A 57,671-nucleotide genomic window follows, 5' to 3' on the forward strand; every position below is an offset into this window, starting at 1 on the left:
GGCGGTCATGGCGCCGCCGGGTGTGGCGTGTTGCATGAGGCGGCCGCGGGCGGCGACGAGGTGGGCGGCGTCTTCGAGGGAGAGCACGCCGGAGACGTGCGCGGCGGCCAGTTCACCGACCGAGTGACCGGCAAGCCACTCCGGTTCCAGCCCCCGGCTCCGCACGAGCCGGAAGAGGGCGGTTTCGAGGGCGAAGAGGGCGGGCTGGGTGTAGGCGGTCCGGTGGATGAGGGTGTCGTCACCGGAGAGGACCACCTCGCGCAGCGGCACCTCAAGGTGCGGGTCCAGGGCGGCGCAGGCCGCGTCGAAGGCGGCGGCGAACTCGGGCTCCGCCGCGTACAGTTCACGGCCCATCCCGGCCCGCTGACTGCCCTGCCCGGTGAACACGAACGCGGTGCGGGCCGCGTCGACGGCCCGCCCGCGCACCAGCCCGGACCGGTCCGTGCCCGCGGCCAGCGCGGCCAGGGCACCGACGGCGTCGTCCCGGTCGTCGGCCACGACGACGGCACGGTGCTCCAGACGGGCCCGGCTCGCACTCAACCGCACCGCCACGGCGCCCAGATCGGCGTCCGGCCGGGCCTCGAGGTACGCCTTGAGCCGCGCGGCCTGGGCGCTCAGCGCCTCCGGGGTGTGCGCCGACAGCGGGAGCAGCACGGCCGAACCGCCCGGTACCGCCCGCTCGCCGCCGGCGGTGTCCGGCACGGTGCCGGAGTCCGTACCGGTGCCGGTGTCCGCCGGGCGTGGCGCGTCCGGCGCCTGTTCGAGGATCACATGGGCGTTGGTGCCGCTGATGCCGAAGGAGGAGACGGCCGCCCGGCGCGGACGGCCGCGGTCCGGCCAGTCCGTGGACCGGGTGACCAGCTCGACGGTCCGGGCCGACCAGTCCACCTGCGGGGAGGGCGCGTCCACGTGCAGCGTCCCGGGCACCGTCCCGTGCCGCATCGCCTGCACCATCTTGATGACCCCGCCGACCCCGGCCGCGGCCTGGGCATGGCCGATGTTCGACTTCAACGAGCCCAGCAGAAGCGGCTGCCGCGCGGGCCGGTCCTGGCCGTAGACGGCGATCAGCGCCTCCGCCTCGATGGGGTCGCCCAGCCGGGTGCCGGTGCCGTGCGCCTCCATCACGTCCACCTCGGCGGGCCCGCACCCGGCGGCCGCCAGGGCCTGGCGGATGACACGCTCCTGAGCGGGGCCGCTCGGCGCGGTCAGGCCGTTGCTGGCGCCGTCCTGGCCCACGGCCGAGCCCCGTACGACGGCGAGGACCCGGTGCCCGTTGCGGCGGGCGTCCCCGAGGCGTTCGACGAGCAGCAGGCCCACGCCCTCCGCCCAGGCGGTGCCGTCCGCCGCCGCGGCGAACGGCTTGCAGCGGCCGTCCGGCGCCAGCCCGCGCTGCCGACTGAACTCCAGGAACATGCCCGGCGTCGGCATCACCGTGACACCGCCGGCCAGCGCCAGCTCGCACTCGCCCTGGCGCAGCGCCTGGACCGCGAGGTGCAGCGCGACCAGCGAGGAGGAGCAGGCGGTGTCCACGGTGACCGCCGGACCCTGAAGGCCGAAGGTGTACGCCAGCCGGCCCGAGGCCACGCTCGTGGTGCCGCCCGTGAGCAGATGGCCGTCGTGGCCGTCGGCGGCCTCGTGCAGGCGCGGCCCGTAGTCCTGGTTCGTGGCGCCGACGAACACGCCGGTGCCGCCGCCGCGCAGCCGCTCGGGGGCGATACCGGCGCGCTCGAAGGTCTCCCAGGCGGTCTCCAGCAACAGCCGCTGCTGGGGGTCCATCGCCTCGGCCTCGCGCGGACTGATCCCGAACAGCGCGGGGTCGAAGTCGCCCGCCCCTTCCAGGAACCCGCCCTCGCGCACGTACGTGGTGCCGGGGGTGGCGGGATCGGGGTCGTACAGGGCGGTCAGGTCCCAGCCGCGGTCGGCGGGGAACGGCCCGATGGCGTCGGTGCCCGAGGCGACCACGTGCCACAGGTCCTCGGGTGAGGCGATGCCGCCTGGGTAGCGGCAGGCCATGCCGATGATCGCGACGGGCTCGTCCACGGCCACGGCCGCGCGGACCCGGCGCGCCGCCGCCCCGCCCGGCCGCCGGCCGATCCGGTCGTGCAGCAGTTCCGCCACGGCGTCCGGCGTCGGATGGTTGTAGACCAGCCCCGCCGGCAACTCCAGCCCGGTCGCCGCCCGCAGGCGGTCGCGCAGCTCCACACCGGCCAGCGAGTCGAAGCCCAGCTCCTTGAAGCTGCGTCCGGCGTCCACGGCGCCGGCGGTGACATGGCCCAGCACGATCGACGCCTGGGTGCGGACGAGGTCCAGCAGGGCGGGACGGGACAGGACGGGCGGCTCGGGCGCCGGGTCCTCCCCGGTGTTCCGCTCCTCCCCGGTGATCGGCTCCGCGGAGACGCCGCCCGGGCCGTCGGCCTCTCCGGTCGGTGCCCCGGTGTCCGGCACCGGGACGTCGATCCAGTGGCGTTCCCGCTGGAAGGCGTACGTCGGCAGGGGCACGGCCCGGCCGCCCAGCGCGGCGAGCGGTTCCGCCCAGCCGATCCGGGCCCCGTGCACGTGCGCGCCGGCCAGCGCGGTCAGCAGGGCCGGCCGCTCGGGCCTGCCCCGGCGCAGTCCGGCCAGCAAGACGTGCCCGCCGCCGTCCAGGGAATCGCGGCCCATGCCGGTGAGGACCGCGTCCGGCCCGAGTTCGAGGAACACGGCGGGGCCGCCGCGCCCGATCGCGCGGATCCCGTCGTGGAACCGCACCGCCGCGCGGATGTGCCGCGTCCAGTAGTCGGGGGAGGCCAGCTCCTGGGCGGTGGCGAAGTCGCCGGTGACGTTGGAGACGACCGGCACGGACGCCGGGCGGAACTCCACCCCGGCGGCCACCTCGCGGAACTCCGCCAGGACCGGGTCCATGTGCGGGGAGTGGAAGGCGTGGCTGACGGTGAGCCGCCGCGTGCGTCGCCCCTGCGCGGCGAAGTGCCCCGCGACCCGCTCGACCTCGGACGCGTCGCCGGAGACGACCACGGCGCGCGGCCCGTTGACGGCGGCGAGGGCGACGGCGGGCGTGAGCAGCGGCAGCACCTCCTCCTCGGTGGCCTCCACGGCGGTCATGGCGCCGCCGGCCGGGGCGCGCTGCATCAGCCGTCCGCGCGCGGTGACCAGCAGCGCGGCGTCCTCCAGGGACAGCACGCCCGCGGTGTGCGCCGCCGTCAGCTCGCCGACCGAGTGACCGGCCAGGCAGTCCGGGGCCAGCCCCCAGTGCGTCGCCAGCCGGTACAGCGCGGTCTCCAGCGCGAACAGGGCGGGCTGCGTCCACCGGGTCTCGTGCAGCGCCGGGTCGTCGCCGAACACGACCTCGCGCAGGGGCCGTTCGAGGTGGGCGTCGAGCGCGGCGCACACGGTGTCGAAGGCGTCCGCGAACACCGGTTCGGCGGCGTGCAGCTCGCGGCCCATGCCGGCGTACTGGCTGCCCTGCCCGGTGAACAGCACGGCCGTACGCAGTGCGGCGTCGGCGGTTCCGCGCACCACCGAGGGGTGCCCCTGGCCCGCCGCCAACGCCTCGACACCGCGGAGCAGTCCGGCTTGGCCGTCGCCCACGATCACGGCCCGTTCGGCGAAGTGCGTCCGGGTCGCGGCGAGCGCGAAGGCCGTGTCCACGGGATGCGCCGCCGCGCCGGACCCGACGGCGTGCCGGGCCAGCCGGGCCGCCTGCGCGCGCAGCGCCGCCGCGTCCCGCCCGGAGAGGAGCCAGGGCAGGGGCCCGGCGGCGTCCGCCACCGTCGCGGTCGGGTCCGGCAGGGGACCGGGAGCGTCCGCCACCGGCGCCGTGGTGTCCGCCAGGGGACCGGCCGTGCCGGGCTCGGCATCCGGCCCGGCGGGCGGGGCGTCACCGGTGGCCCGTACGGTGGGCCGGTCGCGGGACGGGCCCGCCGCGGAACCCTCGGCCGCGCCCGTGGCGTCCGCGTCCGCGACCGCGGCCAGATCGCCCACCACCACATGGCAGTTGGTGCCGCCCATGCCGAACGAGCTGACGCCGGCGATGAGGGGCCGCTCGTCGTGCGGCCAGGCGGTGTCCTCGGTCTGCACGGCGAGGCCCAGCTCGGCCAGCGGGATGTCCGGGTGGGGGCTGCGGAAGTTGAGGCTCGCGGGCAGCCGGCGCCGGGAGACGGCCAGGGCCGTCTTGAGCAGGCCCACCAGACCGGCGGCACCCTCCAGATGCCCCACGTTGGTCTTCGCCGAGCCCACCAGGAGCGGCGCTCCGGCGGGCCGTCCGGCGCCGAGCGCGGCCCCCAGGGCGGCCGCCTCCACCGGGTCGCCCACCGGCGTGCCCGTGCCGTGCAGTTCGACGTACTGGACCGACTCCGCGGTCGTGCCCGCCCGCGCGTGCGCCTCGCGGATCACGGCCTCCTGGGCGCCCCGGTCGGGCACCGTGAGCCCGCGTGAGGCGCCGTCGTTGTTGACCGCGCTGCCCAGGATCACGCAGTGCACGCGGTCGCCGTCGGCCCGCGCCCGGTCCAGGGTCTTGAGGACGACGGTGACCCCGCCCTCGCCGCGCACGTATCCGTTGGCCCGCGCGTCGAAGGTGAAGCACCGGCCGTCGGGCGACAGCGCCCCGAAGCGTGCGCTGTCCGCGCTGCTGTGCGGGGACAGCACGAGGTTGGCGGCGCCGACGATCGCCAGGTCGGACTCGCCCGAGCGCAGGCTTTCACCGGCCAGGTGCACGGCGACCAGGGACGACGACTGGGCCGTGTCCACGGTGAGGCTCGGGCCGGTCACCCCGAGCACGTACGACAGCCGGTTGGCCAGGATGCCCCGGTGCAGGCCGGTGACCGCGTGCCGGTCCGCCGCCGCCTCGCCCCGCCGGTGGTGGAGGGCGGCGTAGTCGTCCCAGATGGCGCTGGCGAACACGGCCGTACGGCTGCCGGCCAGGGCGCCGGGCACGAGGCCGGCCTCTTCGAGGGCCTCCCAGCCCAGCTCCAGCAGCAGGCGCTGCTGCGGGTCCATCGCCGCCGCCTCGCGCGGGGAGATCCCGAAGAAGGCGGCGTCGAAGCGGTCCACCTCGTCCAGGAACGCGCCGCGCGCCGGAGCCGTCGCGGACCAGCGGCCGGCCGGGGCTTCCCCGACGGCGTCCTCGCCCCGGCTGAGCAGGTCCCAGAAGGAGCCGGGGTCGGGGGCCTCGGGGAGCCGGCAGGCGAGTCCGACGACGGCGATCGGCACGAAGCGGTCGTTGCGCATGGTGTGTCACGTACTCCCTCAGTGCGGACTACCTGGCTCCACCAGCCTCGCGATCACCTCTAACGGCGTCCTTTGGCAGCTCTAAACCGCAGCCCGCCCGCCGACGGCGGCACGACCGGGGAACGGGCCGTGGCGCGGCCCGTTCCCTCTCGTGCGGGGCCGAGTGCCGGACGGCACAGGGCCGTTGCGCGGTGACCGGTCTCCGCACAACGGCCCTGCGTGGCTCAGCGGCTCCGCCGCCCCCGCGACGCGCTACGGATGCAGCCCGCGGCGCAGCGCGTCCAGGTGTTCCAGGGCGATGCGCCGTTGCTGATCGGGCGTCGCAGGGCCGCCGAAGGCGTGGTAGGCGTCGGGGAAGTTGTGCACCTCCACGGGGACGCCGGCCCGCGCCAGGCGGAGACCGTACTCCAGGCCCTCGTCGCGCAGCGGGTCGAGGCCGGCCGTCGAGAGGTATGCCGGCGGCAGACCGGACAGGTCCGCCGCGCGGGCCGGTGCCGCGTACTCGGGCACCGGACCGCTCCAGGGCCCCAGATACAGCCGCCAGCTCTCCTCGGCGAGCGGGCGGTTCCAGATCGGCGTGTCGTCGAACGCGGCCATCGAGCCGGTCGCCAGCCGGTCGTCCAGGACCGGTGTGCTCAGGTGCTGGAAGCACAGGCGCGGCCCGCCCCGGTCCCGGGCGAGCAGGGTGAGCCCCGCGGCCAGGCAGCCGCCGGAACTCGCCCCGGCCACGGCGAGCCGCGCCGGATCCGCGCCCAGCTCGGCCGGATGCCCGGCGACCCACTCCAGGGCGGCCCAGCAGTCGTCGAGCCCCGCCGGGAAGGGGTGCTCCGGGGCGAGCCGGTAGGAGACGGCGACCACCACGGCCCGCGCCGCGAGCGCCGCCTGCGCCGCCCCGCCGTGCACGGAGTCCACGTTGCCGAGGCAGAAGCCGCCGCCGTGGATCCACAGCACGGCCGGCAGCGCGGTGCCGGCCGTGGCGGGCCGGTAGACCCGCAGCAGCACGTCCGGGGCTCCGGCCGGCCCCGGCACGGTCACCTCGCGGACCGACACACCGGGCACCGGGGGCAGTTCACCGACCGGCAGCAGCGCACCGCGGTGCTCCGCCACGGCGTCGGCCAGGCTTCCCGTCACGGGCATCGTCAGTCCTCCAGTGCGATCGCCTGCGACGGGCACAGCGCCACGACATCGCGCAGCCGCCGTTCCTGGGCCTCGTCCGCCACCCGGGCGTCGAGCACGAGCACCGTGCCCTCCTCCGACTGGTCGAAGCGGTCGGGGGCGGACAGCACACACTGCCCGGCGCCCAGACACCGGTGGGTGTCGGCCGTGATGCGCATCGTTGTCAGGTCCTCTCAGCAGTTCTCACCATGTGACGGGCAGTTCCCAGACGCCCTGGACACCACCCGGTTCCTTGACCTTCAGCCGGCCGGCCGGGACCGCGAGGCGCAGTCCGGGCAGCCGGCGGAAGAGAGTGGACAGGGCGATCTCCATCTCCGCACGGGCCAGGTTCTGGCCGATGCACTGATGCACCCCGTGACCGAACGACACGTGGTGCCGGGCCCCGCGCGTCACGTCGAACGTCCCCGCGCCGGGGAAGGCCGCGTCGTCCCGGTTGGCGGTGGAGATCACCACGACCACCCCGTCCCCGGCCCGCACCCGGTGCCCGCCCAGCTCGGTGTCGGTGGTGGCGAACCGGGCCACGCCGTCCGCGATCGCCATGTACCGCAGCAGCTCCTCCACGGCCGACGGCAGCACCGTCGCGTCCGAGCGCAGCGCGGCCAGTTGGTCCGGGTGCTCCAGCAGGGTCAGCACCCCGAGCGCGATCGCGCTGGCCGTGGTCTCGTGCCCGGCCACGAGCAGCAGCAGCGCGATGTCGACCAGGTCGCGTCGGGTCAGCGCCCCCGTGGACAGCTGCTCGGCGACGAGGGTGTCGAGCAGTCCGTCGCCCGGCTCCCGTTCCTTGCGCCCGATCAGACCGTCGAGGTAGCCGCTGAGCTGCGCGAACGCGTCCGCGCTGTCCTCCAGGCTGGTGGTGCCGGTCACCACGCGCCGCGACTGCTGCTCGAAGAAGGCGTGGTCGGTGTACGGCACGCCGAGCAACTCGCAGATGACGATGGACGGCACCGGCAGCGCGAAGTCCGGCACCAGGTCGGCGACCGGGCCCTTGGCCTCGATGGTGTCGATGAGGTCGTCGACGAGACGCTGGATGCGCGGGCGCAGCGCCTGCACCTTCTTCACGGTGAAGTGGGACAGCAGCATGCGCCGCTGCACGGTGTGCTCCGGCGGGTCCATGCCGATGAAGTTGCGCACCTTGCGCGCCGATTCGAAGCGCGGCGCGGTCGCCGGGTAGTGCGGGTGCATCCGGTCGGAGGAGAAGGTCGCCGCGTCCAGCAGCACCTGCCGGGCCTCGGCGTGGCCGCTGACGGCCCACACCCGGCGTCCGTCGTACAGCTCGACCAGGGAGACGGGCCCGGCCGCGGTGTACCGCTCGTACCCGGTGGGCGGCTGGAAGGGGCAGCCCCGCGCCTGCGGATAGGCGGGGACGTCCCGGGCGTCGGCCTGCAAAGAGGTGAGGTCGGTCATTCGTGGGCCTCCAGGGCGGTGGGGCGGGCGGCCGGAGACACCGGCGGGCGCCGCCGGCGCGGCCTGCCGAACCGGGCCATGAGCGGCGCCTCCACCCACGTGAACAGGGCGTGGGCCAGTGCCAGGGCGAGCAGCAGTGCGCCGAGCAGCGTGGCGGCACCGACCGCGGGCGCCAGGTGGGTGTCCGCGACGAGCCACCGGAAGGTGTAGGTCACGACGAGTCCGTGCACCATGTAGAAGGCGAAGGACAGTTCACCGAGGCGGACCAGCGCCCTGCCCCGGAAGGGGGAGCGGGTGCCGTGCTCGTCGGCCGTGGCGGCCGCCGCGACCAGCGGGGTCAGCCACAGGGCGGCCGTGCCGGCGACGCCGTACAGGTACGGCACCGTGGAGTTGACGGCGTAGCCCCCGACGGCGATGAGACCGGCGGGCAGCAGCCCGAGGCGCGGCCAGGCACCGGCCAGGACCAGGCGGGCGGCGACCATGCCGAGGACGAACTCCAGCGCCCGCACCGGCGGGAAGAAGTACACGAACCAGATCTGCTCGAAGGACAGGCTGCCGTCGGCGATGAACGGCAGGGGGGTGCCGCCGATGCCGTACCGCGCGACGACCGGGGCGAGCACGGTCAAGGCGGCGAGCACGCCGGCGAGCGCCCACAGCCGGCGCACCGGCAGCCGGTTCAGCAGCCGCAGCAGCAGCGGGAAGCTCAGGTAGAAGAACAGTTCGCAGGAGAGCGACCAGCTGACCGCGTTCATGGTGTTCGGCACCTGGATCCGCGGTATCCAGGCCTGCACGAGGAACAGGTTGGCCAGCGTGCCCTGCGTGGTGAACACCTCGCCGGCGATCAGCATGAGCACGGCCGCCGCCGCGAAGGTCACCAGGTGGTTGGGGTAGATCTTCACCATCCTGCGCCGCCAGAAGCCGGGCGCGGTGTCCTGCGGGCGGGCCGACCAGGTCAGGACGAACCCGCTGAGGACGAAGAAGAAGCTCACACCGTAGAAGCCGGCGTTGGCGAAGACGTCACCGAGGAAACGGCCGCCACCGCCGGCGACGAAGCTGGTCTGCCAGGTCGTGTGGAAGGCGAAGACGAGCAGGGCGGCGATGAACCGCATCCCGGTGAGCGACGGCAGTCTCGACACCGTGGGGTGTCCTGGGGCGCCTGGCATGAGTGGTGACCTCCGGCTTGTCCGAAAACTGGCCCGTCGAGGCTCGCAGTCGTCCATTGGCCGGATCTAAAGCCGCTCTTGAGCGGCGCGCGCCCGCCGTGGCACCGCCTCAAGCAGCGCCCGGGTGTACGGGTGCCGTGGTGCCGAGAACACCTCCTCCACCGGCCCGGACTCCACCACCTGTCCGTCCTTCATCACCAGCACCCGGGAACAGATCTCCCGGACCACCGCCAGATCGTGCGAGATGAACAACATCGCCAGTCCCAGCGAGGCCTGCAGGTCCCGCAGCAGATCGAGGACCTGGGCCTGCACGGACACGTCGAGCGCGGACACCGGCTCGTCGCAGACCAGCAGCCGGGGCCGGGGCGCGAGCGCCCGGGCCAGGGCGACGCGCTGCCGCTGGCCGCCGGAGAGCGCGAGCGGCCGGCGGTCCAGGTGCCGCTCGGTCAGACCGACCTGTTCCAGCAGCCGTACGGCGTGTGCGCGCCGCTCCTGCCGCGGCACCCCGGCCGTGGCCAGCGCCTCCCCGACGATCCGGGTCACGCTCCAGCGCGGGTCGAACGCGCTCAGCGGATCCTGCGGTACGAGCTGCAGCGCCCGGCGCCGTTCCCGTCGCCGGCGTTCGGGCACCCCGCTCCACGCCGCGCCCTCCAGCCGTACCGCCCCGCCGTCGGGGGCGGTCAGGCCGAGCACCATCCGGGCCAGGGTCGACTTGCCCGACCCGGACTCGCCGACCAGACCGAGGGACTCACCCGGGTGCAGGGCGAAGGAGACCCCGCCGACCGCGGTGCGCCGGGTACCGCGCGGCCCCTTGAACTCCTTGACCAGACCGGTGACTTCGAGGAGCGGCGGGCCCTCGGCCGGGGCGGGCGGCACCGGGGCGGGCCGGCCGCCGGGTACGGCGTCCAGCAGGGCCCGGGTGTAGTCGTGCCGGGGCCGCTCCAGCACCTCGCGGGCCGGGCCGTGCTCCACGATGACGCCCGCGCGCATCACGGCCACCTCGTCCGCCAGCGCCTCGACCACGGCGAGATCGTGGCTGATCAGCAGCAGTCCGGTGCCCTTGTGCGTCAATTCGGCCAGCAGGGCGAGGATCCGGGCCTGCACGGCGGCGTCCAGCGCGGTGGTCGGCTCGTCCGCGATCAGCACCCCGGGTTCGGCCGCGAGCGCCGAGGCGATGAGCGCCCGCTGCCGCAGTCCGCCCGACAGCTGGTGGACCCGGCTGCGCGCCCGCTCCCCGGCTTCCGGCACCCCGACCCGTTCCAGCAGCTCAACGACCCGGCCGGCGACCTGGCCGCGCGGCACGACCCGGTGGGTCAGCAGCGGTTCGGCGATCTCCTTGCCGATGGGGCGCAGCGGATCGAGGGCGACGAGCGCGTCCTGCGCGACCAGCCCGATGCGCCGCCCGCGCAGCGCACGCCACTCCCGGGGTCCGAAGGCGCCCGCGTCGTGCCCGAAGAGCGTCAGCCGTTCGGCGTCGACGGTCGCGGTGGGCCCGGCGAGCCCCAGCAGGGCGCGGGCCAGCGCGCTCTTGCCGGAGCCGGACTCACCGACCAGCGCCAGGCACCGTCCGGCGGCCAGCCGCAGCGAGGCCCCGCGCACCGCGTGCACCTGCCCGGGCCCGCCGCCGAAGCGGACGTCGAGACCGGCCACGTCGATGAGCGGGTCCTCGGGGGCGTCCTCGCGCGCCGGTGCGGCGGTCATGAGGCGGACCTCCCCGCGTCGTGGGCCTGGGCGTAACGGCCCAGGACGGTGACCGCGAGCACGGTGCCGACCAGCAGCACGCCCGGGAACAGCGCGATCCACCAGGCCTGCTGGAGGAATCCCTGCCCTTCGGTGAGCATCGCACCCCATTCAGGTGTCGGCGGCTGGGCGCCGAGGCCCAGGTAGCTCAGCGCGGCGCCGGTGGAGATGGACGCGCCGAGCGTGACGGTCGCCAGGACCAGCAGCGGCCCGAGCGTGTTGGGCAGCACGTGGCGCAGGACGACCAGCGTCCGTGGCACGCCGAGTCCCACCGCCGACTCCACGTACCCGGAGCGGCGTACGACCAGGGCCTGGGTGCGCACCACCCGGGCGAAGCCGGGCGCGGTGCCGATGGCCACGGCGAGGGTGGTGCCCGTGACGCCCTTGCCGGTGATCAGCACCACGAGCAGTGCCAGCAGCAGGCCGGGCAGCGCGAGCAGGGCGTCGGCGGCGCGCATGAGCAGCGCGTCCCCGAACCGGCCCGACAGCGCGGCGGCCAGTCCCCACAGCACGGCCAGCGCGATGCCCGCGCCGGTCGCCGCGGCGCCGATGGCCAGCGAGTAGCGGGTGCCGTGCACGACCCGGGTGAACACGTCGCGCCCGAGCTGGTCGGTGCCGAACCAGTGGGCGGAGCCGGGGGCCTGGAGGGCGTGCAGGGGGTCGGTGTCGGTGGGGCCGCCGGAGGCGAACAGACCCGGCGCGAACGCGGCCAGCAGGACGAGCGCGAGGACGGCGCCCGCGAGCAGCACGGTGAGCGGCGGACGCGCCGCCCGCCCGGCCGTCCGGGCCCGGTCGGCCCGCCGCCCGGTGCGCAGCGAGGGGGAGAGTGTCATGCGGCCGCCACCCCCGTCGCCGTGCGCAGCCGCGGGTCCACGACCAGGGCCAGCACCTCGACCACGGCGCCGACGCCCACGAACACCAGCGCGGACAGCGTCACCACGCCCTGCACCAGCGGCAGGTCGCGGCCGGTGACCGCTTGCAGGGTGACCCGGCCGATGCCGGGCCGGGCGAAGACGTTCTCCACCACGACCGCGCCGCTCAGCAGCGTGCCGGTGAACCAGCCCGCGAGGGTGAGCGCGGGCAGCGCGGCGTGCCGCAGCGCGTGCCGGGCCCGCACCGCCGGCTCGGTCAGTCCGCGGGCGCGTGCGGTGAGCACGAAGGGAGCGCGCAGTGCGTCGAGCAGGCCCTCGCGCATCACCTGGGTGAGCACGGCGGCGATCGGCAGCGCCAGGGTGACCACCGGCAGGACCAGGGACCGCGCGTCGCCGCTGTCCGACACAGGCAGCCAGCCCAGCCGGAACGAGAACAGCGTCAGCAGCATGATGCCGAGCCAGAACGACGGGGTGGAGACGACGACCAGCTCGACGACCCCCGACAGCCGGCGCGGCCAGCGCGCCCGCCCGGAGGTGGCCAGCGTCACCGCGACCGCGAGGACGACGGCCAGCAGCGTGGCGAACAGCGCGAGTTCCGCGGTCGGCCGCACCTGCTGGCCGAGCACCTGGGCGACCGGCTGCTGCAACTGGTAGGAGTCGCCGAGGTCGCCGCGGAGCAGCCGGCCCAGATAGGTGACGTACTGCACCGGCAGGGCCCGGTCGAGCCCGTAGTGGTGCTCGATCTCCTTGCGCTGGGCGGCGTCGATCAGGGCGTTGGAGCCGACCACGGCGTGCACGGGGTCGCCGGGCACCAGCTGGAGCACCAGGAAGGCGCAGGTCGCCGCCCCCCACACGACCAGCACGGCGGCCCCCAGCCGGGCGGCCGCGTAGCGCAGGGCGGTCATCGGCTGCCCTCCACCCAGGCCGGGTAGAACTCGGGCCAGGCGCCGGCGCTCATCCGCAGCCCGTGCACGCGCTTGGCCATGCCCACGGTGGACTGCACGACGTACCCGGGGACGACGACCGCCTGATCGAGGGTGCGTTGCTGCACGTGGGCGTAGGCGGCGGCGCGCGCGGCCGGGTCCTGGACCCGCTGGGCCTGGCTGAGCCAGGCGTCGACCTGCGGATCGGCGAGGCGGGAGAAGTTGTGCCCGCCCAGCGCGGTGGACCCGGTGGAGCGGAAGAAGAGGTCGAGGATGTCGCCGTCGGCCCGGGCCCAGGACGTCTCCACCACGTCGTAGCGTCCCTTGTCGAGGCGGGTGGCGACCTCGGTGGCGTCCGTGGAGGCGGCCAGGTCGAGCTTGATGCCGGCCTTCTTCAGACTGCCCTGCACGGCCTGCGAGAACAGGGTCGGCTTGCCGTAGACGGGGGCCACGACGGTCAGGGTGCGGCCGTTCCTCGTCCGGTACCCCTGGGCGTCACGGCCGGTCCAGCCCGCCTGGTCCAGCAGCCGGGCGGCCAGCCCGGGGTCGTAGGAGCGCCGCGTCGAGAGCGTGGCGTCATAGGCGTGCGGCGTGGTCGGCGACAGGGGGCTCGCGGCGGGGGTCGTCGTGCCCTGGAACACCGAGCGGACCACGGCGTCGAGGTCGATCGCGGCCCGGAAGGCGCGGCGGACCCGGACGTCGGAGAAGAGCGCGCCCTTGGTGTTCAGGTAGAAGGCGTCGACCGCGCCCGGCACCGCCCGGGAGACCACGCTCAGCCGGGTCTGGCGGCGTACCGTCGCCAGTTGCTGGGCCGGCAGCGCGGCGGCCGCGTCCACCTGCCCGGAGGTGAGGGCGCCGACGCGGGTGGCGTCCTCGGCCATGAAACGGATCGTGAAGGCGGAGAGCCGGGCCGGACCGCTGTGGCCGGCGTCCTCGGGCGCCCAGGCGTAGGCGGCGTTGCGGACGTACTGCCGCTGCTGGCCGCGCACATAGGCCGCGGCCTTGAAGGGGCCCGAGCCGACCGAGGCGGTGCCCGCGCACAGCCGGTCCGCGCCCTGCTTCAGCGACGCCGGGGACTCCATGCCCAGGTAGGTGGTGCTGGCGGCCTGGAGGAAGGGCGCGTACGGGCGGCTGAACCGCACCTCGACGACCTGTGGGCCGCGCACGGTGGTGCCCTCGTAGGGGCCGAGCAGGCCCGCCGCGTACTGGGAGTGCGTGGCCCGGGCGGTGATGTGGTCGAGGTTGGCCTTCACCGCGGCGGCGTCGAGCGGGGTGCCGTCGGTGAAGGTCACCCCCTTGCGCAGGGTGAAGGTGTAGGTCTTGCCGCCGTCCCCGACCGTCCACTTCCGGGCGAGCCAGGGCTCCAGTTCGCCGTCCGGCGCCTGGTAGACCAGCGAGTCGAAGACCGGGCGCTGCACGAAGGCGGTGACGTCCTGGGCGCTGACGTGCGGATCCCAGCAGTCTGGTTCCTGGTTGGCGGCGTAGACGAGGGATCCGCCGGAGTTCGGGCTGCCGCCCGTCGACGTGCTCCCGCCGACCGAACAGGCCGATACCGCGGTGAGCACGAGGGCGGACAGCAGGGCGGCTCCGTGGGCGGTGCGGCGCGGGTGCATGCGGGCTCCGGGCGATCGGGGTGGGGGACCGTTCCCACTGTCGGGACTCGTCTAAAGCGGGGCTGAAGCTGGCGCATGCGCCGCGCCCCGGGCGCGGGTCCGCTCTAGAGGCGGGCCGGAGCGCTCTCGGCCCGGCGGGGGGCGACCTCGGCGGCGGCCTCGGCGAGGAGTTCGAAGGAGCGCAGCCGCTCCCGCTGCCCGTGGACGACGGTGAGTGCCATCACCTCGTCGGCGCCGGTCCGCTCCACCAGAGCGGCGAGCTTGGTCCGCACGGTGCCCGGGGAGCCGATGAGCTGGGGCTCCGTCAGTTCGTCCAGGAAACGCAGTTCGGCCGCGCTGTAGGGGTGGTCGGCGGCGGTGCGCGGGCCGGGGAAGGCGTCGAAGCGCGGCCGGGTGCGCATCTGTATCTTGCCGAGCAGGTAGGGCCCGGCGACCGAGCGGGCCTCCTCGTCGCTGTCGGCGACGGTGACCAGCGCCGCGACCAGCGTGCGCGGCCGGTCCAGGAACGGCGAGGGGCGGAACGCCTCGCGGTAGCGGGCCAGGGCGAGCGCGGAGGCGTGCGGGTTGATCTGGTGCGCGAAGGCGTACGGCAGCCCGAGCACGGCGGCGGCCTCGGCGCTGGACGGACTGGAGCCCAGCATCCACATCTCGGGCCGGCCGTCCGCGGCGGGTACGGCGACGATGCCGGAGGCGGGGTCACCGGGCGCGAAGTAGCCGCTCAACTCCTCGATCTGGAGCGGGAAGTCCTCGCCCTGCGAGGTCCGGCGCAGCGCCCGCGCGGTCAGCGGGTCGGTGCCGGGCGCACGCCCGAGTCCGAGGTCGATGCGCCCCGGGTGCAGGGCCTCCAGGGTGCCGAACTGCTCGGCCACCACCAGAGGGGCGTGGTTGGGCAGCAGGACACCGCCGGAGCCGACGCGCAGCGTGCTGGTGACGGCGGCCAGTTGGCCCACCAGGATGCCGGGCGCGGAAGTGGCGAGGCTGGGGGTGCTGTGGTGCTCGGCGACCCAGTAGCGCCGGTAGCCCAGGGCTTCCACGCGCGGGGCGAGCGCCACCGTGTCGCGCAGCGCGGTGGTGGCGGAGCCGTCCTCGAAGACGGGTACGACGTCGAGAACGGACACGGGTATGCCGGTGGCTGTGGTCATGGCCAGTCCCTGGAGGAAAGAGGAAACGGACGTGGAAGAGGGAGGGGAGGAGGGGTGTGCGCCGTCGACGGGGGATGGTGAACGGCGCACACCCCGGCCTGTGGCCCGGCGGCGGGGCCGGCCGCCGGGGCGGTTCGGCGCTGCGTCAGGCCGGGTCGGCGATGTGCTCGGCCGGGGCGTCGCTCTCCGCGGCCGGCGCGGGCTGCGGCCGGCCCGGCAGCAGCAGGCCCGCCAGGAGGACGACGACGGCCGCGACGACGGGCCACCAGAAGGCGTCGGAGTACGAGCCGGCGGTGGGCGTGTGGTGCGCTCCGCCGCCCTGGAGGATGAGGGCCACGACGGCGATGCCGAGCGAGGCGCCGATCTGGTTCAGGATGAAGACGGCGCCGGTCGCCCCGGCCACCGCCTCGCCGGGCACGGTGCGGTAGACCGAGCCCATGGTGGGGGCGCCGACCAGACCCATGCCGAAGCCGGCGGCGAGCTGGGCCGCGGTGAGCGCGACCTGCGAGGTGCCGTTGTCGGCCTGGGTGAAGACCAGCGCGCCGATCCCGATCAGGGCCGCGCCGAGGGGCACCAGCCGCCGGGCGCCGAACTTGTCGGCCAGGTTGCCCGCGACGGGCATGCCGATCAGGGTGCCGAAGCCGAGCGGGGCGAGCAGCAGCCCCGACTCCAGCACGCTGTGGCCGCGCTGCTGGTAGTACAGCGGCAGCAGGAACAGCAGCGAGAACAGGCCGCCGCCGAGCAGGAACATGGTGGTCACGCTGGCCGAGAAGCCTCTGCTGGAGAAGAGCCGCAGATCCAGCAGGGGGGTGCCCTCGGTGCGCAGGGCGTGCACGCCGTAGGCGACGAACAGGGCCACGCCGACGACGAGCCCGACGATCACGCGGGTGCTGCCGAAGCCCGCGGAGCCGGCCTGGGACAGGGCGTACACGAGCGCGGCGAACCCGGGCGGCAGCAGGGCCACGCCGACCGCGTCGAGCGGGGCGGAGGCGCCGCCGCTGGGCGGGTCGGCGGGCAGCACGCGGATCGCGAGGACGATCGCGGCGAGCGCGAAGGGCACGTTCACGAGGAACATCCACTCCCAGGACAGGTTGTCCAGGAGCAGACCGCCGATGATCGGTCCGACGACCGGGCCGAGGGTGATCGGCACCGAGATCAGGCCCATGACGCGGCCCATGCGCTGCGGGCCCGCGGCGGTGGCGACGACGGTCATCATGATCGGGTCGACCATGCCGCCGCCGAGGCCCTGGAGGATGCGGAACGCGATCAGCGACTCGGCGTTCCAGGCGAGGGCGCACAGCACCGAGCCGGCCAGGAAGAGGCTCAGGCCGAGCAGCCACATGCGCTTGGCCCCGAAGCGGACCAGGGCCCAGCCGGCCAGCGGGATGGCCAGGGCCACGGCCAGGAGATAGCCGGTGGTCACCCATTCGATCGTGCCGAGCGAGGCCTTGAACTCGCCGCCCAGGGTGCTGATGCCGACGTTGACGATCGTCGCGTCCAGGTACGACATCATCCCGCCGAGCACCATCACGCCCACGAGCGTGAGCAGCGGGGCGTCGAGCCGGGCGGGCGCGCTCTCCGCTTGTGTTTCAGACACGGTAACTCCTTTGAACCGTCTCGCCCATCAATCTTTACTGGGTAGTTCATTTCTATGGCTGGGATGGTAGCATGGCCGTATGAGCGTTGGCGAGACCCCGAAGAGCGGCACGGCCCCGGCGGAACGCGGCCGTATGGACAAGCGACGTGCGATCGTGGAAGCGGCCCTGCGGGTGTTCTCCCGGGTCGGTTACACCCAGGCGAGCCTCGACATGATCGCCACGGAGGCGGGTGTCGCGAAGCCGACGATCTACAACCACCTCGGCTCCAAGGAGAACCTGTTCCGGCACGTCATGACGGAGACCGCGGCCCGGTCGAACGCCAAGACGCTGCAGGTCCTGGAGTCCTTCCCGAACGACCCCGACCAGCTGCGGCCCGGACTGCAGGACGTGGCGCACAAGCTGGTCGACTGCTACTGCGACGAGCAGTCGGAGGCGGTGCGCCGGCTGCTGTACGCGGAGGCGGTGCGCTTCCCCGACCTCTTCGACGAGGTGCGGGCCAGCGGCCCCAACCAGTTCACCGACGCCCTCGCCGGCCGTCTGGCCCGCCTGGCCAACGCCGGCCACCTCCGCATCGAAGACCCCGAACGGGCCGCCAACCAGTTCATCGCCCTCGTCTACGACGAACTCCCCGAACTGAGCGCCCTCGGCACCCGCCCCCTCGTCCCCGACCAGGTCGAGAAGATCGTCGCGGCCGGAGTGGACACGTTCCTGCGGGCCTTCGGCGCGGACCGTCCCGCGGCCGGCCCGGACAGCGCCGGCTGAGCGGCGGTTCCCGCGGGGCGCGGGACGCACCGGCGGCCACGGTGAGCCCTCGGCTCCACCGTGGCCGGCAGGTCCCCGACCTGGCGTCAGCGTCCCGGCCTCACTCCTCGGCCCCCGCACCCCGCTCCAGGCGCTCGAAGGTGCCGCGGAAGAAGAGGAGGGGATCGCCGTCGCGCAGGGCGTCGAGGCGGTTCACATGGGCCACCACGATCACGTGGTCGCCCGCGGGGTGTTCCGCCTCCACCGTGCACTCCAGCCAGGCCAGGGCCCCGTCCAGAATGGGGGCCCCGCCCGGTGAGGAGTGCCAGGGCAGCCCCTGGAACTTGTCGCCGCCGCGCGTCGCCAGCCGGGTCGCGGCCTCCCGCTGCTCGGCCCCCAGGATGCTGATCGCCAGCAGGCCCGCGGAGCGGATGCGGGGCCAGCTGGTGCTCGTGTGGGCGACGCAGAAGGACACCAGCGGCGGATCCAGGGAGACCGAGCAGAACGAGTTCGCCGCCAGGCCGGCCCGGTCGCCGGTCACCGGGTCGCGGCCGGCCACCGCCACCACCCCGGTCGCGAACCGCCCCAGCACATTGCGCAGACAGCGCGCGCCGCCCTCCAGCTCCAGCACCTCGCTCACGCCCGCCCCCCTCCGTAGCGCAGCCGGGCGAACTCCCGGGTCAGCGCGAGCCGTTGCTCGCCGTACCCGCCCCGCATCCGCAGGACCGACAGCAGCGTCCACAGCCGGGTCTGCGCGAAGAACCGGGGCGAGCCGTGCACGTCGTCGTGGGCCAGCAGCCGCACCCCGCGCACCCGCTCGCGCAGCAGCGCCGCGTCCCCGGGCGGGATGATCTCGTCACGCAGGCTGGTGACATGGGCGACCGGCACCCGCAGGGCGCTCAGCTCGTCCGGCGTCAGCGCCCAGGTCTTCAGCGGCCCGTAGACCTCGGCGGACGCCGAGCCCGTCAGATGCGCCAGGGTGTCCGTCGTCACCCGGGGAACGGACCGCTGCCACTCGCTGTCGGTGAAGAAGTCGTGCAGCGGCGCCCCCGCCCCCACCACGCCCCTGATCCGCTCGTCGTGCAGCGCGGCGCGCAGCGCCAGATGGCCGCTGAAGCTGAGCGCCAGGGTGAACGTCCGGGACACGTCGGCCCGTTCGCCGACCGCGTCCAGCAGCGCCGGGTACATCCGCCAGCTGTCGGCCCGGTACGGCAGCGTGTTCTCGCCGACCCCCGGCATCTCGGTGACCACGCCCGCGAAACCGAGCGCCCCGAGCTGGAGCAGCACCGGCGCCCACTGCTCCTTCACCGACACGATCCCGCCGGTCATCACCAGCAGCGGCTTGGGAGCGGCGGCGTCCAGCCCGGACGTCCAGCAGCGGATCCGCCCCTCCGGCAGCTCCACGTCGAGGCGCTCGATCGCCGGGAACCCCGCACGCCAGGTGTCGAACGCGGCGACGCACCGTTCGAGCGCGGCGGCGCGGGCGGGGCCGTCGACGAAGGGGAAGCGCGCCATGTTGTAGTGCACGCACGCCTCCAGCGGCTTGCCCTCGGCCTCCAGCCGCGCTGCCTCGGCGGACCACTCGCCCGCCCAGGACCCCGGTGTGCCGTCCCCGTCGTCCCGGATCCGCGACAGCAAGGGGGCGTAGTGCTCGGGCGCCAGCCCCTGCGACCGGGTGTGCGCGACGACGAAGTTCTTCAGCTCCGCGATGTCGTTCATACGCTCTCCAGCGCCTCCTTGACCTCGGTCAGTACGTCCGCCGCCTCCGCCCCGTCGATGACCCGGTGGTCGAAGGACAGGCTCAGGCGCATCACCGGAGCCGCCGTGACCACGCCGTCCCGCACCACCGGCCGGTCCAGGATCCGGCCCACCCCGAACGTCGTCGTGGTGCCGCCCACCGACTGGAAGGAGTCCACCGCGCGGTGCCCCAGCGAGGTCACCGCGAACGTGCCCGTCAGATGCGGGCGCAGCGCCAGCGACTGCGCGGCCTGCCGGAACTGCTTACGCCCCTCCAGCCAGGACAGCCGGTGCAGCCGCCGTATCCCCTCGAAGTCCGCGAGCCGCTCCGGATCGCCCTGCCGCACCCGGTCCAGATGCGCCTGGATCGCCTCCAGTCCGGCGTCCTGCACGTTCGGCACCACGGTGCCCAGCACCACCCGCCGGCCCTCCAGCGTGCTGTCCATCGCCACCTTGCCGTTGACGAACGGATAGCGCGCGATGCGCGGCCGGCGCGGCCCGCCCTGCACGGCGGCGTTGGCCTCCGGATGCTTGGCGAGGACCCGCCCCGCGGCACGCAGCACGTACGACGTGGTGCTGAACCGTGTGCCGGCGCGCTCCACGGCCGCCGCCCGGTGCGCGAGCACCCCGGTCATGTCCACCTCGGTGTCGAGGAAGACGGGCGAGAAGTCCCGGATCACCTCCAGGAAGAACAGCGTGTGACGCCGCTGCCGGGGCAGCGGCTCCTCGACGACCGTCTCGTCGGTCCGCTCGCCCGGCCCCTGTGCCCTCTCCTCGGTCATGACACCACCGCCAGCCGGTACACGGCCTCCAGGCTGGGCGCCTCCAGCACGTCGGCGAGGGACAGCGGACGCCCTGTCTCCCGTTCCAGCAGGGTGCACAGCGTCAGCAGGTGCACCGAGTCCCAGGAGTCCACGCTGTCCAGCGCGCGGCCGAGATCCTCGACCGTGACGGGCAGGGCGAGCTCGTCGCGCAACAGCTCGACGAAGTCTTCGACGGTCTTCACGGGGTGTCCCCTTCACCAGGTGCGCGGTCGAAACGCGCGGTCAGACGGATGTGCCCGGCGGCGCCCGGCAGTTCGGCCAGGCCGTGCCGGAACTCGGCCGCCTCCTCGCCGGCCGTGACGGTCTCGAACCCGCCGCGCGGATAGAAGTCGGCGACCTTGCCGTTCTTCGCGGTACGGCGGTAGGCGGCCCGCACCTCACGCACCCCGCTCTCCCGCGCGTGACGCAGCACCGCGTGCAGCACGGCCTGCTCGATGCCACGCGCGAACACCCGGCAGCTCAGCAGGAAGTTGTCGATGTGCAGCACGTCGTCCACGTGCCGCAGCAGCACCGCCCCGACCAGCCCGTTGTCGCCGAACCGGTCCGCGGAGCGCACCCCCAGCACCCGGGCGCCGGGGTCCGCGGCGAGCGCCCGGACGTCGGCGGGCTGGAGCCGCCGCGTGGTCAGGTTGAACTGGTTGGTGCGCAGGGTGATCTGGGAGATCCGGGCGTGCTCCGCCGGCTCGGCCGGTGCCACCGTCACCGTGATGCCCAGCTCCCGCAGATAGCCGTCGAGGGACTCGAAGGAGTGCAGGAAGTCCTGCCGGGCCTGCTCCTCGCGGTAGCGGGCGGGGCGCACCAGGTCCTCGTCGGTCAGCTCCCGCGCGGTGAACCAGCCGTCGGCCAGCAGCCGCTGCGGATGCAGCGCCGGTTCCCCGTCCACCCGCACCACGGCCACGCCCGGCAGCTCCCGCCGGACCAGGCCGCACTCGAAGGAGCTGTCGTCGACGAAGACGAAGCTGTCGACACCCACGTTCAGCTCACCCGCCAGCTCGGCCAGGTTCTCGTGCTTGGGGCGCCAGTTGGCGCGGACGCGCACGAAGTCCTCCTCGCGCAGGACGAGTCCGGGATGCTCGCGCAGCGTCTTCTCCACCGGCTCCTGGTCGTTCTTGCTGACGGCGGTGAGCAGGACGCCCTGCGCGGCCAGTTGCCGGACCACCAGCTGGAAGCGCCGGAACGCCTCACCCCGGTAGCCGCCGTCGGTCTCGATGCCCTCCGGACCGACCTCGCCGAGCACCCCTCCCCACACCGTCTCGTCCAGATCGAGGGCGAGCACCTTCTTCCCGCCCCCCGACGACAGGCGCGCCAGGTGCCCCACCTCCCGGGCGTACCGGGCGAGCAGCGCGTCCGACAGGTGCGCTCGGGCGTACACGCTCTGCCGTACGTCACGGACGGCGACGCCCTCGGCGACCAGCGGCAGCAGATCGACCACCACCACCCCGGGACACCGCTCGGACAGGCCCAGCAGCCGGGCCTCGGCCCGCCGCCACACCGCGCCCAGCCGGGCCCGCGCCCGCAGGTCGAGCAACTGGGCCGGCACCTCCCACGACAGCGGCAGCGTGTTGAGGACCAGCGTGGCGCCGGGAGCGGCGGTGCCGCACACCTCCGCGGCGCGCTCGATCAGACCGAGCTTCTCCTCCAGCACCCGCTCGACGTCCGTCACCTGCCACGGCGTGGGCAGGGCGTCCGTCACCACCGCCGGATCCAGGACGCACAGCACCAGGTCGGGGCGCGCCGCGTACAGGTCGCTCGCCGGGTCGGCCAGGTCGAAGAGCCAGCTGTCGAAGTCGGACAGCCGCACCCGCGCCAGCAGTCCGTGCCGGGCCAGCTCCGCGGTCAGCGCGGGCACCAGGCCCGACAGGGTGCCGTGCCCGGTCACCGCGAGCAGCGGGGCGGGGGTGCCGGGATGGCGGGTGCGCACGTCGTCGGTGTCGAGCCGGGCGAGCACCCGCCCGGCCCGGACCAGTTCGTCGTCCGGCAGGCCCGCCAGCAGTGTGCGCACCCGCGGATAGCCGGCGGCCAGGCTGCCCTCGCGGTGCAGCCGGCCCAGCTCCGCCAGGCCGTCGCTCACGTCGCCCGTCACGTCCTCAGCACCCTTCCAGCGCGAAACCGGCCTTGATCCACTTGCTGGACTCGATGGAGATCCCCACCGCCCGCCGCCCGGGCCCGAGCGCGTCGGCCAGGGCCCGTTCCAGTTGGAGGAAGACGATGGCGTTGCCGCAGTTGCCGGCCCGGTCCACGCACGTCACCTCGTGCGCCCCCGGCAGCGCGAGCCGCTCGGTGATCAACTTGGTCATCCGGCCCGACAGCTGGGGCGGCAGCAGCACATCGACGTCGGCGGGGCCCCAGCCCACCGTGTCGAGCAGTTCGGCGAGCACCTGCTCGGTCATCTGCGGCACGTGCCGCTCGATCGCCTTGTAGTCCTCGGTGGCGGCGGGCCGGTCGCTGTCGCGGTCGGCGGGGCCGAACCACTCCAGCACCGCCCCCGGCTCCCGGCCGAGGCCGACCAGGCGGGTGAACACCTCGCGGAGCGCGGCCGCGCCCGGCGCGGGCCGCGTGCTCAGCACCGCGGCTCCGGCCGCGTCGCCGAACAGCACGTAGTTGACGAGTTCCGCCGGCTGGGCCGTGCGCAGATCGCGCTCGACGTCGTAGAACCGGGCGATCACATCGCCGCCCAGCACCAGCACCGTCTCGCCCGACCCGCTGAGCAGCACCTGGCGGGCCACGTCCAGCGCCTGCACCGCGCCGGAACAGCCGGACTGGAGCTGGAAGGTGCGCACGCCGTCGATGCCGAGCCGGTCCGCGACCATGTTGACCGTGGCCGGCATCAGCCGGTCCGGAGTCGCGGTGCCCAGCACGATCGCGTCCACCTCGCCCGGATCGACCCCGGCGGCGTCCAGCGCCTTGCGGCCGGCCTCCTCGGCGAGCTCGGCGAGGGTGCCGGTGATCTTGCCGGACTCCAGGTCCAGGGCGAGATGGCGGGAGCCGGTGCCGATGAACACGTCGACCCACTGCTCCCACAGCGCGTCCATGCCGAAGCACCGGGCCAGGGCGGCGTTGTCCACGGGCGCCCCCGGCAGCGCCGAGGCCGCCGAACGGATGTACACGTCCCGACCGGTCATCGTGGGACCTCTCCTCGGATGGTGGTGGCTCAGTCGGACAGCAGGATCCGGGCCTCGGCGGAGGCGCGGACCCCGGTCATGCGCCAGGTGCGGAAGCCGGTCAGCCCGGCGTAGCGGCCGGAGGTCCCGGTGGCCGGGTAGTACACCCAGGCGCTGGTGCGGACATCGTTGAAGTCGGCCCAGCCCTCGGCGTGGATCGTGCCGTCCGCGAGGGTGATGTCCTCGGTGTAGTACGTCATCAGACCGCCGTCGCCGGGGCGTTCGTAGGCGATGCGGAACGAGCCGTGCGAGGTGCCGATCAGCGCACCCGTCTCGTCGTACAACTCGTCGTCGAACGTCCCGGTCTGACCGGTCCTGGGGTCGGCGACCTCCACGTCGTCGACCACCTTCACGACGATCTCCTTGGGCACGCGCAGCACGATCTGGTCGGCCATCTCGGTCCTCTCCTGAAGTCTCAAGCGTGGTGAACGGTGCGGGACGGTGCGGCACCCGCGATCAGCGGCACCTGGTCGGGCGTCGGCCCGGCCCCGGTGAACGTCTCGATCGCCGCGCCGGTCAGGGCATCGGTGAAGCCGCCGGCTCCGGCACCGGGGGCGGGCGGCCGGGGCAGGAACACCTCGGCGGCCGGCCGGTGAGGGCGGGCGAGCACGGACCAGAAGTCGTGCCGGGTCCATGTCCCGCCGTTCACCGGGTCGTTGTCGGCGAAGGTGTACGGGGCGTACTGGCGGCCGGTCGGGTCGGGCTGGGTGAACCGGCCCCAGTGGCCGTTGTAGAGGTGGTGGTCGAGCACCAGGGCGCTGCGCAGCAACTGGTAGGCGCCCCGGTACCGGAAGGGGTTGACGGCGGCGGCCGGCCCCGAGGCCGTGACGGCACCGTGCGCGGTGTAGCCGTACCGTGCGGCCAGTGCGCCGTCCTCGTCGAGCAGGGCCAGCACCGATCCCTGCTGGTCGGTCACGGCCCAGTAGTGCCGGCCGTCGGCGGTCAGCACCGCCAGCAGGGTGCCGTCGGAGTCGCGCACGAAGTCGGTGGGAACGCCGTCGTCGGTGACGCGCACGACACCGAGCTGACTGTGCGTCAGGACGTGGGTGACGGTCCGGCCGTCGACGGTGGTCTCGGTGATCCGGCGCGGCACCTCCTGGCCGAGGCCGTCGTAGGCGATGTCGACCACCTGCCGGCCGCCGAACACCCCGGTGAGGGTCTGGTGGGTGGCGCTGTAGGTGAAGGAGCCGGTGGGGTTGGTCTCCTCGGTGAAGTTGCCCGCACCGTCGTAGCCGAACTCCGTCTCGCCGAACAGGGTGACCTGGCCGGCGTCGTTGAGCGTGAACCGGATGTCGCCGAGGCGGACCAGGTGGTGGGCGGCGTCGTAGCCGAACTCGGTGCGGCCGGCCCGCGCCAGCCGCTTGAGCCCGTCGTAGGCGTACCCGGTGAACTCCCCGTCCACCACGGTGCGGCGCAGTACGTCGGTGTCGGCGCCGCCGCCCGAGTCGTAGCCGTACTCGACGGACAGCACGGTGTGCCCCGCGCCGTCGGTCACGGTGAGGGCGGTCCGGCGCCCTGCCGCGTCCCGGCGTATCCGCACGGCGCCGCGCCCGAAGCCGATCCCGGTCAGCCGGCCGGCGGCGTCACGGGTGAGGCGCGCGGTACGGCCGGCGGGCGTGACGACGGACTCGGTACGGCCCGCCGCGTCGAGCGCGTAGCGGGTGGTGCCCGCGGCGGTGGTCAGCGAGGTCAACGCGCCCGCCGCGTCGTAGCCGGCACCGATCTCCTCCCGCTCGCCCCCGGCCGAGCGCACCGCCGAGGCCAGGCGGCTGCCCGCGGGTGTGGCCAGCCAGCCGAAGTCGTAACGCCAGCCCGGTCCCGACTTGCGGACCACCCGGCCGAGCGCGTCATGGGCGAGCGCGATCAGCGGCTGCCCGGTGTCCTCGTCGACGACCTCGGTCAGCCGGCCCGCCGCGTCCTGCCGGTAGCCGGTGCGCCTGCCGTTTCCGCTGGTCACCGCGGTGATCCGGGAGAGTGCGTCCCGGTGGTACACGGTACGGCCGAGCGGCGCGGGCGGTTCCACGGCGATCAGGTCGCCGTGCCGGTCGTAGCCGAAGGCGGTGACGGCACCGTTGCCCCGGGTGAGGGTGGCGATCCCGCCGTGTTCCGGGTGGTAGGTCCGGCGGTCGAACGCGCCGCCCGCGCCGGGCGTGCGGGCGGCGGCGAGCCGGCCCCCGGCGTCGTACTCCAGCAGCAGTTCGTTGCCCGCCGGGTCCCGCAGCTCGGTGGGCAGCTCGGGACGGGCCGGGTCGTCGTACCCGACCCGGGAGCGCGCGGAGGTCGGCAGCACCAGACCGGTGGGGCGTCCCTGCGCGTCGTAGGTGCGGGCGAGGACCGCGCCGAGCGGGTCCGTGAGCGTGACGGGGCGGCCGTCGGCGTCCCAGCCCTGCCGGGTCTCGTGGCCCAGCGGATCGGTCACGCCCACCAGGCGGCCCCGCGGGTCGAAGGCGTACACGGTCTCGCCCCCGCCCGGTTCGCGGACGGTGGTCCGGCCGTCGGCGTAGCCGAAGGCCAACCGCACCGGACTGCGCGCGCCCGTCCAGTCGACGGCGCGGACCGCCGGGCCGGCGCCGTAGGAGAAGACCAGCGCCTCCCCGCCCGGCACACCGATCCCGGCCAGCCGCCCCTCCGCGTCCCACCGCGACTCGGTGACCAGACCCGACGCATGGCGGTGCCGCACCAGCCGGCCCTCGGCGTCGTAGGCGTACGCCGCGACCTCGGCGCCGAGCGGGTCGAGCGCGCGGACGATCCGGCCGGCGCCGTCGCGGTGAAGCACCGTGGCCCGACCACGCGCGTCCACGAGGGTCACCGCCCGCGCGGTCGGCTCCCGCCGGACACCCGGGCCCGCGGTGAACGTCCACCCCGGTCCGAAACCCTCCGCATCGCGCCGCCCGCTCCGGTACTCGCGCACCAGCCGCAGCGGGTGCTCCCCGCCGGGCACCACCAGTTCGAGCTGACGCACGATCAGCTCACCGTCGGCGAGCGCGACGGCGATCTCCGTGAGGTCACCGAGCGGGAACCGCCGCACCCCGTGCAGCCAGGGTGGGGGAGACGGCCGGGGCAGACGCACGGCGGGCACGTCCTCGGTGAGCGACACGGGCGGCTCCTCCTTCGGGTGGGCGGACACCGGCGCCGGGGCTCGCGGACGCCGTCGGTGGGAGAACAGGCTCGTGCGGGCGTCTAAAGCTCGTCTAAGGCATGCCCGCGCCCGCCGCTTTCCGGCCATGTGCGTGCGGAGCGACCGGCCTCGCTTCCTGCGCGAACGGCCGCCGGGGACCCGTGAAGCTTCTGTTACACGCCAGTTGGACGGCCGGGGCCTCTTCTAGTCTGGGGTGCGGCCGGTCCGTTCACCGGCCGGAAGGAACGGACATCGCGGTAACTGAACGACGGGGGAAGGGGATTGCACGGATGGCCGTGACCACTGTGGAGAGCGCTGTACCGAGCACCGTCCGTACCGACGAGTTGAACCGGCTGCTGCGTGCCGTGGACGCGGCCGCCGGCGGAGCGTCACGGGCCGTCGAAGTGGCGGGCGACCCGGGCGCGGGCAAGACCCTGCTGCTCACCGCCGCCGCCCACCGGGCCCGGACGGGGGGCCTGACCGTTCTGCGCGGCCGCTGCGCGGAACCCGAGCGGGACGTCGCGTTCCGCCCCTTCATCCAGGCCCTGATGAGCTGGCACGCCCAGCGGGGACCGGGCGCACCGGTCCCCGCGGAGGCGGCCGCACTGATCAAGGCGCTGGCCACGGGCCCCGCCGAGGCCGAGTCGGCCGACTTCACCCGGCGCTGCCACTACTACACCGAGCTGCGCCGCCTCATCGGCGCCTGCCTGGTCGGCGCGCCCGGCGGGATGCTGCTCGTCCTCGACGACTGCCACTGGGCGGACAGCTGCTCCGCCGAACTCATCGACATGCTCGTCCGCTGGCCCGTCGAGGGCGGACTCGCCCTCCTCGTCGCGCACCGCCCCCGGCAGGCACCGGTCGAGCTGCGGGCGGCCCTGCGGCACGGCGTCGAACAGGGCACCACGGACGCCGTGGAACTGCCCGCCCTGTCCCTGGAACAGAGCGCCGAACTGCTGTGCGCACCCGCCACCGCCCCCGGCGTGGCCCGGTTGCACGAGCAGAGCGGCGGCAACCCGCTCTACCTCACCACACTGGCGGCGGAGCGCACCGACCACACCCAGGACATCTTCACCCGCGGCGGGTTCGGCGCCCGGCTGCTGGCCGAGACGAGCCACCTGGACGACCTCACCCGCACCGTCGCCAACGCGGCCGCGGTGCTGGGCGACACCTTCGACGTGGACTCCGTCGCCGAGGTCGCCGGGCTCGACCGGGACCGGGCCTGCGCGGTCCTCGGCGAACTGCGCCGACGCGATCTGATCAGGCCCGCGAGCGAACCGGGCCGGCTGACGTACCGCCACCCGCTGCTGCGCCGCTGCCTGTACGCGACGATGGACGCCTGCTGGCGGGCGGGCGCCCACCGCAGGGCCCTGCACCGGCTCTCCGGGATCGGCGCGTCGGCCACCGAACTCGCCCCGCACATCGACCGATCCGGATCCGCGACCGAGGCCTCGGACCTGCGCGTGCTCGCCTCCGCCGCGCGCACCGCACTGCACCAGGGCCGGCCCACCGACGCCGCGCGCTGGCTCAGCGTGGCGCTCCGCGTGCAGCGCACGACCCCGTGCGGTCCGGCGGACGAGCACGTCGGCCCCGAGCTGTGGCGCTCGGTCGTCCAGTCGCTCGCCGCGGCCGGTGACGACGAGGGGGTCGTCGTCCTGGCCCGGGAGATCCTGGCCGGCCGGTCCCTGGCCCACCGCGGCGGTGCCACCGAGCGGGTGCCCGCGGTGGCGCTGCTCTCCGCGGTGCTGGCCGCGCTCGGCCGGGACGAGGAGGCGCACGCGCTGATCGCCGCCGAACTGGGCTCGGAACCCGCCCTGGACCCCGGCTCCGTCGCCCTGCTCACCGTGCAGCAACAGGTCGTCAAGGTACTGGCGGGCCAGGTGCCCGTCCGCGCCGACGCCGAGGCGCTGGTCCGGCGGACCGCGGGCGCGGACCCGATGACCGCCGCGGGCGCGCTGGCGCTGCGCGGCATGTGCGCCCTGCTCTCCGGCGACACCTGCGCCGCCGAGTCGGCCCTGTACGCCGCCTCCCAGGCCCTCGACGCCCTCGACAACGGCAGCCAGGCCGACGAGCAGGAGTCGGTGTACCTGCTCGTCCTGAGCTGGTCCGAGGCGCTGATGGGCTGGTACGGGCCCGCCTGCGGGCACGGCGACCGCGCCCTGACCGCCGTACGCGAACGCGGCGACGCCCATCTGCTGCCGCCCCTGCTCGACACCCTCGCCTACGTGCACTACCAGGCCGGGGACATGGCGGACGCGGTCAACACGGCTCAGGAGGGCCGGGCGGTGGCCCGGGCCGCCGGCCGCGCCGACCACGTGGGGCTCTCCGATGCGATCACCGCGGCGGCCTGGGCACAACTGGGCCGCGTCTCCGCCGTACGACCCCCGCGCCCGGTCGGCGGTCAGCCGCTGACCGCCCCGCGCACGCCGCTGAACGCGCTGCTGCTGGCCGAGTCCTATCTGGCGGCCGGCGACGGCGCCGCCGCGCTGGCGCTGCTGCTGCCCCGGCGTGAGGCCTGGCGGGTCTCCGAACCGGTCGCCGTGCTCGCCGCCCGCGGCTACGAACTGCTCGCCGCGGCCGGGGTGCAGAGCGGCGTCGACGCCGACAGCATCCAGGAGTGGGCCGACCACGCGGCGGAGGCCGCGGCGGCGGTGGCCCTGCCGGAGCAGCACGGGCACGCCCTGCTGGCCCGCGGGCACGCCCTGCTGGCCCGTGGCCTGGCGGAAGGGGCGGCGCAGTGCTACCGCGAGGCGCTCGACCTCTTCGGCGGCGCCAGTCCGTCGGGCGCGCGGGCCAAGGAGCTGGCCCGCGCCGCCGACCGGACCACGGGCGGGCGGGCCGAGCAGACGCTGGCCGAACTCACCCTGCGCGAGCGGGAGGTGGCGGAGCTGGCCGGGGAGGGGCGCAAGTCCCGCGAGATCGCCGAAGCGCTGCGCGTCAGCCCGCGCACCGTCGACGCCCACCTCACCCGGATCTACTCCAAGCTGGGCGTCAACTCACGTGCGGAGCTGGCCCGGATCGTGGCCCTGTCCCGGTGAGGAGGCCGCCGGGGACGGGCCGCCCGCGCGGGGGGCGTCCGTCGGCGCGACCGACGGGCGCCCCGCCGGCGGCGGGACGGCCCCGGACAGCAGCTCGCGCACCAGGCCGGCGAGCGCCGGCACCTGGTCGGTGAGGAAGAAGTGGCCCCCGTCGAACACCCGCAGGCGGAACGCGCCTGAGGTCTGGTGCCGCCAGGCCCCGACCTCCTCGACGGAGGCCTCGGTGTCGGCCTCGCCCGCCAGCGCCAGCACCGGACAGGACAGCGGACGGCCCCGGGTGGGCGCGTAGCGGGCCAGCGCCCGGTAGTCGCCGCGCAGTACGGGCAGCACCAGCTCCAGCAGGTCCGCGTCCCGCAGCACCGCGGCCTCCGTGCCGCCGAGGCCGCGCACCTTCGCCACCAGGGCGTCGTCGTCGGCCAGCCGGTCCCGGCCCGTCCCGGCGCACGAGGGTGCGCGGCGCCCCGACACGATCAGGGCGACGGGCTCGCCGGCTCCCCGCTCGGCCAGCCGCACCGCCACCTCGTAGGCGAGGGAGGCGCCCATGCTGTGACCGAGCAGCGCCCTGGGCCGGTCGGCGGGGCCCAGCGCGGCGGCGATCCGGTCGGCGAGGACGTGCAGATCGGTGATCGGGGGCTCCCGGTGACGGTCGTGGCGCCCCGGGTACTGCACCGCCCACACCTCGACGGCCGGGCGGAGCGCGGCCGACAGCCGGTGCCAGGCGGCGGCGGAGCCGCCCGCGTGCGGGAAACAGACGAGTTCGGGGGCGGACGCGGCTCCCGGATGGAAGCGCCGCAGCCATGTGGCCCGCTGCTCGGCGGACATCAGCCCGCCAGCGGAAGGTCGAGGAGCCGGTCGGAGGTGAGGATCGCCTGGTGCAGCCGGCGCAGCGACCGGCACGGCTCCAGACCCAGCTCCGCCCGCAGCACCTGCTGCGCCCTGCGGTACACCCGCAGCGCCTCCGCCTGCCGCTCGGCTCGGTACAGCACCAGCATCAACTGCCGGTAGAAGGACTCCCGCAGCGGATACTGGGTGATCAGCCCGTCCAGCAGGCTGATCACCTCGCGGTGCCGGCCGAGCGCCGTTCGGGACTCCACGGACAGCTCCAGGCAGTCCAGCCGTTCGGCCTCGACCCAGGTCGCGAAGGAGGAGAGGGCCGGCCCCTCGGCCACGCCGTCCAGCACGGGACCGCGGATGAGGAGCAGCGCCAGTTCGAACGCCTCCAGCGCCGCCTCGTGCCGGCCGGCGTCCTGGTGGGCGCGGCCGCCGCGGATCAGCTCCTGGAAGTCGGCGACGTCGTACCCGGCGTCGTCGAGGTGGAGCACGTAGCCGGAGGGCTTGGTGCTGATGGCGCGGCCCGACCGGTCCCCGGCGGAGACGAGGAACTTGCGCACCTGGGAGAGGTAGACGTGCACCGCCGCGGAGGCCCGCTTCGGGGGCCGGGCGCCCCACAGTTCGGTGACCAGATGTTCCTTGGTGGTGACCCGGCCCGCGCCGATGAGAAGCGTGGCCAGCGTCATCTCTGTCTTGGGGGCACTGAGAGAGAAGTTCTCCACTCCGTCCGACACTCGAAGCGGGCCCAGCAGCTCGTAGCGCATCGACACCTCGTGCGATAGAGGGAAACGTTTTCGCTTGCCGGGCACCAACTGTGGTGCGCGTGTTGCCGTCCACACATCGGCGAAAGTACGTACGTAGGCGGATTGGCCGAAAGGCGTGGTCGCGCGGGGAGCGGACCCGAGCGGGCCGGGGCCGCGGGAAGGGTGACGCCGGGGCCTCCGGCCGATCGGGTCGGGCATTTCGGCGCGGTGGCGCCGAGGCTCGGGGCGAGGCTGGGCCGCCGGTTCGGGCGAGGCCGGGCCCGGGACTCACGGTCGGGCCGGGGCCGTTCGCGCTTTGGGCCGGCTTTGGTCCGGTGCCGCATCCTCCGGGGATGCTCGAGCTGCTCGTCCGCTGCCTGCGGATGCTGGGGGAGGCCGTCGTCCACTTCGGCCTCCAGTGGCATCCCCCGCCCCCGCCCCCGGACCCGCCCGCCGACCGGTCCGCCGGCCCACTGACCGGACCTCCACCGGGACACCCGGAGCGGCTGTGCGCCGATCCGCTCCCACCCGAGCTGGAGCGGCTCCGGTTCGATCCCCGGTGACCGGCGGGAGCGTTGCCGGCGCCGGCCGGAACGGCGCCACGAGCGGGACCCGTGGACGGGTACGGCGAGCCGCGGCCCGTCGCCCGGGCCGGGACGAGCGTCAGGGGCGCCGTGGCGTGGGTGATGTGGAGGAGGTGTGGGGGGCCGACGACGTGTGATCTTCGTACAGGGAGTGCGTGTTAGCCTGCCCGCGGTCACGGCCGCATGCATACGGGGGAGGCACGGTGGGCTCGGACGGCTACCAGGTCAGAGCAGGCATGACCGGGCAGGCCCGGCAACTCGACGACGCCGGCACGGACATGGACGCCGTCAGCTCGGCCGTCAGGTCCCGCACGAGTTACTCGTACGGCGATGTCGGCGGTGACGACGCCGCGTCGGCGCTGAACGCGTTCGTGAAGGCCTGGGAGGCGGAGGCCAGGACACTGGCGTCGGCACTGCACGAGCTCGGCGGCAAGGTGCAGTTGGCCAAGAAGACCTACCACGGCACCGACGGCCAGGTGAAGACGCACGTGGACGGCGTGCCCGCCGGCGGCACGAGCGGCCTCACCGGCACATCGGCGCAGGGCGGGCGCACCTCGGCCCTGTCGGGCTACTGAGGAAACGACCGTGTCGTTCTTCTCCTCTCCTCTCGACTCCCCTTCCTTCCGCCTCGCGTGGCTCGCCGGGCTGTCCGAGAAAATGCTCGCCGCCGGGAGCAAGAACGAGCTCCTCGACCTGATCGACGACGCCCTCTCGGTGCCCGAACCGGGCGGCGACCCCGGCCTGCTGGAAAGCCTGGCAAGCCTCTACCGCGGCCAGGTCGACCACGTCGGCGGCGTCTTCGACCAGGTCGACCGGGTGGGCCGCAAGGGTCTTGCGGAGGTGTGGGTCGGCGACACGAGCGTCCTCGCCTCCGACGTGGTGAACGCCGCCGCGCGGTCCGCGACCCAGATGAGCGAGGCGTTCCAGGGATGCGCGACGGTGCTGCTGACGCTGGCCGACGCGATCGGCGCCGCGCAGCGCAAGGACGAGCGGGGCCGCGGACAGCTGCTGGAGCAGAAGAAGACGCTCGGCGGCAAGGACGGGTTCTTCGACGACCTGCACGAGAACGACGAGGAGGAGTGGGACCGCAAGAACGCCGCCCACTTCGGCTCCTACGCGGTCGACCTGATGCACGCCGCCGTCTGTGACGCGCAGGAGGCCACCCGCGTCGCGGCCCGCGACCTGAACAAGTGGGCCGCCGAGGCACGGGCCGGCAAGATGGAGACCAGCGAACTCACCGCCGTCGACAAGCTGATGCTCGCCGACACCGGCGTCGCGGGCGCCGACGCCGAGCTGAACGAGATCCTCACGGCCGGCGACCTGGCGCGCGCGTCGGCGCGCATGGACCTGCTGAGCCTCGACGACGAGACGGCCATGGAGCGGATGCTGGCGAAGTCGGACAGCCCGCAGGAGCGGGCCTACCTGATGAAGGCCCTGGCCGCCGGCCACAGCGTCGCCGAGATCGGGACGTTCCAGGGCAAGATCCACGGCAAGGACCCCGACTGGATGCGCCGGCACCTCACTCCCGTGGTCACCCGCGCGGACAGCATGAACGACGAGGGCCTGGCGCCGGACGGCTCGAACAACAACAAGGACTACGTCACGTTCGACGGCCAGCGGTGGATCCAGGGCGGCGACGGCTCCGAGGGCACCTGCGTGGCCTCGTCCACCGTCACCTCCCGCGCCATGGTCGACCCCCTCTACGCGCTCGACCTCACCGGCGGCCCCGACGGGCAGCAGGACGACCCCGAGGCCTTCAGGCAGCGCCTGGTGGCCGAACAGCACCGGCTGCACACCGAAGGCGACGGCGGCAAGAACTGGGGCGGCATGGGTCCCGAGGGACAGGAACGGATCAACGACGACGCCGTGGGCGGTGCCACCGGCACGGACTACGAGCGGCAGGACCTGAACAGCGCCGCCGACCGCAGGGCGGTCCTCACCGAGGTCGAGAAGTCGGTGGCGCAGGGGCATCCGGTGCCGGTCGACGTCTCGGGCAAGGAGGGCGCCCACGCCATGACCATCATCGCCCAGGAGGGTGACATGCTTCAGGTGTACAACCCCTGGGGCTCGACCACCTGGGTCAGCGAGGACGACTTCATCAACGGCCACATGGGCAAGGCTTCCACCAGTGATCTCCCCAACGCGTACAGTGTCTACCTCCCGCGGTAGCGGGGGCGGTGCCGCGCTCGCGGCGGCCGCGCTCCTCGCCCTCGCCACGGCCTGCGGCCCGGGTACCGACGAACCGGCCGACGGCTCCAAGAGCACCGCGAGCCGCCCGACGAGCCACCCGGTGAAGGACACCAGCATCACCGCCGAGCCGGGGGAGCGCTTCACGCTCACCGTCGGCCAGAACGCCTCGACCCGCGAGTACTGGTACCTGGTCGACCCGAAGCCCGACAGCTCGGTGCTGGTCAGCCGCGGCCAGGACTACGCGTCGGACTCCGGCGACGAGCCGATGCCCGGTGCCGGCGGCCGGCTCACCTTCACCTTCGAGGCGAAGGGCAAGGGGACCACCCGGTTCACGCTGCTGCACTGCACGTTCTCCACCTGCCAGGGCAACACCTCCACCGTGCCCCCCGCGACGACCGGACCCTCCGCCACCCCGACCACGGGGTCGGCCGCCCCCTCCCAGGCCCCCGAGCGCATCACCTACACCGTCACCGTCGGCTGAGCCGCAGCGGACCAGTCGGATGAGACGAGACACCCGAGGCCCCGCCATGAACGACGACGCCCCGTACCCGCCGGACCGCACGGACGACGAACTGGCCCGGCTCGACATCACCGTCCTGCTGCGGTACGGCCTCACCGCCGGGCCCGGCCCCCGGCGCACCGCCCTGTTCGGCGACGGTGCCGCGGCCGCAGCCGTCGTCCTCGACCGCCTCGGCACCGAGCCGCGCTCGGTCGCCTTCCTCGCCGACACCGTGCGTGCCGGCGGACTCGCCCGCGCCGCGGAGCTGCCCGAGCCCCTGCCCCGCCGGGAGGCGGCCGGCCTGGTACGGCAGTGGCTGCGGGCCGGCACCGGACTCGCGGGCGGGATCGCCGCGGACGACACCGCGGCCACCTGGCTGCACGCCGTCGCGACCATCATCGAACTGAAGCGGCTGACCCGGTCGCGGGACCGGCGTGCGTAGTCGTGTCCCACGTCCGGGACGACGGAGCGGTACGCACTCCTGAACGCACATCGGCGGCCGCTCCCCGGCCCGGCCGGGGCTCGGGCGGTGCCTCGCTGCACACACCCGGCGCCTCGGCCGCCGGCGGAGATCACCTCATCGGACCTCCCGCGCGTAGGGCGCGACGGTGATCCGGTCGATCAGCGGTGCGTGGCGAGAGCGGAGCAGGATGCCGGGGAAGGTGTCCGAGGCGTAGGTGGTGCCGTCGAAGTTCCGCAGTTCCTCCGAGCGGAAGGTGATCGTGTTCCGTCCCTTCGTGAGGCGGACCGGGACGCTCAGCTCCCAGAAGTTGTCCTGGTGGAAGGTGTGCGGGAAGCTGACGCGCCGCGTCTCGCCGCCGTTGACGGTGATGTCGGCGTGGCGGGCGAGCGGGTCGGGGTTGTAGTGCGTGGCAGGGGACTGCTCGGGGTTGGAGTAGCGGATGCGGAGTGCGTAGAGGCCGGTCCGGTCGGCGGCTACCGTGAAGGTCGCGGTGTTCCCGTTGCCCGGTGCGCCGCCGATGCCGGTGATCGCCGTGCCGTCGGTCGCCAGGGAGAGCGGGGTGAGGGTGGCCGTGCCGGCGAGACCGGCGTCCTGCGCCTCGTAGGTGCGCGCCTCCAGCGTGCCCTGACCGGGTGCGACGGTGAGGCGGTCGACCAGGGTGGCGGACGAACCGCCCGTGACCGTCACCTTGTTGATGCCGCCCGAGAGGGAGACCGCCACGCGCTGCCTGCCCTTGGTCAGGTGCAGGACGTCGTGACCGTTCACGGAGAGCCGGGCGTTCGCGCCGCCGAGCGTGTCGACCTGGAGGGTGGCCTCGCGGTCGGCGGGGGAGTAGACCCAGAACGTGGCCGTCTGGTTCCCTTCCAGCCGGGCCGCGCCCGAGCCCGTCGCGGGGGTTCCGGCCCGCTTCGGCAGGTCGTGGACGGGCCGTGCCCCACCGCCCAGCCAGGCCAGTTCGCCCTCGTACACCTGGGTGGCGGCCGAAGTGGCGGAGAGGGAGAGGGTGATGCGGTCGACGATGGCGTCGCCCTTGGTGGCGCGTTCGCCGTCCAGGCTCCTGGCGGCGAGCGTGAGCGTGTGTTCGCCCTTGGTCAGGTGGATCGTGGTGTCGGTGTGGTCCCAGACCACCCACTTGTAGCCGAGCGGCAGGTGCAGCTCCCGCTCGCTGTCCGCCGTGCCGTCCACGCGCAGGAAGACGTTGGTGGGGCCCTGTTCCCTCACCTTGTCGAAGGTGTTGAGGGAGTTGGCGAAGACACTCAGGTCGTAGGTGCCGTCCTCGGGCGCGTCCACGGTGAAGTCGAGCGTGACGTCCGAGCCGGTGCGGAGGCCGCCCACGTCGTAGCCGCCGGAGGTGTAGAACTTCGACACGTCACGGGGTGAGCCCTCCGGGCCGTTCCTGGAGTAGCCGGATCCGGTGTGCGCGGCGTCCTCCGCCTCGTACGACGCCTGCCAGCGCACCGGCGGGGACTGGGTGCCCTCCGCCTTGCCGGCCGGGCTGAGGACGATCTCGTACGCCGAGGACTCCTTCAGCTTCGGCAGCGCGCCGTCGCCGAAGTCGACGGCGACCTTTCCGTCGTCGCCGACCTCCAGGTTCGTCTCCGTGAGCAGCTTCGGGCCGGAGGAGTCGCCGATCTGCCCGCTCCACTCGATCTCCCGCACCCAGGCGTGGACCCGGTCCCCGAAGACCGTCTTCGGGACGCCCGCGAAGGTGATGTGGCCGTTGCCCGTCGATCCCCCGAAGAGCAGCCGCGCCTGCCGCTTGTCCTCGTCGAGTGCGGCGACGCCCTGCATGGTGTAGTTCTCGCCGGGGAACGGCGGCGTCACCTTCACGGTGTGTCCGCTCATCGAGGCGTACGAGTGCAGCAGCCACCACTGGCCGTTCCCCCGGTTCGACTGCACGGCGGAGTCGGAGAGGTTGCCGTCGATGTTCCAGTACGCGATGTCGGCGTCCACCTTGGACTCCTCGATCGCGGAGACCCACTGGATCATCTGGCCGGGGACGGAGGTGTGGTAGTTGAAGGCGTACTCCTTGATGTTGACCGGGAGCCGGGTGCCCTCACGACTGGTGCCCTTGAACAGCTCCTTCTCCCACGTCCGGTACCTGGCGACGTCGGCGCGCACGGCCTCGGGGTGACTCAGCTCGTGCCAGGTGATGACGTCGGGGAGGGTGCCGGCGGCCAGGGCATGGGTGAGGAAGCCCTTCACCTGGTCGTAGAGGACGCTGGTGTTGGGGCCGGCGATGCGCGCCTTCGGCATCTTCCCCTTGATGAGCCGATAGACGTCGTCCCAGGCGGCGAAGTAGTCACGCGGGTCGTCGAGCCAGCTGACCTTGTCGTAGCTCCACTCGCCGGTGCCGAACATGTTGCCCTCGGGCTCGTTGAACGGCACGAAGACGATGTTGTCCTGGTATTTCGCCGGCAGTCGCAGGACCTGGTCGACCTGCCCCGCGATCTTCTCCTCGTAGAGGTCGAGCTTCTCCGCGGGGGTGTCGCCCGGCCACTCGTACGGGAAGCTGCGGTGGATGTCGGTCATGTAGATGTACACGTCACCGTCGGTGGAGTCGGACAGCGGCCCGACCACCTCCAGCGCGTCGGCACCGGGGTGCTGCGGGCCGTCCTGCGCCTTCGTGGAGACCGTGCGCAGGCCCATGCCCTCGATGAGGTTGTTGGTGGGGACGTCCGGTCCGTACACGCCGTACAGGGTGCCGGAGGCGCCGCCGTGGAAGGCGCCGGTGTCCGAGCCGAGGTCGACCTCCAGCTGTCCCTCGCGGACGACGGTGACGGTCGCCCGCACCGGGCGCCCGGCCGCGGCTCCCGCCACCGTGAAGGTTCCCGGTCGGGCGTACTTCTCCGGCGGTACGCCGTCCCAGGAGATCGGCGTGTCGCGGTCGTAGCCGTCGGAGAAGGAGGAGCGGACGGCGGCCGGGAGGGACGGGGCGGTCCCCGCCGCCGTACGGACGTCGAACGACGTCCGCGAGAGCTGCTGGAGGCCGGGCACGTGCCCGACCGTGCCGGCCACCTGCTCGGGGGTGAGCGCCGTGTGCCACACGGCGAAGTCGTCGATCGCTCCCTTGAACAACGGGTCCGGGTACAGGGACCTGCCGATGTAACCGGCGGCTGTGGCGGAACCGTCCAGCAGGTCACGGGCCTTGACGTCGGTCCCGGCGGAGGAGACCACGACGCCGTCCAGGTAGGTGGTGACGCGCCGGGCGGAGCTGTCGAGGGTGACGGTGACGGTGCGCCACTGGTCCGCGGGGAGCGCCGCGTAGCCGCTCACCTTGGCCTCGGCGCCACCTCCGCCGGTCGTCACGGCGGTGCACAGCACCCCGCCGTTGTCGGACGGGGTGGTGAACAGGTACTTGGTGGTGTCGGTGCCCAGGTCGAAGACGCGCTGCCAGGACGCGTCGTCACCGCTCCACTTCACCCGGGCGGAGACCGTCAGGTCGGCCGCGTCCCCGAGCACTTCGCGGGGCAGACGGACGTACGCGCCGTCGGAGTCGGGCGCCCCGCCGGGCAGGGCCAGAGCCCTGCCGCCGTCCGTGCCCGCGACGGACTGGGCGGTGGAGCCGTTCACCAGGCTCGCCGTGAGCCCGTTGCCGGAGCTGTCGGCGATCCTTCCGGCGGCGAGGTCGTCCTGGTCGAAGGTGTAGTGGGCGGTCGGCCGGGGCGGGTCCGCCGCCTGTGCGGCGGCGGCCGGCGCGGTCAGCAGCCCCGCGCCGAGAGCGACGGCCATGGCGGCCGGGACCCGGCGTCGCCGGGCGGGTCTGTCAGCGGATGTCATCGATCGCGTCCTCAATCGCCTGAGTGGGCAGAGTCGTCGAACCGGTTCGCACGCGATGCGTCGAGAAGCCGGGCGAATTCGTGAGGGAGCCGGGAACGGCGGCCCGTGCTCCGGTGCCGTACGGCAGGCGGACACGGGGGTGGCGGTGCCATCGCTTCATCGAACCGGTTCGGCGAAGCTAGCACCGGGACAGGCGACCATCAATCCCTCCGACACGGCGGACTACGGGAGTTGAGGCTGTCACGGCGTTGCGTGTCCGAGGTGTTGACACCCGTGCGTCGCCTTCCTACCTTCACTTCACGCGAACCGGTTCGACGGCCGGTCCTCGCCCCCTATCTCTTTCCAGCCCCTGAGGGCCGGCGGTCGCTCATTTCCCAAGAGTGTCGAACCGGTTCGAGCAAGGAGTCGCCGTGAACATCGGTGAGATCGCCCGGCGGGCCGGTGTCTCGCGCAGCACCGTGTCGTACGCGCTGAGCGGCAAGCGTCCGGTGTCGGAGGAGACGCGTCGGAAGATCCAGCAGGTCATCGACGAGCTGGGGTACCGGCCCAATGCCAGCGCCCGTGCTCTGGCCAACGGCCGGACCAGCACGATCGGGCTGGTCTTCCCGCCCGCCGGCAACCATTACACGGGCATGCAGCTGGATTTCATCGGCAGCGTGGTGGAGGCCGCCGCGGCCTACGACTACGACGTGCTGCTGTCACCGAGCGGGGTGGACAGCGACCGCTCGTTCCAGCGGCTGCTGGGGGAGCGGCGGGTCGACGGCGCGATCCTGATGGAGATCAGGCTGGAGGACGACCGGGTCGATCACCTGGCCGCCCTGGACTTCCCCTCCGTGGCCATCGGCCGCACCGCCCACCCGGAGGACGGCTGGTGGGTCGGCCTGGACCACACCGCGCTGGCCGAAGCGTGCGTCCACCATCTCGCGGACCTCGGCCACCACCGGGTCGCCTTCGTCAACCGGCCCGAACAACTCCTGCGGTCCGGATACGAGTCGGCACACCGGGGACTGGACGGGTTCACCAAGGCGGCGGCCGAGCGCGGGCTGAGCGTGCGCACGTACTGCTGCGGGGACGACGCCGCCTCGGGCCAGGCGTGTGTGGAGCGGATCCTGCGTGACGATCCGGCCACCACGGCGCTGGTCACGCTGAACGAGGCCGCGCTGGGCGGGCTGTACCGCGGGCTCGCCCGGGCGGGCCGCCATGTGCCGCGCGACTTCTCCGTCACCGGGATCGTGGCCGCCCGGTGGGCGGAGACGGTGACCCCGCAGCTCACCGCGGCCGACGTACCGGCGGCGGAGATGGGCCGCCGCGCCGTCGACCTGCTCGTCGAGCGGCTCGACCATCCCGACGCGCCCCCGCGGCACCACCTGCTCACGCCGCCGATCTCGTTGCGGGCCAGCACCGGGCCCGCCACCGGCGACTCCGCCTCGGCACCCTGATCCGCATCGGTTCCGATCGCTCTTTCCGCCACCTCACACCGGGCACCCGGTCCCCTCACCGCCGCCGTCCGGCGTGCCCGCTGCCCCTGACCACCCCTCTCCCACGGCACCCGTGTGCCGAGAACGAAGGACCCGCCATGCACAGTTCCTCCCGACGGCTCCTCGCCGCCGCGGCCCTGTCGACAGCAGTCGCCCTCGTCGGCACCGCCTGTTCCTCCGGCTCGGGCAGCACCGGCGGCAAGGGCGCGGACGGTGGCACCTACACCGTCTGGGACCCGTACCCGCAGTTCGACAAGACCTCGGCCTGGACGAAGCTGCTGGACAAGTGCGGCACCCAGGCCGGGGTGAAGATCAAGCGGACCGGCTTCGACACCAGCGACCTGGGCAACAAGACGCTGCTGGCCGCCCAGCAGGACAACTCACCGGACGTCCTCGTCGTGGACAACCCGGTGGTGCCGACCCTGGCCGAAGCGGGCGTGCTCACCACGACCGCCGACACCAGGCTCGACACCTCGAAGGTGGACCCCAACCTGCTCGCGGCCGGCCAGTCGGGCGGCAAGACGTACGGCACACCGATCGGCGCCAACACGCTCGCCCTCTACTACAACAAGAAGGTGCTGAAGGAGGCCGGGGTGGACATCGCCTCGGTCAAGGACTGGACGTCGCTGACGGCCGCGCTGGAGAAGGTCAAGAAGGCGGGCAGGAAGGGCGTCACCTTCTCGGCGATCGGCACGGAGGAGGGCAGCTTCCAGTTCCTGCCCTGGTTCTGGGGAGCGGGCGCCGAGCTGGCCCGACTCGACTCGCCCCAGGCCGTGTCCGCCCTGTCGCTCTGGAAGGACTGGCTGAAGCGGGGCTACGCACCCAACTCGGTGCTCAACAACACCCAGACGACGAGCTGGCAGGAGTTCGCCGGCGGCGACTACGCGTTCGCGGAGAACGGCACCTGGCAGCTCGCGAATGCGCGGAAGGCCGGGCTCGACTACGGGGTGCTGCCCATCCCCGGCGCCTCGGGAGGCACCGCCGCGGCCCCGACCGGCGGCGAGTTCGTCACCATCCCGGTGCAGGGCGACACCGGCCGCTACGCCACTTCCGCGAAGCTGGCGACCTGCCTGACCAGCACGCAGAACCTGTACGACACCGACACCACCCTCTCCTACGTGGCCCCCACCGGCGAGGTCCAGCAGCGGCAGATCGAGGCGAACCCCGAGCTGAAGCCCTGGGTCGAGGCGGTCAAGTCGGCCAAGGGACGCACCAGCGACGACCTCGGCACCAAGTACCCGAAGATGTCCGAGCAGTTGTGGAAGGCCGTCCAGTCCGCCCTCAGCGGGTCCAAGTCGCCCAAGGACGCGCTCTCCTCGGCACAGGCCTCGGTGAAGTGACGTGGGCCCGGTGAAGCAGACGACACATCCGCCCGACTCCCGGCCCGCGCGGGGCCGGAACACGGCGGCCACCGACGCTCCGCCGCCGGCCGGCCGCGGGACACGGCGCCGTCCCGCGTCCACGCAGTGGGCGGCCTGGGGCTTCCTCGCCCCGGTGACCCTCTACCTCGCTCTCTTCTACGCCTATCCGCTCTACCGCAACATCGATCTCAGCCTGCGCGACTACACGGTCCGCTCCTTCGTGCAGGGCAACGCACCCTTCACGGGCCTGAAGAACTACCGGACCGTCTTCGACGACCCGGCCTTCGCCCCGGCGCTGCTGCACACCGTGGTGTTCACCGCCGTGTGCCTGGCCTTTCAGTACGCCATCGGCCTGGCCCTCGCGGTCTTCTTCAACCAGCACTTCCGGCTGTCCGCGACCCTGCGCGCCCTGTTCCTGGTGCCCTGGCTGCTGCCGCTGATCGTGTCGGCCTCCACCTGGTCCTGGATGCTCAACAGCGACTCGGGCATCGTCAACGCCGCCCTGCACGTCATCGGCGTCGGCCCGGTCAACTGGCTGACCTCGCCGTCGTGGTCGCTGACCTCCGTGACCATCGCCAACATCTGGATCGGCGTCCCCTTCAACCTGGTGGTCCTCTACAGCGGCCTGCAGTCCATCCCCGCGAGCCTGTACGAGGCGGCGGCCCTGGACGGGGCCGGCTCCTGGCAGCGGTTCTGGCGCGTCACCTTCCCGTTGCTGCGCCCGGTGTCGGCGATCACGCTGCTGCTGGGTCTGGTCTACACGCTCAAGGTCTTCGACATCATCTGGATCATGACCAAGGGCGGCCCGGCGGACTCGTCCACCACCTTCGCCACCTGGTCCTACCAGTTCGGCTTCGGCAACCTGCTGCCCGCCTTCGGCCCCGGCGCGGCCGTCGGAAACCTGCTCGTCGTCGCGGCCCTGGTGTTCGGCCTGCTCTACGTCCGGGTCCAGCGAAAGCGGGCCCTGTCATGAACCGCGGCACCAACCGTACGTGGGTGAAGACGGCCACCGGCCTGCTGCTGACCGCGGTCATGCTCTTCCCGGTCTACTGGATGTTCAACGTCTCCCTCACCCGGGACCAGGACATGCGCAAGAGCCCACCGGACCTGTTCCCCGTCCACGGCACCCTCGCCGGCTACCGCACCGTCCTCGACGAGCAGTTGCCCTACCTCGGCACCAGCCTGGTGATCGGCCTGGGCACCGTCGTGCTGACCGTGGCCCTGTCCGCACCGGCCGGTTACGCCCTGGCCAAGCTACGGCCGCGCGGCGGCGGCATACTGAGCTTCCTCCTGCTGGCGGCGCAGATGATCCCCGGCATCATCATGGCGATGGGCTTCTACGCCATCTACCTCCAGCTCGGCCTGCTCCAGTCCGTCCCGGGCCTGATCGTCGCCGACTCCACCCTGGCCGTGCCGTTCGCCGTGCTCATCTTCACCGCGTTCATGTCCGGCATCCCCGGCGAGCTGCTCCAGGCCGCGAGGACCGACGGCGCCGGGCCCCTGCGCACCTTCTGGTCGATCGTCCTGCCGATGAGCCGCAACGCCGTCGTCACCGTGTCGCTGTTCGCCTTCCTGTGGTCCTGGTCGGACTTCGTCTTCGCCGGCACGCTCGTCAACGGCGGTGCGCACGAGCCCATCACCCTGGGCATCTACCACTACATCGGCAACAACAACCAGCAGTGGAACGCCATCATGGCCACCGCGGTCGTGGCCTCCCTGCCGGCCGCGGTCGTCCTCGTCCTCGCCCAGCGCTACGTCGCCGCCGGCGTGACCGCCGGTGCCGTCAAGGACTGAACCCCCTCCTCACGGCTTCACCGTCCGCGCGTCGGACGGTGGACGCCCCAGCCCGAGAAACGAGTCATCCCTTATGACCGCCGCCCGATCCGGTCCGGCCTTCTCCGTCCACGACATCCCGTTCAGCACGCGAGGGTCCTGGTTCGACATCTCGCCCGTGGTGGCGGAGAAGACGTACGCCGACGATCTCCACCTCGTCTCCCACCAGAACGGCATGCACGCCGTCCTGCGCCTGACCCCCCTGCACCCGGGGACCGGCGACCGCCTCGAGACCCGCGTCGAGGCGACACCCGGCCTGCTCAGCTGGATCGGCGGGGGCGGGCGCATCGACCTCGTCTACGCATCGCCGGACACCGTACGCCTGCGCGGGACGGGCCTGGACATCAGGATCTCCGCGGCCGCGCAGACCCTGACCCCGTTCAGCGGCACGTACTTCTTCCGGGACCCGGCAGCGGACGCGCACGTGTTCACGTCGTACGAGACCGGACGCCGTTACCGCGTCACCGTGTTGTCCGGCACCGTGGCGCACACGGCCGGAGGCCAGGCGCTCGGCAGCGGCGATCGCGGTCTCGTCACGACAGCCGGCGCGGACGGCACCTGGGAGGTCGCGCTGGAGGAGCTCGACGCGTCCCGCCCGCCGTACGCGTCGTCGGCGACCTTCGAGGAGGTCGAGGCGTCCGCGCGGAGTTCGTTCGCGGACTTCGCCGAGGCGGTGGCGCCCTGGCGCTCATCGGCCACCCCGGCCGCCGAACTCGCCGCGTACGTCCTCTGGTCGGCGACGGTACGACCGACGGGACTGGTCACCAGGCCCGCCGTACTCATGTCCAAGCACTGGATGGACAAGGTGTGGAGCTGGGACCATTGCTTCAATGCGCTGGCCCTGGCACCCGGCTGCCCCGAGCTCGCTCTGGACCAGTTCGCCCTGCCCTTCGACCACCAGGACGACAGCGGTGCCCTGCCCGACTCGGTCACCCACTCCGAGGTCCTGTACAACTTCGTGAAACCGCCCATCCACGGCTGGGCCCACGGCCACCTGCGCCGCCGTCTGCCGGTGCCTCCCAGCCCCGCCGAACTCGCCGAGACCTATGACCGGCTGGAACGGTGGACGACCTTCTGGCTCACCGCACGGCGAGCTCCCGGGGCCGAACTGGCCCACTACCAGCACGGCAACGACAGTGGCTGGGACAACGCCACCACGTTCGACCCGGAGCGGGTCGTCGTCACCGCCGACCTGACCGCCTTCCTAGTCCTCCAGGCGCACGAACTCGCCGAGCTGGCGGCGGAGTTGCGCAACGTGGACCTGGCTCGGCGGTGGACGCGGGTGGCGGAGGATCTCCAGGCGGCGCTGCTCGACCAACTCTGGACGGGCGAGAGGTTCGTCGCCCGGGGAGTCGGCACCGGGGACACCTGGAGCAGCGCGAGCCTCCTCGACCTGATGCCCATCGTGCTGGGCGAGCACCTGCCCGGGCACGTCAGCGGCGCCCTGGCCGACCACATCAAGGCCCACCTGACGCCGTACGGCCTGGCCACCGAACTGCCCACCTCGCCGCACTACCTCGCCGACGGCTACTGGCGCGGCCCCATCTGGGCCCCCGCCACCGTCCTCGTCGAGGACGGTCTGCGCAGGGCCGGCCACCTCCGGCTGGCTGACGACATCAGCGCCCGCTTCCGCGCCCTGTGCGAGACCCACGGCTTCGCGGAGAACTTCGACGCCCTCACCGGAACCGGTCTGCGCGACCGCGCCTACACCTGGACGGCCGGCAGCTACCTCCTCCTCGCCGAAGCCCACGTCCGACGAGGCGGCGACTGACCGGCACCGGACTCCCTTGTAGCCCTCCGGCGACGGTGCCGAGCGCCGCGGTCGAAAATGACGGGCCTCGGCCGGGCGAAGCGCCGTACCGTAGGCGCATGCTCGATCAGGACGGTTACTTCGGGGAGTCCGTCGCCGCGTCGTACGACGAGTCGTCGGCGGAGATGTTCGATCCGCGGGTCGTGGAGCCTGCCGTGGACGTGCTGGCGGAGCTGGCCGGGGACGGTGGGCGGGCGCTGGAGTTCGGGGTCGGGACCGGGCGGGTCGCCCTGCCGCTCGCGGCGCGTGGCGTCGAGGTGCACGGCATCGACATGTCCCGGGCGATGGTCGAGCGGCTGCGGGCCAAGCCCGGCGGCGACGGCATCGGTGTCACGATCGGGGACTTCGCGACCGCCAAGGCCGACGGGACGTTCTCGGTCGCCTACCTCGTCTACAACACGATCATGAACCTGACCTCGCAGGACGCCCAGGTGGACTGCTTCCGCAACGCCGCCGGCCATCTGGAGCCCGGCGGCTGTTTCGTCGTCGAGGTCGGCGTGCCCGACCTGCGGCGGCTGCCGCCCGGGCAGAACGCCGTGCCGTTCCGGGTGGGCGAGGGGCGGCTCGGGTTCGACCTGTACGACGTGGCAGGCCAGTCCGTCAGCTCCCACCACGTCTCCGTCCAGGACGGCCACGGCACGTACCTGGCCGTTCCGTTCCGCTACGTCTGGCCCGCCGAGCTGGACCTCATGGCCCGGCTGGCCGGCATGCGGCTGCGGGAGCGGTGGGACGGGTGGACGCGGGAGCCGTTCACCAGCGAGAGCCGGCAGCACGTGTCCGTGTGGGAGAAGGTCGCGGGCTGAGGCGGTGGGCGCCCCGCCCGGACTCCTCGACGCGAATTCAGCCCCGGTCCTGTACCGCCATCTCCGCGAGCAGGGACCAGTCCTCCTGCGGCAGCGTCATGTTGACGATGCGCGGCGTCTCGGCGAGGTGCGGCGGCAGGGTCTGCTGCGCGTCGCGGAAGTGCGGGGAACGGACGTGCGCGGCACCCGCGTCCTCGTCGCGGAACGCCTCGACGAGCACGTACTCGGTCGGATCGTCGACACCGCGGGACCAGTCGAACCACAGGCAACCCGGTTCGGCACGCGTCGCCTCGGTGAATGCGGCCGTGATCTCCGGCCACTGGTCGGCATGCTCCGGCAGCACCCGGAACTTCGCGGTGATGAAGATCATTCCAAGCTCCTCGACGGTCGTGTCATGTGCGTCCATGGTCCGTGTGGTCGCCACCGACGGAGCGGCCGACGCGCCGAGACCGCCCGGGAGCGAGGACGCGTCCACGTCGGCTCACAAGCCGGGATCGTCGAACTGGTCGAGGTCGAACTGGTCGAGGAGGAAGTCGACCGGTGCGAGGCGCGACGCGGCGGAAGTACCGTCGGCAAGCACCTGTTCCGCCCAGATGACCTTGCCGTGGGTCGTGTACCGCGTCCCCCACCGCTGGGCGAACTGTGCCACCAGGAACAGCCCGCGCCCGCCTTCGTCCGTGGTCGCCGCCCGCCGCAGCCGCGGCGAGGTGCCGCTGCCGTCCGAGACCTCGCAGATGAGGCAGCGTCCGTGCAGCAGCCGCACACCCACCGGCGGCGAGCCGTACCGGATCGCGTTCGTGACCAGTTCGCTGACGATCAGTTCCGTGGCGAAGCCGGTCTCCTCCAGCCCCCACTTCCGCAACGTCTCCCGGCAGCGCGCCCGCACCGAGGGAACCAGCGCCGGGTCCGGCGGGACGTCCCACTCGGCCACGCGTGAGGGCGGGAACGTCCGGGTACGTGCCGTGAGCAGCGCGATGTCGTCGCAGGAGTGCGACGGCTTCAGCGCGTCGATCACCGCCTGGCAGGTCTCCTCCGGGGTGCGGCTCCCGGACCCGTCCAACGCCCGGCGCAGCCTCTCCAGCCCGACGTCGATGTCCTGGGTGCGGTCCTCCACCAGACCGTCGGTGTACAGCACCAGTTGCGAGCCCTCCGGCAGGGACAGCTCGGCGGTCTCGAACGGGTAGCCGCCCAGACCGAGGGGCGCCGAGGCCGGCACCCCGGCACAGGTGACCGTCCCGTCCGGGCGCACCACCACCGGTTCCGGGTGTCCCGCACGGGCCATGGTGCAGACCCCCACCACCGGGTCGTAGACCGCGTAGAGACAGGTCGCTCCGGTCACGCCCTCGCCCTCGTGGTCTTCCGCGGCACCACCCGTGAGCTCCTCGTCGTCCATGCGGACGACCAGGTCGTCCAGGTTCCCGAGCACCTCGTCCACGGGCAGGTCCAGGACGGCGAAGTTGTGCACCGCGGTGCGCAGCCGCCCCATCGTCGCCGCCGCGTGCAGGCCGCGTCCGACGACGTCGCCCATCACCAGGGCGACACGAGCCCCGGTGAGCGGGATGACGTCGAACCAGTCCCCGCCCACCCCGGCCTCCGCCGGCAGGTACCGCCAGGCCACCTCCAGCGCGTCCTGCTGCGGTTGCCCCCGCGGCAGCAGACTGCGTTGCAGCGTCACCGCCATCGCGTGCTCCCGGGTGAACCTCCGCGCGTTGTCGATGGCCACCGCCGCCCGTACGGCCAGTTCCTCCGCGAAGGTGAGGTCGTCCGGCTCGAACGCCGGGGAATCAGCGGTCCGGTAGAAGTTCACCACGCCCAGGGCTACGTGCCGCGCCCGCAGCGGCACGGTCACCAGCGACCGCAGCCCGCACTCCAGGGCCGTCCGGGCGCGCTCCGGATCCTGTTCCCGCCAGCCGCGGGCCTGCCGCAGGTCCGCCTCCAGCACGCCCCGCCCCTCCCGCAGCGTCCGCATCTGGGGGCTGCGGGCCGAGAAGGTGATCACTTCGCCCAGCGGATACACCGGGATCATCGGCTGTGCGCCGCCGATCGCCGTCCGGCGCAGATGCCGCCAGCCCTCCGCGGTCGGCTCCCACCCCCGCAGCACCGCGTCGAGCAGATCCACCGTCACCAGGTCGGCGAACTGCGGCGCGGCCACCTCGGCCAGTTCCTGGGCCGTACGCCCCACGTCCAGCGTCGTGCCGATCCCCACCCCTGCCTCGTACAGCAGATCCAGCCGCTCCCGCGTGACCTCGGCACGCCCCGAGACCGCCGCCAGTTCCGTGGTGTCCCGCAGGGTCACCACGCTGCCGCCCCGGTCGGCCCGAGGGAACGTCGGCCGCTTGTTCACCGCCAGCAACCGGTTCCCCGCGCGGTACACCTCGTCGGTGACCGCCTCCGGCGACGCCAGCAGGCGCATGACCGGCTCCGGCAGCCCCAGCTCCCGCACCGGACGCCCGTGCACGTCCTCCGGCAGCCCGAGCAGCCGCGTCGCCTCGTCGTTCGCCAGCAGCAGTCGTCCGTCGGCAGTGGTGATCAGCACGCCCTCCCGCACCGCGTGCAGGACCGCGTCGTGGTGGTCGTACAACCGCGCCAGCTCCACCGGGGACAAGCCGTGCGTGTGCCGCCGAAGCCGCCGGGACACCAGCGTCGTTCCCGCCGTGGCCAGCGCCAGCGCGGCCGCGCCGCTGCCCAGGATGATCGGTAGCTGCGGCAGCCACAGGGCCGCCACGTTCCTGACCGTGAGCCCGGCGGAGACCAGGCCGACCACCTTGCCGCGCGAATCGGTCACCGGGACCACGGCCTGCACGTCCGTCCCCTTGCCCGCGGGCAGCGGCGGCCCGCCGGCCTGCTCGACGACGGTACGGCCTTTCAACGCCGGTTCGATGGTGCCGACGAACTTCTTCCCGATCTCCCGCGGATAGGGGTACGTGTAACGGATCCCCGTCGTGCTCATCACCACGATGAAATCCACGCCCGCGCGCTTGCGCGCCGCCTCGGCCCGAGGCTGGAGCACCGCCGACGGGTCCCGGCTCCGCAGAGCCGCGGCCGTGCCGGGGGCACTCGCGAAGGACTGGGCCGCGATGACCGACTCCCGCCGCCCCTGCTGCAGGGCGTCACGCGCCGCCTGGAGCATCATGCCCACCACCGCGGCCACCACCAGCAGGACCACGATGACGACCTGCAGAAGGAACACCTGACCGGCCGCACTGCGCAGGTTCAGCAGGGAAGCGCGACGTTCACGCGGGTGTCCGCCGGGCGGATGACGTTCCGGGCTCCGAGGACGCCCGGAAAATACCTCCATACACCCTTGATAGCACCACTGCGGGACAGCCGGCCGACGGCACCGCTGCGCGGCGGCCGACCCCGGTCGAGCCCGTCGCGCGGCTGCCGCCGCACGGCCCGGGAGGCGGCGTGGCCGGTCGGCACGCCCGGGCCCATGCCGTCGCACGGAACGAAGCCCGATATGCCCCGATAAGATACTTTGGTGATCAGGAAAGGACGGCCGCGGCGTCATCGCCCTCCCTACGGTGGCCGACGCGCAACGGTCGTGCTGTCGCCCGTGATTCTCACCGTCCTCGTCTCGGGCCTGGCCTTCGCCACTCCCAGGGAGATCGCCTTCAGCCGCCTCCTGCCCGCCGCACCCGCCCTCGCCGCCGCCATGTGGCCCGTGGTGCCGACGATCCTGCTGGGGGCGTTCTGTCTGCTGGTCATGAGCGGGCTCAGCCTCGTCTACACCGACCTGGGAACGCCGTACACGGCGGCTGCGATCGTCGCGGTCACCCTGGCGGCCGCCTATACGAGCCATCTCAGACTCCAGCGGGAGGAGACGCTCTTCCAGGTCCGGCTCGTGGCGGACGCGGCGCAGAAGGTGCTGCTGCGCCCGTTGCCGCGCCGGGTCAAGGACGTCGAGATCGAGTCGCTGTACCTCGCGGCCCAGGAGCAGGCCCGGATCGGGGGCGACTTCTACGAAGTGGCCGACACGCCCTACGGGGTCCGGCTGCTCATCGGTGACGTGCGCGGTAAGGGGCTGTCGGCGGTGGGGGCCGCCTCGGCGGTGATCAACTGCTTCCGGGAGAACGCGTACGACCAGCCCGACCTCAGAGGCATCATCCACCGCCTGGAGGCCAGCATCGGCCGCTACAGCGTGGCGATCCTCGACCCGGATCAGCCTGAGCACTTCGCCACCGCTCTGATCGCCGAGATCCGGTACGGCGCCGGACAGGTGAAGATCCTCAACTGCGGGCACCCCCCGCCCTTGCTGATACGGGGCGGAGAGATCCGCGTCCTCGAACCCACCGCCCCCTCGCCGCCCCTCAACCTCGCGACGCTCCTCGGAGACGACTACAACATCGACACCATCGCCTTCACCCCGGGCGACCAGATGCTGCTCTACACCGACGGCGTGACGGAGACCCGGGACCGCGCCGGCGCGTTCTTCCCGCTACCGGAGTGGATGCGGCAGCTCGGCCCGGCGGCGCCCCGGGAGCTGCTGGACCGGCTTCACCGCGACCTGCTCCACTACAGCGGCGGAAGGCTCGACGACGACATCGCGGCCGTCGCCGTCCGCTGCGGGCGCCCGGAGGCTCAGGACCGCCCCGCGTAGGTGGCCACGTGCCGTGGCGCGGCGGCGTCCGTCCTCGGCGCGGGGTCTCGACGGGCCTTCCGTACGGCCGGTCACGGGCGTCCGGCGAGCCGGCTCGACCGGTGACGCCGCCGGCCGGGAGCCGGCCCCCCGGGGACGCGATCACCACGGCGTCGTACGGCGGCCTGCGTTCCGGTGCGTCAGCCCGCGGCAAGGCGCTCCTACGGAATCGCCAGCTCGGCCCAGATGGTCTTCCCGGACGCGGTGTAGCGCGTGCCCCAGCGCTGGGACATCTGGGCGACGAGGAAGAGACCGCGGCCCCCTTCGTCGTCCCGGCGCGCTCGCCGCAGGTGGGGTGCCGTGTGCGCGTTGTCGGACACCTCGCACAGCAGGCAGCGGTCCCTGATCAGCCTCAGCATGACGGGGCCGGTGGCGTACCGGATGCTGTTGGTGACCAGCTCGCTCACCACGAGTGCCGCGTTGAACGACAGGTCGGACAGGCCCCAGTCCGTCAACTGGCGCTCGGTGTCCGTGCGGGCGTGCGCCACCATGGCGGGGTCCGGCGGCAGCTCAAGGTCCGCCACACGGTCGGCGCCGAGCCGCCGGGTGCGGACGAGCAGCAGCGTGGCGTCGTCCGTCTGCGGGCCGGGCGGCCGGGCCGACAGCGCGCGGTCGCACAGTTCCTCCAGCGGGCACCGCTGCCAGGTGAGTACGTGGGCCAGGCTGTCGATTCCGCTGTCGATGTCGGTGTGCCGGTCCTCCACGACTCCGTCGGTGAAGAACGCCACGACGCTGCCGCTGGACAGGCTCAGCTCGACGTTCTCGTAGGGCAGGCCGCCCAGCCCCAGGGGCGGCCCCGGTGCCAGCGCGGACAGGGCGACCGAGCCGTTCGCATCGGCCACGATCGGCGGGGGATGGCCCGCGCTCGCCCAGACGCACCGGCCGCTGACCGGGTCGTAGATGGCGTACAGGCAGGTCACCCCGAGCGTCGCGTCGCCCAGCCCGTCGTCGGCATCGGTTTCCGAGTCCTGCGCGACCAGGCCGTCCAGCCGGGTGAGCAGCTCGGCCGGGTCCAGGTCCAGCAGGGCCAGGGTCCGTACGGTGGCGCGCAGCCGGCCCATGGTCGCGGCCGCGTGGACCCCGTGGCCCACCACGTCACCGACGGTCAGACCCACTCTGGCGCCGGACAGCGGGATCAGGTCGAACCAGTCGCCGCCCACTCCCACGCGGCTGTCGGCGGGCAGGTAGCGGTACGCCACGTCGACCGCGCTCTGCTCGGGCAGGTGCTGTGGCAGCAGGCTTCGCTGGAGCACCAGGGCTGCCGCGTGCTGGCTGGTGTAGCGGCGGGCGTTGTCGATGCCGACGGCGGCTCGCTCGGCCAGTTCCACCGCGAGCGTCTGCTCCTCGGGCCCGAAGCGGTCGGGGTTGCTGCTGCGCCGGAAGGTGGCGAGGCCCAGGACCGCGTTGCGGGTGAGCAGCGGGACGAAGAGGCAGGAGTGCGAGGCGGCCGATCCCGGCCCGCCCGGTGTCCCGGACGGGCAGGCGTCGACGACGGGACGGTTGGTGGCCAGGCTCTGCGCCTGCGGTGACGAGGGCGGGTAGGAGACGGGAGTGGTCCGGAACTCTTCCGGTGTCCGGCCGTGCATCCGCAGCAGACTGTGCCCCGGCGCCGAGCCCGTGGGCGGCTGCCGCCCCTCGATGACCGCCGGCGGCAGGTCCACCAGCACCTCGTCGGCGAGCTGCGGAACCGCCACGTCCGCGAGCTCCGCGGCCGTACGACGCACGTCCAGCGAGGCACCGATGCGCTTTCCCGCCCGTACGAGCAGCGACAGTCGTTCCTGGGCGCGGTAGCGGTCGGTGATGTCGAGGGACTCCTCGAAGAGCCCCAGCAGTTCGCCCCGGGCGTCCACCAGCCGGTGGTACGAGCAGGACCAGACGTGCTCGCGCACCGGGTCGGCGGGGGCACGCCCGCGATAGTGCATGCCCATGATCGGTTCGCCCGTCGTCAGCACGTGTTCCATGATCTGGTCTTCGTCCGGAGGGTGGTGCCGGGAGATGAACTCGCCTTCCGGGAAGAGATCCGCGGCCGGTCGGCCGATGTACTGGGCGATCCCCGCCAGTTCCAGATCGGTGGAGACGTTCCCCCAGACGACGCGCATGTCGGTGTCGAAGATCGTCAGACCCACGGCGGACTCCGTCGCCAGCCCCTGCAACATCGCGAGCTGCGCCTCCCAGCCGCGCAACGTGTCCAGGTCGGCCGCGACCACGACGGTCGCGGCGGCGCCCCGGTGCGCGAGCGGACCGAACGTCACGGCCGTGCGCAGCGTACGTCCGTCCCGGCAGCAGAGGTCCAGGACGGTGCAGCGCGGCTTGCGCCCCTTGCAGAGGGCGGACAGCCGCTGCCCGGAGGTCGCTGCCAGCAGCCGGGCAGCGGGCTGCCCGAGCACGTCCTCGGGGGAGTGGCCGAGCAGGCGCTGGGCCGAGGATCCCCATCCGGAAACGCGGCCTTCGGCGTCCAGTACCGCGACGCCGGCCTTGGAGAGGTCCAGGGGGCTGTGGAAATCGACGTTGGCGGCATTCGGAAAACGATCCATGGCACCGCTTCCCTCCGTGCTCCCTCAGCATCGCGTGCCCGGCCACGGACGACAACCGCACGCACGACGGCCGCCTGTTGGCGGGGTGAGCCGCGTCGCACCGGGGCGGAGGAACCTTGCTATGCAACGAGTTGCATAGGAGGATCGGCGTCATGGCGGTCGAACACGCGATCCTGGTGTCGCTCCTGGAGAAGCCGGGCTCCGGCTACGAGCTGGCCCGGCGCTTCGAACGGTCCATCGGCTACTTCTGGACCGCCACCCACCAGCAGATCTACCGCGTGCTCAAGCGCATGGAGAACGACGGCTGGGTCGACGTACGGGACGTCCCGCAGCAGGGCCGGCCGGACAAGAAGGAGTACTCCGTCGCCGACCTCGGCCGGGCCGCGCTGACCTCCTGGTTGCACGATCCGACCGAGCCGGAGAGCGTCCGCCACGATCTGGCCGTGAAGATCCGGGGCGCCGCCTTCGACGACGACCCGGCCGCCCTGATCCACGAGGTGGAGCGGCACCGCCAGGCCCACCGGGACCGGCTCGCGCACTATCTGGCGGGAGAGGCGCGGGACTTCCCGGCGCCCGAGGCGGGCGCGGCCGGCCCCCGGGTGCCGCTGGACCCGGAGCGAGAGCTCCAGCACGTCGTCCTGCGCGGCGGCATCGCGTACGAGCGGATGATGATCGACTGGCTGGACGACGTCCTGGCCACGCTGGCCCGGCTCGGTCCGGGCCGCTGATCGCCGCCGTACCTCACGACCCGGCCGGTCCACCCGTCAGACCTCCCGACCCTCCCTGTCCACCAGCCGAAAGGCGTCATCCCCATGGCTGACCAACTGCTGTTCAACCCGCGCACCTACGACCCCGCGCACTTCGACCCCGAGACGCGCCGCTTGCTGCGCGCCACCGTCGACTGGTTCGAGGAGCGCGGGAAGAGGCGGCTGATCGAGGACTACCGGACCCGCGCCTGGCTCGGCGACTTCCTCGCCTTCGCGGCGAAGGAGAACCTGTTCGCCACCTTCCTGACACCGTCGTCCGTCGCGGGGGAGGGGGCACCGGACAAGCGCTGGGACACCGCCCGGATCGCCGCGCTCAACGAGATCCTGGGCTTCTACGGCCTCGACTACTGGTACGTCTGGCAGGTCACGATCCTCGGTCTCGGCCCGGTCTGGCAGAGCGGCAACGCCGCCGCCCGCACCCGCGCCGCCGAACTCCTCGCCCAGGGTGAGGTGTTCGCGTTCGGCCTGTCCGAGAAGGCCCACGGCGCCGACATCTACTCCACCGACATGCTGCTGGAGCCCGACGGCGACGGCGGCTTCCGCGCCACCGGCTCCAAGTACTACATCGGCAACGGCAACGCCGCCGGGCTCGTCTCCGTCTTCGGCCGCCGTACCGACGTCGAGGGTCCCGACGGCTACGTGTTCTTCGCCGCCGACAGCCGTCACCCGGCCTACCACCTGGTCAAGAACGTCGTCGACTCCTCGAAGTTCGTCAGCGAGTTCCGCCTGGAGGACTATCCCGTAGCGGCCGAGGACGTCCTGCACACCGGCCGCGCCGCCTTCGACGCCGCCCTCAACACGGTCAACGTGGGCAAGTTCAACCTGTGCACCGCGTCGATCGGCATCTGCGAGCACGCGATGTACGAGGCCGTCACCCACGCCCACAACCGCATCCTCTACGGCCGCCCCGTGACCAGCTTCCCGCACGTGCGGCGGGAGCTGACCGACGCGTACGTCAGGCTCGTCGGCATGAAGCTGTTCAGCGACCGCGCTGTCGACTACTTCCGTTCCGCCGGCCCGGACGACCGCCGCTACCTGCTCTTCAACCCGATGACGAAGATGAAGGTGACCACGGAGGGTGAGAAGGTCATCGACCTGATGTGGGACGTCATCGCGGCCAAGGGCTTCGAGAAGGACAACTACTTCGGCCAGGCGGCCGTGGAGATCCGCGGCCTGCCGAAGCTGGAGGGCACGGTCCACGTCAACCTGGCGCTGATCCTGAAGTTCCTGCGCAGCCACCTCCTCGACCCGGTCGACCACCCCGGGGTACCGACCCGCCTCGACGCGGCCGACGACGAGTTCCTGTTCCGGCAGGGGCCGGCCCGCGGCCTCGGCGCGGTGCGCTTCCACGACTGGCGGCCCGCCTTCGACGCGTACGCGCACCTGCCCAACGTCAGCCGCTTCCGCGAACAGGCCGACGCCCTCCGCGCGTTCGTCGCCACGGCCGCCCCCGACGCGGAGCAGAGCCGCGACCTCGACCTCGTCCTCGCGGTCGGTCAGCTCTTCGCCCTCGTCGTGCACGCGCAGCTCGTCCTGGAACAGGTCGCCCTGACCGGACTCGACGAGGACGTGCTCGACGAACTCTTCGCCGTCCTCGTGCGGGACTTCTCCGCGCACGCCGTCGAACTGCACGGCAAGGACTCGGCGACCGAACAGCAGCAGGGCTGGGCGCTGGGTTCGATCCGGCGGCCGGTCGTCGACGAGGCACGCACGGAGCGGGTCTGGCAGCGGGTCGAGACACTGTCCGGCGCGTACGAGATGGCCCCGTAGACCCGCCGTACGCATCGCCGGGGCCTTACGGGGGCCGCCGGTAGGGGCGGGCTGGTCAGCCGGTCTTCCCTTTCCACTGCGGCCACTGCTCCAGCGCGGTGGTGACGCGCTTCGTCAGGGGTGGGACGGTCCTCGTCGCCTGCTGGTAGGCGGCGACGAGGTCCTCCAGCATCTTCGTGTTGCGCTGCACGTCGTCGGTCCTGGCGTCGAGCACGGACGTGCACTCGCGGGCCGCGTCCCGGCTCTTGGTCAGCAGCGTGGACCACGCGCGGCCCAGCTCCGGGTCGGGTACGCCCAGATGGCGTCGGGCGGTGGCCGCGTCGCGGGCGAGGCCGGCGCAGATGGGGCGCAGGGTGTCACCGTCGACGGCACCGGTCTCGGCGTCCGTCGACTCCGTGAACCACTGCGCGAACGTGGTGTAGCGAGAGGCCACGGCGACGATGTCGGCCTGGCCGCTCGTCTTGAACCAGGCCAGCAACTGGAAGCTCCGCACCCGTTCGCCGGTCCCGGCGGCCGGTGGACGGTCGGGCACGGCCAGGGCCGTACCACCGCCGCCCGTCACCGAACGCACGGCCACGACGGACGACGCCACGGCCAGGACCGCCACGGCGCCCACGGCGACGCGGGTCGGCCAGGACCGCCGTACCGTCCCGGCGGGCGCCGGGGGCCGCCCGGCGCGGGGCAGCCGGGCCAGGGGCGCGGCGACCAGGGCGGCGCCGAACATCGCCGGAGCGGCCGTCTGCACCAGGATCCCGGTCAGCGACCAGGACGCGTCGGGCAGCCAGTGGCAGGTGTCGCCCATGACCCGCAGCGGGCCCAGGCAGCCGTCGGCGGACTGGAGCGGGAACTGCGCCGCCAGCGCCAGGATCTGGGCGATGCCGGCGGCGGCCAGGGCGCGGGGCAGCCGGTGGGTGCGGGTGGTCACGGCGACGACGGCCGCCGTCGCGGCCACGCCGGTCCACAGGGCGACGGTCCGCCACCACATGTAGACGACGCCGAAGGCCGTGCCCCGCTCGCCGAGCGGAGGGCGCCAGGTGTGGGCGTACGCCATCACCGCCGCCAGGGCGGCCGCACCGAGCAGGCCCCCGGCCAGGCCGGCGAGGAGCGTGGAGCGCAGCCCCGTCGCCCGTGGCCGCCTGAGCAGCAGGACGGCCGGGTACACCCACAGCACCACCGCGGCCGCCGCGACCACGGGGGTCGAGCCCGCGACGCTCACGCTCGTGAGGACCGAGGCGATCCAGGGCAGCACCGCCGCGTACTGCTCCCGCGTCCCCCACGGGCCGGGGAACATCCGGCGGATGTCCTGTTCCAGACCGCCCGCCTGGTAGAGGTCCCCGGCCAGCCACAGCTTGCCCGCGCCCATCCACCAGCCGAGACCGGCCGCCGCCACGACGCACCCCGCGACGGCCGCGACGAGCACCGCCGCGCGCAGCGCGCGCGGCGTGCCCGAGGTGTCCCGCACGCTCAGCCGGGCGCACCCGGCCAGCCAGCAGACGTAGACCACGCCCCCGAGGAACGGGAAGAGCAGGGGTTCCAGGTGTGCGGGCCACCAGCCCGGGCCGATGCTCGACCCGGACAGCAACTCCCCGCAGACCAGGCCGAGTCCGAGCGCCGAGCCGGCCCGCACACCCGAGGGGCCGGGCGCGCCCCGGTGCGCGGCGTACAGGGCCGCGCGCCAGACCGCGACCGCCAGGAGGGCAGCCGCCAGGCCCCCGACGAGCCAGGCGGCCGGACGTGCGTCCCACCAGTCGCTCAGCGCGTTGCCGGTGACCAGGGTCACCGCCCCGAGCAGGAACAACGGCACGTCCGTCAGCGCGAACAGGGCCGCCGGGTCCTCCAGCGCGCGGCGCCGCTCCGCCCACGTCGGGTGACTGCGCCACAACGCCGACACGCTCCGCGCCGGGCGGCCCTGTGTCCCGGCTCGCTCGGCCCCCGCCCGCCAGACACCGGGATCGGCGCCCAGGGCCACGGCTCCCCGGTCGGCGTACAGCTCGCGGTGGCGCAGGGTGTCGGCGCGCGCCAGGACGACCAGCAGGAACAGGAACGCGGCGGTCGCGATCTCCCGCACCATGTACGGCCGGGAGGCGGGCCAGAAGACGGCGTCGGCGCCCATGAA

General features: G+C 73.3%; 42 protein-coding genes (1 of these 42 running past the window's edge). 16 read left to right on the forward strand and 26 right to left on the reverse strand.

What is annotated here, in order from left to right:
• The 11 genes from OO52_RS38330 to OO52_RS38380 all read right to left on the reverse strand — a co-directional run.
• Positions 1-5,223, reverse strand: a 5,223-nt coding sequence (locus OO52_RS38330) for a type I polyketide synthase (protein ID WP_037671263.1), incomplete at its 3' end; no start/stop codon positions are given.
• Positions 5,224-5,475: 252 nt separating this feature from the next.
• Complete coding sequence (locus tag OO52_RS38335; RefSeq protein ID WP_030654499.1) at positions 5,476-6,360, reverse strand: alpha/beta hydrolase; 885 nt, start codon at positions 6,358-6,360, stop codon at positions 5,476-5,478.
• Between the two features lie 2 nt (positions 6,361-6,362).
• The gene (locus OO52_RS38340) at positions 6,363-6,557 is read right to left on the reverse strand and encodes a ferredoxin (RefSeq protein ID WP_030654496.1); all 195 of its coding nucleotides are present in this window, start codon (positions 6,555-6,557) and stop codon (positions 6,363-6,365) included.
• A 25-nt stretch (positions 6,558-6,582) separates the two neighbouring features.
• Positions 6,583-7,803, reverse strand: a complete 1,221-nt coding sequence (locus OO52_RS38345) for a cytochrome P450 (RefSeq protein ID WP_030654493.1) — start codon at positions 7,801-7,803, stop codon at positions 6,583-6,585.
• On the reverse strand, positions 7,800-8,939 hold the full coding sequence (locus OO52_RS38350) for an acyltransferase family protein (protein ID WP_234317319.1): 1,140 nt from the start codon (positions 8,937-8,939) through the stop codon (positions 7,800-7,802). Before OO52_RS38350 ends, OO52_RS38345 begins: the two co-directional genes overlap by 4 nt.
• Before the next feature lie 93 nt (positions 8,940-9,032).
• Positions 9,033-10,667 (reverse strand): dipeptide ABC transporter ATP-binding protein, encoded by a 1,635-nt coding sequence (locus tag OO52_RS54080; protein ID WP_030654487.1) that lies wholly within the window; start codon positions 10,665-10,667, stop codon positions 9,033-9,035.
• Entirely contained in the window at positions 10,664-11,539 is an 876-nt protein-coding gene (locus tag OO52_RS38360; protein ID WP_030654484.1) for an ABC transporter permease, read from the reverse strand. The genes OO52_RS54080 and OO52_RS38360 overlap by 4 nt, the downstream gene beginning before the upstream one ends.
• Positions 11,536-12,483: an ABC transporter permease gene (locus tag OO52_RS38365; protein ID WP_030654481.1), complete on the reverse strand. Its 948-nt coding sequence runs from the start codon at positions 12,481-12,483 to the stop codon at positions 11,536-11,538. The genes OO52_RS38360 and OO52_RS38365 overlap by 4 nt, the downstream gene beginning before the upstream one ends.
• A complete protein-coding gene (locus OO52_RS38370; RefSeq protein ID WP_030654478.1) occupies positions 12,480-14,114 on the reverse strand; it encodes an ABC transporter substrate-binding protein in 1,635 nt (544 codons plus the stop codon). Before OO52_RS38370 ends, OO52_RS38365 begins: the two co-directional genes overlap by 4 nt.
• Positions 14,115-14,218: 104 nt before the next feature.
• The gene (locus OO52_RS38375; protein ID WP_030654475.1) at positions 14,219-15,256 is read right to left on the reverse strand and encodes an LLM class flavin-dependent oxidoreductase; all 1,038 of its coding nucleotides are present in this window, start codon (positions 15,254-15,256) and stop codon (positions 14,219-14,221) included.
• Positions 15,257-15,401: 145 nt separating this feature from the next.
• Complete coding sequence (locus OO52_RS38380; protein WP_030654473.1) at positions 15,402-16,853, reverse strand: DHA2 family efflux MFS transporter permease subunit; 1,452 nt, start codon at positions 16,851-16,853, stop codon at positions 15,402-15,404.
• Between the two features lie 79 nt (positions 16,854-16,932).
• On the opposite strand from OO52_RS38380, the gene OO52_RS38385 reads away from it, so the two are divergent.
• Positions 16,933-17,616 (forward strand): TetR/AcrR family transcriptional regulator, encoded by a 684-nt coding sequence (locus OO52_RS38385; RefSeq protein WP_030654470.1) that lies wholly within the window; start codon positions 16,933-16,935, stop codon positions 17,614-17,616.
• A 100-nt stretch (positions 17,617-17,716) separates the two neighbouring features.
• On the opposite strand, the gene OO52_RS38390 is transcribed toward OO52_RS38385, so the two are convergent.
• The 8 genes from OO52_RS38390 to OO52_RS38425 are packed head-to-tail and all read right to left on the reverse strand — an operon-like array spanning position 17,717 to position 26,414.
• On the reverse strand, positions 17,717-18,235 hold the full coding sequence (locus tag OO52_RS38390; RefSeq protein ID WP_048910688.1) for a flavin reductase family protein: 519 nt from the start codon (positions 18,233-18,235) through the stop codon (positions 17,717-17,719).
• The gene (locus OO52_RS38395) at positions 18,232-19,314 is read right to left on the reverse strand and encodes an alpha/beta hydrolase (RefSeq protein ID WP_030654465.1); all 1,083 of its coding nucleotides are present in this window, start codon (positions 19,312-19,314) and stop codon (positions 18,232-18,234) included. Before OO52_RS38395 ends, OO52_RS38390 begins: the two co-directional genes overlap by 4 nt.
• On the reverse strand, positions 19,311-20,114 hold the full coding sequence (locus OO52_RS38400) for a 2-oxo acid dehydrogenase subunit E2 (RefSeq protein WP_051818896.1): 804 nt from the start codon (positions 20,112-20,114) through the stop codon (positions 19,311-19,313). Before OO52_RS38400 ends, OO52_RS38395 begins: the two co-directional genes overlap by 4 nt.
• Entirely contained in the window at positions 20,111-20,338 is a 228-nt protein-coding gene (locus tag OO52_RS38405) for a hypothetical protein (RefSeq protein ID WP_030654462.1), read from the reverse strand. Before OO52_RS38405 ends, OO52_RS38400 begins: the two co-directional genes overlap by 4 nt.
• Positions 20,335-22,239 (reverse strand): HAD-IIIC family phosphatase, encoded by a 1,905-nt coding sequence (locus OO52_RS38410; RefSeq protein WP_030654460.1) that lies wholly within the window; start codon positions 22,237-22,239, stop codon positions 20,335-20,337. The genes OO52_RS38405 and OO52_RS38410 overlap by 4 nt, the downstream gene beginning before the upstream one ends.
• A gap of 4 nt (positions 22,240-22,243) precedes the next feature.
• Positions 22,244-23,278: a 3-oxoacyl-ACP synthase III family protein gene (locus OO52_RS38415; RefSeq protein WP_030654458.1), complete on the reverse strand. Its 1,035-nt coding sequence runs from the start codon at positions 23,276-23,278 to the stop codon at positions 22,244-22,246.
• A 29-nt stretch (positions 23,279-23,307) separates the two neighbouring features.
• Positions 23,308-23,712 (reverse strand): allene oxide cyclase barrel-like domain-containing protein, encoded by a 405-nt coding sequence (locus OO52_RS51155; RefSeq protein WP_030654456.1) that lies wholly within the window; start codon positions 23,710-23,712, stop codon positions 23,308-23,310.
• A 20-nt stretch (positions 23,713-23,732) separates the two neighbouring features.
• Entirely contained in the window at positions 23,733-26,414 is a 2,682-nt protein-coding gene (locus OO52_RS38425) for a DUF6531 domain-containing protein (protein WP_234337953.1), read from the reverse strand.
• A gap of 311 nt (positions 26,415-26,725) precedes the next feature.
• Here OO52_RS38425 and OO52_RS38430 point away from each other — a divergent pair, with 311 nt between their 5' ends.
• The gene (locus OO52_RS38430) at positions 26,726-29,470 is read left to right on the forward strand and encodes an ATP-binding protein (RefSeq protein ID WP_030654452.1); all 2,745 of its coding nucleotides are present in this window, start codon (positions 26,726-26,728) and stop codon (positions 29,468-29,470) included.
• Here OO52_RS38430 and OO52_RS38435 read toward each other — a convergent pair.
• Both OO52_RS38435 and OO52_RS38440 read right to left on the reverse strand, forming a co-directional pair.
• A complete protein-coding gene (locus tag OO52_RS38435) occupies positions 29,429-30,292 on the reverse strand; it encodes a thioesterase II family protein (RefSeq protein ID WP_063738844.1) in 864 nt (287 codons plus the stop codon). The two genes, OO52_RS38430 and OO52_RS38435, sit on opposite strands and share 42 nt — an antisense overlap.
• Positions 30,292-31,065 (reverse strand): AfsR/SARP family transcriptional regulator, encoded by a 774-nt coding sequence (locus tag OO52_RS38440; protein WP_030654446.1) that lies wholly within the window; start codon positions 31,063-31,065, stop codon positions 30,292-30,294. Before OO52_RS38440 ends, OO52_RS38435 begins: the two co-directional genes overlap by 1 nt.
• Positions 31,066-31,397: 332 nt before the next feature.
• Here OO52_RS38440 and OO52_RS38445 point away from each other — a divergent pair, with 332 nt between their 5' ends.
• The 5 genes from OO52_RS38445 (at position 31,398) to OO52_RS38465 (ending at position 34,759) form a co-directional block, all read left to right on the forward strand.
• A complete protein-coding gene (locus tag OO52_RS38445; RefSeq protein ID WP_030654443.1) occupies positions 31,398-31,607 on the forward strand; it encodes a DUF6059 family protein in 210 nt (69 codons plus the stop codon).
• A gap of 257 nt (positions 31,608-31,864) precedes the next feature.
• Entirely contained in the window at positions 31,865-32,203 is a 339-nt protein-coding gene (locus tag OO52_RS38450; protein WP_234337954.1) for a hypothetical protein, read from the forward strand.
• Positions 32,204-32,213: 10 nt separating this feature from the next.
• Positions 32,214-33,797 (forward strand): hypothetical protein, encoded by a 1,584-nt coding sequence (locus OO52_RS38455; protein ID WP_030654438.1) that lies wholly within the window; start codon positions 32,214-32,216, stop codon positions 33,795-33,797.
• Complete coding sequence (locus tag OO52_RS54085; protein WP_051818894.1) at positions 33,778-34,299, forward strand: protease inhibitor I42 family protein; 522 nt, start codon at positions 33,778-33,780, stop codon at positions 34,297-34,299. Before OO52_RS38455 ends, OO52_RS54085 begins: the two co-directional genes overlap by 20 nt.
• Positions 34,300-34,345: 46 nt before the next feature.
• A complete protein-coding gene (locus OO52_RS38465) occupies positions 34,346-34,759 on the forward strand; it encodes a hypothetical protein (protein WP_030654432.1) in 414 nt (137 codons plus the stop codon).
• 135 nt (positions 34,760-34,894) lie between these two features.
• Here the strand turns inward: OO52_RS38465 and OO52_RS38470 are convergent, their stop codons facing one another.
• Positions 34,895-38,560, reverse strand: a complete 3,666-nt coding sequence (locus tag OO52_RS38470) for a LamG-like jellyroll fold domain-containing protein (RefSeq protein WP_234339899.1) — start codon at positions 38,558-38,560, stop codon at positions 34,895-34,897.
• A 410-nt stretch (positions 38,561-38,970) separates the two neighbouring features.
• Here OO52_RS38470 and OO52_RS38475 point away from each other — a divergent pair, with 410 nt between their 5' ends.
• From OO52_RS38475 to OO52_RS38500, 6 genes are all read left to right on the forward strand, one after another.
• Positions 38,971-39,999, forward strand: coding sequence for a LacI family DNA-binding transcriptional regulator (locus tag OO52_RS38475; protein ID WP_030654426.1), 1,029 nt, complete (start codon positions 38,971-38,973; stop codon positions 39,997-39,999).
• A gap of 137 nt (positions 40,000-40,136) precedes the next feature.
• A complete protein-coding gene (locus tag OO52_RS38480; RefSeq protein WP_030654422.1) occupies positions 40,137-41,378 on the forward strand; it encodes a sugar ABC transporter substrate-binding protein in 1,242 nt (413 codons plus the stop codon).
• Between the two features lie 10 nt (positions 41,379-41,388).
• On the forward strand, positions 41,389-42,372 hold the full coding sequence (locus OO52_RS38485) for a carbohydrate ABC transporter permease (protein WP_030654418.1): 984 nt from the start codon (positions 41,389-41,391) through the stop codon (positions 42,370-42,372).
• Positions 42,369-43,193 (forward strand): carbohydrate ABC transporter permease, encoded by an 825-nt coding sequence (locus tag OO52_RS38490; protein ID WP_030654415.1) that lies wholly within the window; start codon positions 42,369-42,371, stop codon positions 43,191-43,193. Before OO52_RS38485 ends, OO52_RS38490 begins: the two co-directional genes overlap by 4 nt.
• A gap of 73 nt (positions 43,194-43,266) precedes the next feature.
• Positions 43,267-45,003, forward strand: a complete 1,737-nt coding sequence (locus tag OO52_RS38495) for an amylo-alpha-1,6-glucosidase (protein ID WP_030654412.1) — start codon at positions 43,267-43,269, stop codon at positions 45,001-45,003.
• A 98-nt stretch (positions 45,004-45,101) separates the two neighbouring features.
• Positions 45,102-45,845 (forward strand): class I SAM-dependent methyltransferase, encoded by a 744-nt coding sequence (locus tag OO52_RS38500; RefSeq protein ID WP_030654409.1) that lies wholly within the window; start codon positions 45,102-45,104, stop codon positions 45,843-45,845.
• 37 nt (positions 45,846-45,882) lie between these two features.
• On the opposite strand, the gene OO52_RS38505 is transcribed toward OO52_RS38500, so the two are convergent.
• Positions 45,883-46,215 carry a putative quinol monooxygenase gene (locus OO52_RS38505; RefSeq protein WP_030654406.1) on the reverse strand — a complete coding sequence of 111 codons (333 nt, stop codon included), beginning with the start codon at positions 46,213-46,215 and terminating at the stop codon, positions 45,883-45,885.
• A gap of 111 nt (positions 46,216-46,326) precedes the next feature.
• On the reverse strand, positions 46,327-49,143 hold the full coding sequence (locus OO52_RS38510; RefSeq protein ID WP_051818892.1) for a SpoIIE family protein phosphatase/ATP-binding protein: 2,817 nt from the start codon (positions 49,141-49,143) through the stop codon (positions 46,327-46,329).
• A 258-nt stretch (positions 49,144-49,401) separates the two neighbouring features.
• Here OO52_RS38510 and OO52_RS38515 point away from each other — a divergent pair, with 258 nt between their 5' ends.
• Positions 49,402-50,445, forward strand: a complete 1,044-nt coding sequence (locus tag OO52_RS38515) for a PP2C family protein-serine/threonine phosphatase (RefSeq protein ID WP_030654400.1) — start codon at positions 49,402-49,404, stop codon at positions 50,443-50,445.
• A gap of 200 nt (positions 50,446-50,645) precedes the next feature.
• Here the strand turns inward: OO52_RS38515 and OO52_RS38520 are convergent, their stop codons facing one another.
• Complete coding sequence (locus OO52_RS38520; protein ID WP_030654397.1) at positions 50,646-53,018, reverse strand: SpoIIE family protein phosphatase; 2,373 nt, start codon at positions 53,016-53,018, stop codon at positions 50,646-50,648.
• A gap of 152 nt (positions 53,019-53,170) precedes the next feature.
• Here OO52_RS38520 and OO52_RS38525 point away from each other — a divergent pair, with 152 nt between their 5' ends.
• Positions 53,171-53,746: a PadR family transcriptional regulator gene (locus tag OO52_RS38525; protein WP_030654394.1), complete on the forward strand. Its 576-nt coding sequence runs from the start codon at positions 53,171-53,173 to the stop codon at positions 53,744-53,746.
• 84 nt (positions 53,747-53,830) lie between these two features.
• Complete coding sequence (locus OO52_RS38530) at positions 53,831-55,555, forward strand: acyl-CoA dehydrogenase family protein (protein ID WP_030654391.1); 1,725 nt, start codon at positions 53,831-53,833, stop codon at positions 55,553-55,555.
• A gap of 55 nt (positions 55,556-55,610) precedes the next feature.
• Here OO52_RS38530 and OO52_RS38535 read toward each other — a convergent pair whose 3' ends face one another.
• A protein-coding gene (locus tag OO52_RS38535) for a M48 family metalloprotease (RefSeq protein WP_234339900.1) crosses the window boundary here: on the reverse strand, positions 55,611-57,671 show its 3' portion. It continues 762 nt past the right edge of the window; 2,061 of the gene's 2,823 nt are visible here — the last part of the coding sequence; its start codon lies beyond the right edge, outside the window; the stop codon is at positions 55,611-55,613.

The organism is Streptomyces flaveolus (genome assembly GCF_000716535.1).
Classification (GTDB): domain Bacteria; phylum Actinomycetota; class Actinomycetes; order Streptomycetales; family Streptomycetaceae; genus Streptomyces; species Streptomyces flaveolus_A.

Excerpts from the sequence above, each read along its gene's own strand:
- OO52_RS38335 (WP_030654499.1), bottom strand. The coding sequence starts at position 6,360 with ATGCCCGTGACGGGAAGCCTGGCCGACGCCGTGGCGGAGCACCGCGGT.
- OO52_RS38340 (WP_030654496.1), bottom strand. The coding sequence starts at position 6,557 with ATGCGCATCACGGCCGACACCCACCGGTGTCTGGGCGCCGGGCAGTGT.
- OO52_RS38345 (WP_030654493.1), bottom strand. The coding sequence starts at position 7,803 with ATGACCGACCTCACCTCTTTGCAGGCCGACGCCCGGGACGTCCCCGCC.
- OO52_RS54080 (WP_030654487.1), bottom strand. The coding sequence starts at position 10,667 with ATGACCGCCGCACCGGCGCGCGAGGACGCCCCCGAGGACCCGCTCATC.
- OO52_RS38360 (WP_030654484.1), bottom strand. The coding sequence starts at position 11,539 with ATGACACTCTCCCCCTCGCTGCGCACCGGGCGGCGGGCCGACCGGGCC.
- OO52_RS38365 (WP_030654481.1), bottom strand. The coding sequence starts at position 12,483 with ATGACCGCCCTGCGCTACGCGGCCGCCCGGCTGGGGGCCGCCGTGCTG.
- OO52_RS38370 (WP_030654478.1), bottom strand. The coding sequence starts at position 14,114 with ATGCACCCGCGCCGCACCGCCCACGGAGCCGCCCTGCTGTCCGCCCTC.
- OO52_RS38375 (WP_030654475.1), bottom strand. The coding sequence starts at position 15,256 with ATGACCACAGCCACCGGCATACCCGTGTCCGTTCTCGACGTCGTACCC.
- OO52_RS38385 (WP_030654470.1), top strand. The coding sequence starts at position 16,933 with ATGAGCGTTGGCGAGACCCCGAAGAGCGGCACGGCCCCGGCGGAACGC.
- OO52_RS38395 (WP_030654465.1), bottom strand. The coding sequence starts at position 19,314 with ATGAACGACATCGCGGAGCTGAAGAACTTCGTCGTCGCGCACACCCGG.
- OO52_RS38400 (WP_051818896.1), bottom strand. The coding sequence starts at position 20,114 with ATGACCGAGGAGAGGGCACAGGGGCCGGGCGAGCGGACCGACGAGACG.
- OO52_RS38415 (WP_030654458.1), bottom strand. The coding sequence starts at position 23,278 with ATGACCGGTCGGGACGTGTACATCCGTTCGGCGGCCTCGGCGCTGCCG.
- OO52_RS51155 (WP_030654456.1), bottom strand. The coding sequence starts at position 23,712 with ATGGCCGACCAGATCGTGCTGCGCGTGCCCAAGGAGATCGTCGTGAAG.
- OO52_RS38430 (WP_030654452.1), top strand. The coding sequence starts at position 26,726 with ATGGCCGTGACCACTGTGGAGAGCGCTGTACCGAGCACCGTCCGTACC.
- OO52_RS38435 (WP_063738844.1), bottom strand. The coding sequence starts at position 30,292 with ATGTCCGCCGAGCAGCGGGCCACATGGCTGCGGCGCTTCCATCCGGGA.
- OO52_RS38440 (WP_030654446.1), bottom strand. The coding sequence starts at position 31,065 with ATGCGCTACGAGCTGCTGGGCCCGCTTCGAGTGTCGGACGGAGTGGAG.
- OO52_RS38445 (WP_030654443.1), top strand. The coding sequence starts at position 31,398 with ATGCTCGAGCTGCTCGTCCGCTGCCTGCGGATGCTGGGGGAGGCCGTC.
- OO52_RS38450 (WP_234337954.1), top strand. The coding sequence starts at position 31,865 with ATGACCGGGCAGGCCCGGCAACTCGACGACGCCGGCACGGACATGGAC.
- OO52_RS38465 (WP_030654432.1), top strand. The coding sequence starts at position 34,346 with ATGAACGACGACGCCCCGTACCCGCCGGACCGCACGGACGACGAACTG.
- OO52_RS38470 (WP_234339899.1), bottom strand. The coding sequence starts at position 38,560 with ATGACATCCGCTGACAGACCCGCCCGGCGACGCCGGGTCCCGGCCGCC.
- OO52_RS38480 (WP_030654422.1), top strand. The coding sequence starts at position 40,137 with ATGCACAGTTCCTCCCGACGGCTCCTCGCCGCCGCGGCCCTGTCGACA.
- OO52_RS38490 (WP_030654415.1), top strand. The coding sequence starts at position 42,369 with ATGAACCGCGGCACCAACCGTACGTGGGTGAAGACGGCCACCGGCCTG.
- OO52_RS38495 (WP_030654412.1), top strand. The coding sequence starts at position 43,267 with ATGACCGCCGCCCGATCCGGTCCGGCCTTCTCCGTCCACGACATCCCG.
- OO52_RS38500 (WP_030654409.1), top strand. The coding sequence starts at position 45,102 with ATGCTCGATCAGGACGGTTACTTCGGGGAGTCCGTCGCCGCGTCGTAC.
- OO52_RS38505 (WP_030654406.1), bottom strand. The coding sequence starts at position 46,215 with ATGATCTTCATCACCGCGAAGTTCCGGGTGCTGCCGGAGCATGCCGAC.
- OO52_RS38510 (WP_051818892.1), bottom strand. The coding sequence starts at position 49,143 with ATGGAGGTATTTTCCGGGCGTCCTCGGAGCCCGGAACGTCATCCGCCC.
- OO52_RS38520 (WP_030654397.1), bottom strand. The coding sequence starts at position 53,018 with ATGGATCGTTTTCCGAATGCCGCCAACGTCGATTTCCACAGCCCCCTG.
- OO52_RS38525 (WP_030654394.1), top strand. The coding sequence starts at position 53,171 with ATGGCGGTCGAACACGCGATCCTGGTGTCGCTCCTGGAGAAGCCGGGC.
- OO52_RS38530 (WP_030654391.1), top strand. The coding sequence starts at position 53,831 with ATGGCTGACCAACTGCTGTTCAACCCGCGCACCTACGACCCCGCGCAC.